The 55672-nt window shown below is 70.0% G+C and carries 53 protein-coding genes and 3 pseudogenes (1 of these 56 cut by a window edge); 35 read left to right on the top strand and 21 right to left on the bottom strand.

The window, feature by feature from the left end; translation table 11 throughout:
• Nucleotides 1-839, bottom strand: the 5' end (the start) of a protein-coding gene (locus tag C6N31_RS33355) for a serine/threonine protein kinase (RefSeq protein ID WP_138355381.1). It extends 937 nt beyond the left edge of the window; only the first 839 of its 1776 coding nucleotides appear in the window; its start codon is at nucleotides 837-839; its stop codon lies beyond the left edge, outside the window.
• A gap of 431 nt (nucleotides 840-1270) precedes the next feature.
• On the opposite strand from C6N31_RS33355, the gene helR reads away from it, so the two are divergent.
• Nucleotides 1271-3427 (top strand): RNA polymerase recycling motor ATPase HelR, encoded by a 2157-nt coding sequence (helR, locus tag C6N31_RS33350; protein ID WP_138355382.1) that lies wholly within the window; start codon nucleotides 1271-1273, stop codon nucleotides 3425-3427.
• 132 nt (nucleotides 3428-3559) lie between these two features.
• Here helR and C6N31_RS33345 read toward each other — a convergent pair whose 3' ends face one another.
• Nucleotides 3560-4420, bottom strand: a complete 861-nt coding sequence (locus C6N31_RS33345) for a class I SAM-dependent methyltransferase (protein WP_138355383.1) — start codon at nucleotides 4418-4420, stop codon at nucleotides 3560-3562.
• Nucleotides 4421-4609: 189 nt separating this feature from the next.
• Nucleotides 4610-6838, bottom strand: a complete 2229-nt coding sequence (locus C6N31_RS33340) for an MMPL family transporter (protein ID WP_232485962.1) — start codon at nucleotides 6836-6838, stop codon at nucleotides 4610-4612.
• 252 nt (nucleotides 6839-7090) lie between these two features.
• Here C6N31_RS33340 and C6N31_RS33335 point away from each other — a divergent pair, with 252 nt between their 5' ends.
• From C6N31_RS33335 to C6N31_RS33320, 4 genes are all read left to right on the top strand, one after another.
• Nucleotides 7091-8281 (top strand): sensor histidine kinase, encoded by a 1191-nt coding sequence (locus tag C6N31_RS33335; protein WP_138355384.1) that lies wholly within the window; start codon nucleotides 7091-7093, stop codon nucleotides 8279-8281.
• Complete coding sequence (locus C6N31_RS33330) at nucleotides 8278-8958, top strand: response regulator (protein WP_138355385.1); 681 nt, start codon at nucleotides 8278-8280, stop codon at nucleotides 8956-8958. Before C6N31_RS33335 ends, C6N31_RS33330 begins: the two co-directional genes overlap by 4 nt.
• 74 nt (nucleotides 8959-9032) lie before the next feature.
• Complete coding sequence (locus tag C6N31_RS33325; RefSeq protein WP_198358898.1) at nucleotides 9033-9530, top strand: hypothetical protein; 498 nt, start codon at nucleotides 9033-9035, stop codon at nucleotides 9528-9530.
• A gap of 337 nt (nucleotides 9531-9867) precedes the next feature.
• On the top strand, nucleotides 9868-11106 hold the full coding sequence (locus tag C6N31_RS33320) for a cytochrome P450 family protein (protein ID WP_138355387.1): 1239 nt from the start codon (nucleotides 9868-9870) through the stop codon (nucleotides 11104-11106).
• 93 nt (nucleotides 11107-11199) lie between these two features.
• On the opposite strand, the gene pip is transcribed toward C6N31_RS33320, so the two are convergent.
• Nucleotides 11200-12159, bottom strand: coding sequence for a prolyl aminopeptidase (pip, locus tag C6N31_RS33315; RefSeq protein ID WP_138355388.1), 960 nt, complete (start codon nucleotides 12157-12159; stop codon nucleotides 11200-11202).
• Nucleotides 12160-12597: 438 nt separating this feature from the next.
• Here pip and C6N31_RS33310 point away from each other — a divergent pair, with 438 nt between their 5' ends.
• Nucleotides 12598-13401, top strand: coding sequence for a DUF4232 domain-containing protein (locus C6N31_RS33310; RefSeq protein WP_307811573.1), 804 nt, complete (start codon nucleotides 12598-12600; stop codon nucleotides 13399-13401).
• Nucleotides 13402-13521: 120 nt separating this feature from the next.
• Complete coding sequence (locus C6N31_RS33305) at nucleotides 13522-13845, top strand: putative quinol monooxygenase (protein WP_138355390.1); 324 nt, start codon at nucleotides 13522-13524, stop codon at nucleotides 13843-13845.
• 99 nt (nucleotides 13846-13944) lie between these two features.
• On the opposite strand, the gene C6N31_RS33300 is transcribed toward C6N31_RS33305, so the two are convergent.
• On the bottom strand, nucleotides 13945-15096 hold the full coding sequence (locus C6N31_RS33300) for an FAD-dependent oxidoreductase (RefSeq protein ID WP_138355391.1): 1152 nt from the start codon (nucleotides 15094-15096) through the stop codon (nucleotides 13945-13947).
• 169 nt (nucleotides 15097-15265) lie between these two features.
• Here C6N31_RS33300 and C6N31_RS33295 point away from each other — a divergent pair, with 169 nt between their 5' ends.
• The 9 genes from C6N31_RS33295 (at nucleotide 15266) to C6N31_RS33255 (ending at nucleotide 26240) form a co-directional block, all read left to right on the top strand.
• Nucleotides 15266-15880, top strand: coding sequence for a TetR/AcrR family transcriptional regulator (locus C6N31_RS33295; RefSeq protein WP_198358887.1), 615 nt, complete (start codon nucleotides 15266-15268; stop codon nucleotides 15878-15880).
• Between the two features lie 147 nt (nucleotides 15881-16027).
• Complete coding sequence (locus C6N31_RS33290) at nucleotides 16028-16531, top strand: hypothetical protein (protein ID WP_138355393.1); 504 nt, start codon at nucleotides 16028-16030, stop codon at nucleotides 16529-16531.
• A complete protein-coding gene (locus C6N31_RS33285; protein ID WP_232485961.1) occupies nucleotides 16531-17919 on the top strand; it encodes a hypothetical protein in 1389 nt (462 codons plus the stop codon). The genes C6N31_RS33290 and C6N31_RS33285 overlap by 1 nt, the downstream gene beginning before the upstream one ends.
• A complete protein-coding gene (locus tag C6N31_RS33280; RefSeq protein ID WP_187145170.1) occupies nucleotides 17916-19379 on the top strand; it encodes a VWA domain-containing protein in 1464 nt (487 codons plus the stop codon). The genes C6N31_RS33285 and C6N31_RS33280 overlap by 4 nt, the downstream gene beginning before the upstream one ends.
• Nucleotides 19380-19391: 12 nt before the next feature.
• Nucleotides 19392-20504 carry an ATP-binding protein gene (locus tag C6N31_RS33275; RefSeq protein WP_138355395.1) on the top strand — a complete coding sequence of 371 codons (1113 nt, stop codon included), beginning with the start codon at nucleotides 19392-19394 and terminating at the stop codon, nucleotides 20502-20504.
• A complete protein-coding gene (locus tag C6N31_RS33270) occupies nucleotides 20501-23317 on the top strand; it encodes a DUF5682 family protein (RefSeq protein WP_198358886.1) in 2817 nt (938 codons plus the stop codon). Before C6N31_RS33275 ends, C6N31_RS33270 begins: the two co-directional genes overlap by 4 nt.
• Before the next feature lie 118 nt (nucleotides 23318-23435).
• Nucleotides 23436-23720: a hypothetical protein gene (locus C6N31_RS33265; protein ID WP_138355397.1), complete on the top strand. Its 285-nt coding sequence runs from the start codon at nucleotides 23436-23438 to the stop codon at nucleotides 23718-23720.
• A 224-nt stretch (nucleotides 23721-23944) separates the two neighbouring features.
• On the top strand, nucleotides 23945-24856 hold the full coding sequence (locus C6N31_RS33260; RefSeq protein WP_198358919.1) for a DUF5829 family protein: 912 nt from the start codon (nucleotides 23945-23947) through the stop codon (nucleotides 24854-24856).
• A 220-nt stretch (nucleotides 24857-25076) separates the two neighbouring features.
• On the top strand, nucleotides 25077-26240 hold the full coding sequence (locus C6N31_RS33255) for an FAD-dependent monooxygenase (RefSeq protein ID WP_198358885.1): 1164 nt from the start codon (nucleotides 25077-25079) through the stop codon (nucleotides 26238-26240).
• Between the two features lie 73 nt (nucleotides 26241-26313).
• Here C6N31_RS33255 and C6N31_RS33250 read toward each other — a convergent pair whose 3' ends face one another.
• On the bottom strand, nucleotides 26314-27177 hold the full coding sequence (locus C6N31_RS33250; RefSeq protein ID WP_164294083.1) for an SDR family NAD(P)-dependent oxidoreductase: 864 nt from the start codon (nucleotides 27175-27177) through the stop codon (nucleotides 26314-26316).
• Nucleotides 27178-27286: 109 nt separating this feature from the next.
• Here C6N31_RS33250 and C6N31_RS33245 point away from each other — a divergent pair, with 109 nt between their 5' ends.
• A complete protein-coding gene (locus C6N31_RS33245) occupies nucleotides 27287-27748 on the top strand; it encodes a MarR family winged helix-turn-helix transcriptional regulator (protein WP_138355400.1) in 462 nt (153 codons plus the stop codon).
• Between the two features lie 50 nt (nucleotides 27749-27798).
• Here C6N31_RS33245 and C6N31_RS33240 read toward each other — a convergent pair whose 3' ends face one another.
• The 5 genes and pseudogenes from C6N31_RS33240 to C6N31_RS44455 form a co-directional block, all read right to left on the bottom strand.
• Entirely contained in the window at nucleotides 27799-28779 is a 981-nt protein-coding gene (locus C6N31_RS33240; protein ID WP_138355401.1) for an NADPH:quinone reductase, read from the bottom strand.
• Between the two features lie 181 nt (nucleotides 28780-28960).
• Complete coding sequence (locus C6N31_RS33235; RefSeq protein ID WP_138355402.1) at nucleotides 28961-29227, bottom strand: WhiB family transcriptional regulator; 267 nt, start codon at nucleotides 29225-29227, stop codon at nucleotides 28961-28963.
• A gap of 138 nt (nucleotides 29228-29365) precedes the next feature.
• Complete coding sequence (locus tag C6N31_RS33230) at nucleotides 29366-29908, bottom strand: DUF6328 family protein (protein ID WP_232485960.1); 543 nt, start codon at nucleotides 29906-29908, stop codon at nucleotides 29366-29368.
• A pseudogene (locus tag C6N31_RS33225) lies at nucleotides 29905-30135 on the bottom strand (thiamine pyrophosphate-requiring protein); the annotation flags it as partial. The gene C6N31_RS33230 and the pseudogene C6N31_RS33225, both read right to left, overlap by 4 nt.
• 253 nt (nucleotides 30136-30388) lie before the next feature.
• Nucleotides 30389-31681 carry a serine/threonine-protein kinase gene (locus C6N31_RS44455; protein WP_232485959.1) on the bottom strand — a complete coding sequence of 431 codons (1293 nt, stop codon included), beginning with the start codon at nucleotides 31679-31681 and terminating at the stop codon, nucleotides 30389-30391.
• A 315-nt stretch (nucleotides 31682-31996) separates the two neighbouring features.
• Here C6N31_RS44455 and C6N31_RS44450 point away from each other — a divergent pair.
• From C6N31_RS44450 to C6N31_RS33195, 6 genes and pseudogenes are all read left to right on the top strand, one after another.
• Nucleotides 31997-32299, top strand: a pseudogene (locus C6N31_RS44450) (phosphotransferase); the annotation flags it as partial.
• Nucleotides 32300-32482: 183 nt separating this feature from the next.
• Nucleotides 32483-32833, top strand: coding sequence for a PRC-barrel domain-containing protein (locus tag C6N31_RS33215; RefSeq protein WP_138355405.1), 351 nt, complete (start codon nucleotides 32483-32485; stop codon nucleotides 32831-32833).
• A 195-nt stretch (nucleotides 32834-33028) separates the two neighbouring features.
• Nucleotides 33029-33838 carry an alpha/beta fold hydrolase gene (locus tag C6N31_RS33210; protein ID WP_138355406.1) on the top strand — a complete coding sequence of 270 codons (810 nt, stop codon included), beginning with the start codon at nucleotides 33029-33031 and terminating at the stop codon, nucleotides 33836-33838.
• A complete protein-coding gene (locus tag C6N31_RS33205) occupies nucleotides 33838-35187 on the top strand; it encodes a PP2C family protein-serine/threonine phosphatase (protein WP_138355407.1) in 1350 nt (449 codons plus the stop codon). Before C6N31_RS33210 ends, C6N31_RS33205 begins: the two co-directional genes overlap by 1 nt.
• Entirely contained in the window at nucleotides 35184-35528 is a 345-nt protein-coding gene (locus C6N31_RS33200) for an STAS domain-containing protein (RefSeq protein WP_138355408.1), read from the top strand. The genes C6N31_RS33205 and C6N31_RS33200 overlap by 4 nt, the downstream gene beginning before the upstream one ends.
• Nucleotides 35529-36137: 609 nt before the next feature.
• Nucleotides 36138-36461 (top strand): MerR family transcriptional regulator, encoded by a 324-nt coding sequence (locus C6N31_RS33195; RefSeq protein ID WP_138355409.1) that lies wholly within the window; start codon nucleotides 36138-36140, stop codon nucleotides 36459-36461.
• Nucleotides 36462-36512: 51 nt separating this feature from the next.
• On the opposite strand, the gene C6N31_RS33190 is transcribed toward C6N31_RS33195, so the two are convergent.
• The 4 genes from C6N31_RS33190 to C6N31_RS33175 form a co-directional block, all read right to left on the bottom strand.
• The gene (locus C6N31_RS33190; protein ID WP_138355410.1) at nucleotides 36513-37454 is read right to left on the bottom strand and encodes a hypothetical protein; all 942 of its coding nucleotides are present in this window, start codon (nucleotides 37452-37454) and stop codon (nucleotides 36513-36515) included.
• Nucleotides 37455-37478: 24 nt separating this feature from the next.
• Nucleotides 37479-38735: a DUF2306 domain-containing protein gene (locus C6N31_RS33185; RefSeq protein ID WP_244809686.1), complete on the bottom strand. Its 1257-nt coding sequence runs from the start codon at nucleotides 38733-38735 to the stop codon at nucleotides 37479-37481.
• 90 nt (nucleotides 38736-38825) lie between these two features.
• The gene (locus tag C6N31_RS33180) at nucleotides 38826-39305 is read right to left on the bottom strand and encodes a PadR family transcriptional regulator (protein ID WP_244809688.1); all 480 of its coding nucleotides are present in this window, start codon (nucleotides 39303-39305) and stop codon (nucleotides 38826-38828) included.
• Between the two features lie 346 nt (nucleotides 39306-39651).
• Complete coding sequence (locus C6N31_RS33175; RefSeq protein ID WP_138355412.1) at nucleotides 39652-39825, bottom strand: CsbD family protein; 174 nt, start codon at nucleotides 39823-39825, stop codon at nucleotides 39652-39654.
• Between the two features lie 199 nt (nucleotides 39826-40024).
• Here C6N31_RS33175 and C6N31_RS33170 point away from each other — a divergent pair, with 199 nt between their 5' ends.
• A complete protein-coding gene (locus tag C6N31_RS33170) occupies nucleotides 40025-40195 on the top strand; it encodes a hydrophobic protein (RefSeq protein WP_187145171.1) in 171 nt (56 codons plus the stop codon).
• Nucleotides 40196-40272: 77 nt separating this feature from the next.
• On the opposite strand, the gene C6N31_RS33165 is transcribed toward C6N31_RS33170, so the two are convergent.
• The gene (locus C6N31_RS33165) at nucleotides 40273-40836 is read right to left on the bottom strand and encodes a dihydrofolate reductase family protein (RefSeq protein WP_138355413.1); all 564 of its coding nucleotides are present in this window, start codon (nucleotides 40834-40836) and stop codon (nucleotides 40273-40275) included.
• Nucleotides 40837-40966: 130 nt separating this feature from the next.
• Entirely contained in the window at nucleotides 40967-41605 is a 639-nt protein-coding gene (locus C6N31_RS33160) for a hypothetical protein (protein ID WP_138355414.1), read from the bottom strand.
• Between the two features lie 219 nt (nucleotides 41606-41824).
• On the opposite strand from C6N31_RS33160, the gene C6N31_RS33155 reads away from it, so the two are divergent.
• Together C6N31_RS33155 and C6N31_RS33150 are read left to right on the top strand one after the other, a co-directional pair.
• Entirely contained in the window at nucleotides 41825-42022 is a 198-nt protein-coding gene (locus C6N31_RS33155) for a hypothetical protein (protein WP_138355415.1), read from the top strand.
• Nucleotides 42023-42115: 93 nt separating this feature from the next.
• A complete protein-coding gene (locus tag C6N31_RS33150) occupies nucleotides 42116-42721 on the top strand; it encodes a dihydrofolate reductase family protein (protein WP_138355416.1) in 606 nt (201 codons plus the stop codon).
• A gap of 38 nt (nucleotides 42722-42759) precedes the next feature.
• Here C6N31_RS33150 and C6N31_RS33145 read toward each other — a convergent pair whose 3' ends face one another.
• The gene (locus C6N31_RS33145) at nucleotides 42760-42963 is read right to left on the bottom strand and encodes a hypothetical protein (protein WP_138355417.1); all 204 of its coding nucleotides are present in this window, start codon (nucleotides 42961-42963) and stop codon (nucleotides 42760-42762) included.
• A gap of 177 nt (nucleotides 42964-43140) precedes the next feature.
• On the opposite strand from C6N31_RS33145, the gene C6N31_RS33140 reads away from it, so the two are divergent.
• From C6N31_RS33140 to C6N31_RS33130, 3 genes are read left to right on the top strand one after another with little or no spacing between them, the layout of a single operon-like run.
• Nucleotides 43141-43974: an alpha/beta fold hydrolase gene (locus C6N31_RS33140; protein ID WP_138355418.1), complete on the top strand. Its 834-nt coding sequence runs from the start codon at nucleotides 43141-43143 to the stop codon at nucleotides 43972-43974.
• Nucleotides 43975-44000: 26 nt separating this feature from the next.
• Nucleotides 44001-44543 (top strand): GNAT family N-acetyltransferase, encoded by a 543-nt coding sequence (locus C6N31_RS33135; RefSeq protein WP_187145172.1) that lies wholly within the window; start codon nucleotides 44001-44003, stop codon nucleotides 44541-44543.
• A 38-nt stretch (nucleotides 44544-44581) separates the two neighbouring features.
• Entirely contained in the window at nucleotides 44582-45481 is a 900-nt protein-coding gene (locus C6N31_RS33130; protein WP_138355420.1) for a bifunctional helix-turn-helix transcriptional regulator/GNAT family N-acetyltransferase, read from the top strand.
• Between the two features lie 88 nt (nucleotides 45482-45569).
• On the opposite strand, the gene C6N31_RS33125 is transcribed toward C6N31_RS33130, so the two are convergent.
• Nucleotides 45570-47129 carry a flavin-containing monooxygenase gene (locus C6N31_RS33125; RefSeq protein WP_244809690.1) on the bottom strand — a complete coding sequence of 520 codons (1560 nt, stop codon included), beginning with the start codon at nucleotides 47127-47129 and terminating at the stop codon, nucleotides 45570-45572.
• A gap of 506 nt (nucleotides 47130-47635) precedes the next feature.
• On the opposite strand from C6N31_RS33125, the gene C6N31_RS33120 reads away from it, so the two are divergent.
• The 3 genes from C6N31_RS33120 (at nucleotide 47636) to C6N31_RS33110 (ending at nucleotide 51003) form a co-directional block, all read left to right on the top strand.
• A complete protein-coding gene (locus C6N31_RS33120; RefSeq protein WP_232485973.1) occupies nucleotides 47636-48505 on the top strand; it encodes an endonuclease/exonuclease/phosphatase family protein in 870 nt (289 codons plus the stop codon).
• A gap of 65 nt (nucleotides 48506-48570) precedes the next feature.
• Nucleotides 48571-49284: a Type 1 glutamine amidotransferase-like domain-containing protein gene (locus tag C6N31_RS33115; RefSeq protein WP_138355423.1), complete on the top strand. Its 714-nt coding sequence runs from the start codon at nucleotides 48571-48573 to the stop codon at nucleotides 49282-49284.
• A gap of 135 nt (nucleotides 49285-49419) precedes the next feature.
• A complete protein-coding gene (locus C6N31_RS33110) occupies nucleotides 49420-51003 on the top strand; it encodes a HEAT repeat domain-containing protein (protein WP_198358884.1) in 1584 nt (527 codons plus the stop codon).
• Between the two features lie 686 nt (nucleotides 51004-51689).
• On the opposite strand, the gene C6N31_RS33105 is transcribed toward C6N31_RS33110, so the two are convergent.
• Nucleotides 51690-52523 (bottom strand): aldo/keto reductase, encoded by an 834-nt coding sequence (locus tag C6N31_RS33105; protein ID WP_198358917.1) that lies wholly within the window; start codon nucleotides 52521-52523, stop codon nucleotides 51690-51692.
• 309 nt (nucleotides 52524-52832) lie between these two features.
• Here C6N31_RS33105 and C6N31_RS33100 point away from each other — a divergent pair.
• Nucleotides 52833-53251, top strand: a pseudogene (locus C6N31_RS33100) (PPOX class F420-dependent oxidoreductase).
• 56 nt (nucleotides 53252-53307) lie between these two features.
• On the opposite strand, the gene C6N31_RS33095 reads toward C6N31_RS33100, so the two are convergent.
• Complete coding sequence (locus tag C6N31_RS33095; RefSeq protein ID WP_198358883.1) at nucleotides 53308-54063, bottom strand: alpha/beta hydrolase; 756 nt, start codon at nucleotides 54061-54063, stop codon at nucleotides 53308-53310.
• A 607-nt stretch (nucleotides 54064-54670) separates the two neighbouring features.
• On the opposite strand from C6N31_RS33095, the gene C6N31_RS33090 reads away from it, so the two are divergent.
• Both C6N31_RS33090 and C6N31_RS33085 read left to right on the top strand, forming a co-directional pair.
• Nucleotides 54671-54892: a hypothetical protein gene (locus tag C6N31_RS33090; protein ID WP_138355428.1), complete on the top strand. Its 222-nt coding sequence runs from the start codon at nucleotides 54671-54673 to the stop codon at nucleotides 54890-54892.
• Nucleotides 54889-55672, top strand: a 784-nt coding sequence (locus C6N31_RS33085; RefSeq protein WP_198358882.1) for an XRE family transcriptional regulator, incomplete at its 3' end; no start/stop codon positions are given. The genes C6N31_RS33090 and C6N31_RS33085, both read left to right, overlap by 4 nt.

Genomic DNA, 55672 nt, shown 5'->3' with positions numbered 1-55672 from the left:
TGTTGGGCTGCGACCGCCAGCATGCGGTCCAGGGACTCGGCGTCCGGCCGGTCGCCCGGGTCCTTGACCAGAAGGGCGTTGAGGAATTCTGTCAGCGGCCCGGCCTGTCGCGGCGGCGGAAGCTCCTCGCTGAGGACGGCCGCCAGCGTGGCCAGGGTGGTTGCCCTGCGCAGCGGGTGATGGCCCTCCACCGCCACATACAGCATCATCGCCAGGGACCACAGGTCCGAACTCGGCCCGCCGCCGTCCCCGGTGATCCGCTCGGGGGCCATGAAGTCGGGGGTACCGATCATCGATCCGGTGGCCGTCAGGACCGTGGACTCACGGATCGCGGCAATGCCGAAGTCGGTGAGCACCGGGCGCCCGTCGGGGCGCAGCAGGACGTTGGGGGGTTTGACGTCCCGGTGCTGGATTCCCACGGCGTGCGCGGCCCGCAGCGCGGCCAGCAGTTCGCGGCCCAGCAGAGCCGCCTCCACCGGCTCCATCGGCCCGCGCGCGAGCCGGTCCTGAAGCGATCCGCCGGTCACCAGCTCCATGACGAGCCAGGGGTAGGTGCCCTCACCGCCGTCCACGACGTGGTGGATGGTCACCACATTGGGATGCTCGACCCGGGCCAGCGCACGGGCCTCCCGCAGCACCCGGGCCCGCAACAGGCTTGCGGCGGGCGGGTCGTACTCGGCCAGCCCGGGATCCGACGGCCGTACTTCCTTGAGCGCCACCGCCCGGTCGAGCACGAGATCGCGTGCCCGCCACACCAGCCCCATGCCACCGCTGCCGAGCCGCGCTTCCAGCTCGAAGCGCCCGTCGATGACCCGTCTGCCGGATTCCCCGTTACTCATGGCCCGGAGCCTACGAGACACGCGGGACGATCACGCACCCAACCCGTCCGGGCTGGCTTGCGCAGCAAGGAAAATGCGGCGAACTTGCTCAAGAGGACGAGAAGGCCGCGTTCGGCGACTGCAGGTGGCTTGTCGGCCCCGAGTGGGCGAGGAGGGCAGGAGGAATATCCACTCCTTGCCACTTTCAACTTATAGCGCAATGGGGGGCTTGCGGCAAGGCCCCGGTCGTGGGGCACAATCACGGGCCGAGGTCATAACCTGCAGAAATGGGAGATTCACGAAGTGCATGTGTTGTTGTCGGTTTACGGGTCGTGCGGTGACATCGAGTCGGTGGTGATGGGATACGCATTGCGGGTGCGAGTCCCCGGCACCGGGATGCGGGTGTGCGCTCCGGCCGTCGCGGCAGCGACCTCGGACCGGAGGCGATGAACATGAACCCTCTGACCACCACCAGCGCGTTCGACCTTCCCGACCGCCTCGCGCCCAAGGCGGAACCGGCGATGATCGCCGGCGACGAGCAGCACTTCGCGGCCATCGCGGAGAGCCTCGAGCAGGCGATCGCCGAACTGTCCGCCCTCCTCGACGCCGAGCGCAGGGCACCCGGCGGCATCGGCCGCGGAGCGATGGACCGCGACACGGAGATCCACCGCCTGACCGGTCGGCTGCGCGCCCTGCGGCGCTTCGGTCTCGACCTGTGTCTGGGCCACATCGTCAGTGCGGAAGACTCCGAGCCGGTGTACATCGGACGACTCGGCCTCACCGACAGCACTGGTCGCCGGCTGCTGCTCGACTGGCGTTCCCCCGCGGCTGAGCCGTTCTTCGCGGCGACCCACGCCAATCCGATGGGTCTGGCGAGCCGCCGCAGGTACCGCTGGACGCGCGGCCGGATCAGCGACTACTGGGACGAGGTGTTCACCGCCGAAGGGCTCGAAGGGCGCGCCGCGCTCGACGACCAGTCCGCGTTCATCGCCAGCCTGGGCAGCAACCGGTCGGCCCGGATGCGGGACGTGCTCTCCACCATCCAGACCGACCAGGACGCCGTCATCAGGGCGGGATCCCGCGGCGCTCTCGTCGTCGACGGCGGCCCGGGTACGGGGAAGACCGTCGTCGCCCTGCACCGCTCCGCCTACCTCCTCTACTCCGATCCCCGCCTCGGGCACCGTCGGGGCGGCGTGCTGTTCGTCGGCCCGCACCAGCCCTACCTGGCCTACGTCGCCGATGTCCTGCCCAGCCTCGGAGAGGAGGGCGTGCAGACCTGCACCCTGCGGGACCTCGTCGCCGAGGGAGCCGGAGCAGTGATCGAGCCCGACCCGGACGTGGCCCGTCTGAAGTCGTCCGCGGACCTGGTGAAGGCGATCGAGGCGGCCGTCGGCATCTACGAGGAGCCGCCCACCAAGGGGATGACGGTCGCGACCCACTGGTCCGACCTCTGGCTGAGCCCCCGCGATTGGGCGGTCGCGTTCGAAGCGGTGGAGCAGGGCACTCCGCACAACGAGGCACACGAACAGATCATGGAGGAGCTGCTCACGATCCTGATGGACAAGGACGACAGCGAAGCCTCGCCCGAGCTGCTGCGGAGGTCGCTGCTGCAGGACAGGGCGCTGCTCAAGGCCCTCCACCGGGCGTGGCCCCTGGTCGAGGCGACCGACCTCGTCGCGGATCTGTGGTCGGTGCCCGCCTATCTGCGCAAGTGCGCGCCCTGGCTCGGTCCCGATGACGTCCGCAAGCTGCAGCGCGCGCAGACCGAGGCCTGGACGGTGTCCGACCTGCCGCTGCTGGACGCGGCACGGCAGCGGCTCGGCGACCCGGAGGCGTCCCGGCGCATGCGGCGGAACGAGGCCGCCGTCGCCGCCGAACGCGCGACCAGGGCCGCCGCCATCGACAGCCTGCTGCAGAACATGCTGATCGACGAGAGCGAAGGCGCGGTGGGGATGCTGCGCGGACAGGACCTGCAGGACACCCTGATCGACGAGAGCGCACTGGTCGGCGCCGAACCCGATGTGCTGGCCGGCCCGTTCGCGCACGTCGTCGTGGACGAGGCGCAGGAACTGACCGATGCCGAATGGCAGATGCTGCTGCTGCGCTGCCCGTCCCGGAGCTTCACCATCGTCGGGGACCGCGCCCAGGCCAGGCACGGGTTCACGGAGTCGTGGCAGGAACGGCTCGAGCGGGTCGGGCTCGACCGGATCACCGTGGCCTCCCTGAGCATCAACTACCGGACGCCGGAAGAGGTGATGACGGAGGCCGAGCTGGTCATCCGGACCGTACTCCCGGACGCCAATGTGCCGACCTCCATCCGCAGCAGCGATCTCCCCGTCGTCCATGGATCCGTTGCGGAGCTGGACTCGATCCTCGACACGTGGCTCACCGCCCATGACGAAGGCATCGCCTGCGTCATCGGCGATCCCACGTTCCGGGCGACATCCCGCGTCCGGTCGCTGACCCCGGAGCTGTCGAAGGGGCTCGAGTTCGACCTGGTGGTCCTCATCGACCCGGAGTCGTTCGGCACGGGCATCGAGGGAGCCGTTGATCGCTATGTCGCGATGACCCGCGCGACTCAGCAACTCGTCATCCTCACGAGCTCCTGACCTCGGCCAGGACGACCTGAGCGCCACTCGGCGGTGGTGAAGGCCGCCGCCGATGCGCGGTGCGGATGCAGCGGACCTGCGCGCGGGGTGGGCGCGCAGGTCGGCTGGTTCGCGCTGGTCCGTTGGTCCGCGTTACGCCGGCAGCGGTGCCGGCCCGGCGGGGCTCTTCCACCAGACGAAGACCTCGGTGCCCGGCTGTCGTTCGGAGAACCGGTCTGCCGGGGACACGTCGCGCAGTAGCCGACGGAGATCCGCCTCGAAGTCGTCGCGGTGCGGGCCGAACAGATGGGGAGCCGAGGACGACATGGAGAACGCCCACGCGACGATGTCGTCGGACGTGCGTTCCAGCGCTTGCCCGCCGGGGACGACATGGCGTTGGGGGCCGGAGAAGCCGGCCCGTGTGAGCACCGCCGCCTCATCACCGGGTGTTCCGTGCGTCAGCACCCCCCGCCCGGCTCGTCGGACCGGTCCCAGGTGGTGCCTGACCAGCGTGTCGATCGCGGCGTAGGGCACGGCTGGATACGGAAGTCCGTTGACGGTTCGGATCTCCGTCTTGAGGTCGGAGATGTGCACCAGCGCCCCGCCGGGCCGGAGCATGTCCCTGACGGTGGCCGCCACCAGGTCGCGATCCATCCAGTGGAAGGACTGGCCGAACGTCGCGACGGTGAACTCTCCAAGACCCACGGGCAGTTCCTCGGCCCGGGCCTGCACCCACCGCGCCTTTCGGGCCGCTCCCGCCCGTGCGGCCCCGCGCTCGGCTTCGGCGAGCATTCCACCGTCCGGGTCCAGACCGACGATCTCGCCGAACAGGTGCGCCAGGCTCAGGGCGGGGGTGCCAGGACCACATCCCACATCGAGCAAACGCCCCCGCCCGTCGAGCTGTACGGCCGTGGCCAGCAGGTCCGCGAGCCCGGGAGCGTAGGGCAGCCTCCCGCGCCCGTAGTAGGTGGCTGTGCCGAGGAACAGCGTGTCGTCCCACTCCCAGTCGCCCATCACATCCTGATGATTCCATGGCGCGGCCGGCGTCCGGGACGGTCGGTGACGGGTCGGGGACCACTCGGAGGGTGGGCCGTCTGATGGATGCAGTCGAGATCTACGCACCGCAGGCGCTGTCCAAGGCCGGCTGACCAGGCCGCGCGCGGGTGTCCCCGCTCGTGAGCGGGGACACCGTGGGGTGCACGGTCAGTAGGACGGGATCCGGTCACGCTCCTGCGTCGGCACGTTCGTGTGGTGTTGCGGGTGACGGCTTGCGTGCTTGCCGGGGCGGACCGGCCACCAGATGCTGCGGCCGAGCAGGGCGGCCAGTGCGGGCACCAGCACGATCGACAGGATGAACGCGGAGAGCATGATGCCGAGGGCTGTCGCGAAGCCGACCTGCTGGCTCGACGGAGTGGCGGCGAGACTCGCGAAGGAGCCGGCCAATACCAGCCCCGCGGTCGCGATGGCCGGCGTGGTGTGTCGTACGGCACGGGCCACGGCTGCGCGGGCCGGTCCCGGCCGTTCCATCTCCTCCCGTATGCGGTCGCTGATCAGGATGTTGTAGTCGGTGCCCAGCGCGACGACGAACAGGAACAGCACCAGGGGCAGGGTGAAGGCGACGCCCGGCTTGTTCAACAGGTGCTGGAACAGCAGGGTGGAGGCGCCGAGGGTGGCGGCGAAGCCGAGGCCGACGGAGAGCATGAGGATCATCGGCGCGAGCAGGCTTCGCAGCAGCACGAGCAGGATCAGAGAGATCAGCACGGCCGCGACCGGGAACACGATCTTCAGGTCATGGTCGACCGCGGTCGATATGTCGGCGAAGATCGCTGCCGTCCCGCCGACATGTGCTGTCAAACCGGTGGGTGTGTGCGCGGCGACCGTATCCCGGACCGGCCCGGAGACCAGGTCACGAGCCTGCTGGCTCTGCGGATCCGCTGTCAGGTAGAGGTCGATCCGAGCGGCGCGGTGGTCCTGGTTCAGGGTGGTCTTGCCCACCTGGCCCACGCCCTTGACCTTGGTGAGCGCCTGCGAGAGGGCGTCGAGCCGGTCCGAGCGCAGGGTGCCGCCGTCCTTGGCGGTGACGAAGACGCTCGTCGGGTCCGATACGCCGGCCGGCAGGGCACGGGAGATCTCGGTGGCGGTGGTCGCGGCCGCGGTCTGCGGTCCTCCGTTGTGCAGGCCGTAGTCCATCCGGATCCCGACCAGCCCGGCGGACAGCGCGCCCAGCATGACGACGGAGGCGACGAGCATCATCAGCGGCCGGCGTGCGACCAGGTCGCCCAAGCGGGCGGCAGAGCCCGGACGGGGCTCGCGCTTGAGGGCCCGGGAGGGCCAGAACATCTTGCGGCCGGCTGCCGCCAGCATGGCCGGCATCAAGGTGAGACTGCCCAGCAGCATGACCAGGACCGAGACGGCGATGGCCGGACCGAGCACCCGGAACTGTCCGAAGGACGCAACCCCGAGTGTGGCGAAGGCGGCCACGATGGTCAGCGCCGCCGAGGTGATGGCGTTGCCCACTCGGCCGGATACCTCACCGGCCACCGTGCGGGCGTTCTGCTCCGGGTGCGCCCGCAGCTGTTCGCGGAAGCGGAACAGCAGGAACAGCAGGTAGTCGGTGCCGATGCCGAGCAGGACCACACTGATCAGTGAGGGGGTGCCCGGGTCCAGTTTGATTCCGGTGAGCATCGCGGCGCCGACGACGGCACCCGACGCCGCACCGCCGATGAAGACGACGGCGAGCAGTGGCAGCAATGCCGCGAGAACGCTGCGGAAGACCAGCACATTGAGCAGCACGATGAGCCCGATGACGAGCATCGACGTGATCTTCGAGGCGGTCTCACCGGCGTCGGTGGTGTCGACGGTGTCGGCCAGGCCGCCAGTGAATCCGGTGCGCATTCCCGCGTCGGTGAATTGCGCGCGGGCGTCATCCCGGAAGGCCCGGTAGAGGTCCTGCATTCCGGGGGCCGTGGAATTGCCGACCAGCTCTGCGGAGAGCAGCTCGAAACTCCGGTCGGGCGCCATCATGGCCGGGGTGACCCGGGGCGTTTGTGAATAGTCCTTGAGCAGGAAGGACGGTCCGCCGTCCTTGGGTTTTGGCATGGTGACCCGGTGCCGGCCGAGTTTCTCGGCCTCGGCGCCGACCCGCTGCTGGTCCGCCGCGGTAAGGGCCTTGCCGTCCGGTCGGGCGACGAGCACGGTGACCGTATTGGCGTCGGATTTCACCCCGAATTGGTCCTCGGCGATTTTCAGCGCGGCGGCCGAGTCATACGTCTTGGGCAGGAAATCCCCGGTCTGGTTCTGGGTGACCCGATAGATCAACGTCGAACTCAGAGCGGTCAGAACGATACCCAGCACCGCCCAGACGGCGATGACCTTCCACGGGTTTCTGGTGGAGAATCCGGTCAGGGCGCGGATCACTGTGTCCTCCGGCAAATGGACTTCATCGCCGGGGGATCCCGGCCGGTTTCCAGACCATCACGCGGGGGCCCTGGAGATCGTCCGAGCAGAGGATGAACACGATCAGGGGTCCGGGGTCCGGCAATGCTCCCCGACCAGGACCGTGGTCCTGGTCGAAGATCAGCCGCAGGGGGAATGTCCGGCCCTCGGCCCGATGCGAGAATGGATCAGCCAGCAGGTCGTCCGCCCGGGGGAGCACCCGGAGGGCCGAGAACAGGGAGGGGCACCATGCGAACGCGCCGGTACACCGCGCCACTGATTCCCGGCGCGCTGCCGTGGACGCGCAACGACGGGCTCGTTGCCGTCGGGGCCGCAGTCGTGGACCTTCTCGGTTACCTGATCGGCAGCCAGACCGAGGACGGTTCCGTCACGGTCCCTGGAGTCCTTCTCGTCGTCCTGTCCGCTCTGCCGCTGCTGGCCCGCCGTAGCCATCCGATGCCGGCGTTCATCGCCGTGCTGGCCTTCACCGCGGTGCTGAATCTGTCCTCGTCGCTGCCGAGCCACTTCGGAGCGGTCATCACGGTGGGCCTGTACTCGGCGGCCCGAGTCTGCTCCGGTCCGATGACAGCGGTGGTGTCCATCGTGACGGTGCTCCTGACGCTGCTGAGTCAGAGTTTCGGGCGGACCACGTCGAGGACGGACGTCCTTGCCAATGTCCTCGCCGTCCTTATCGTCGTCATAACGGCGATCGTGGTCAGCCGCTGGCAACAGGAGGTCGCGGCGACCCGCAGGTTGCTGGCCGACCGAGCGGTGGCCGACGAACGGCGTCGCATCGCCCGGGAACTGCACGACATCGTGGCCCACCACATCACCACCATGCAGCTGATGGCCGGCGGGGCACGAGCCAACCTCGCGGGCAACCCCGAAGCCGCGCGGGACGCGCTGCTCACCCTGGAGTCCTCCGGGCGGATGGCCCTGGGCGAGATGCGCCAGCTCCTCGACGTCCTGCGCGCAGGCGACGAACCGGAGCTCGCGCCGCACGCACCCCAACCCGGAGCCGATGACATCGACCGTATCGTCACCGAGTCCCGGCTGGCCGGCCTGCCCACCGAGTTCCGGGTCTGCGGCCAGGAGAGACCACTGCCGCCGACCGTCGGGCTCACCGTGTTCCGGGTCGTACAGGAAGCACTCACCAACGCTCGCAAACACGCCGGCCGGGCCCGCGCGTCGGTACAGCTGACGTATCTCCCGGACCGCGTCGACGTCGAGGTCCTCGATGACGGCGCGGGCGCGCTGGTGCCCGTGGGAGCGCTGGAAACGGCAGCGGCGTCCCGTACCGGCTACGGGCTGATCGGCATGCACGAACGTGTCGCCCTGCAGGGCGGCACCCTGGAGACCGGCGGGCTGGACGGCGGCGGATTCAGGGTGGCGGCCAGCCTGCCACTGGCAGCGGATGAGAGAGCGGAACTCCTCCGATGAGCGCAGTCCCGCAGCAGAAGATCAGCGTGCTGATCGCCGACGACCAGCCGCTGGTACGGCGCGGCCTGGCACTCATCCTCTCCCCCGACCCGGCGTTCGAGGTGGTGGCCGAAGCTGAGGACGGCGAACAGGCCGTCGCCCTCGCGCACCGCTTCCGGCCGGACGTCGTCGTGATGGACATCCGGATGCCCGTCCTCGACGGTGTCCAGGCGACCGAGCAGCTCGCCGCCGCGCTCCCCGACTGCCGTGTGCTGGCCCTGAGCACCTTCGACATGGACGAGTACGTCGTGGGCGCGCTCCGCGCCGGCGCCTACGGATTCCTGCCCAAGGACATCTCCCCGGAGGAACTCGTCGCGGCGATCCACATCGTCCACGCGGGTGAGGCCACCGTCGCGCCCCGGCTGCTCACCCGGCTCATCTCCACCTACGTCAGAGCCCCGCACCGTCCGCAGAAGCCACCGATCAGCCTCAATGAACTCACGCCCCGCGAGGTCGAGGTGTGGCGCCTGATCGCCACCGGCCTCGACAACGCGGAGATCGCCCGCGCGCTGGACATCACCGTCTCCACCGTCAAGAACTACATCACCAGCATCTTCGACAAGCTCAGCGTCCGGGACCGCGCCCAAGCGGTGATCGCCGCCTACGAGTCAGGTCTCGTGGAGACCCAGCAGAACTAGGGGCAGGCCCCGGACAGGACACCATCTCCAGGACCCGTCCGCTGGTGTCGTGTCTGCCTGGCAGTATCGAGGGTGTGGAGGTGGGGGAGGAGATGGTGCCGGGATTCGCCATCCGCGAGGGCAACGCCGTGTACCGGGGCCCGTCGGCGGCGGGCTCGCTGCATGCCCACGCCGCCTTCCAAGTCGCCATCGCCGTCCAGGGCGAGGTGACCATGATGGACGCTTACGGCACCCACCACCGCGCCAAGGCGCTGATCGTGCCGCCGATGACGCGGCATCGCATCCTGGCGATGACGACCCTGGTCACTTTCTTCATCGAGCCGCATTGCGCGTTCGCGGACCGGCTGCGCGACCGCTGCGGCAACGGCATCACCCCGGCCCCCGAGCTGCGCGGCCTCAGCGAGAAGGACATCAGTGCCGCCGGTGCGCTTCCGTCGGCCGAGCTCGATGCCCGGCTGGTGAAGGCGATGAACACACTGGCGGAGCGGAAAGTTCCGATGCCGGGCCTCGCCGCGACGGCCGGGCTGTCACCCCAGCGCCTTCGCCCCTTCATCACGACCGGACATTGGTGAAGGGCCAGGCTGGAGACCACGGTGCTCGCCACATCCGCGCCGAGGACCTCCACCAGCGCGTCCCCCATGCCGACCCGCCATTCCGGTGCCGCACCCGCCCCCGCACCCGCACCCGGGCGACGCGGCCCAGTGCTGGGGTGAAGGTTCGTTCGGTCATGCGGGCAGTCTCGATCGCACGGTGCCACCCGGTCTTGAACGAAGCGCTCGTCCACCGGTCGGGTTTCCGGGACATCCCGAACTGCTCCGTCCACAGGGCCGTCGCAGGTCGCCTGTGCAGGCGGTAGTTCGGTGCGCTACCGGGCGTGAGATGGCGAGGTGGGGAATCTAGGGTGGGTTCATGCCCACCACAACGTCCGGCCCTCCGCAGTCCTTTGACCCCGCCGAGCTGATCGACGATCCGCACGCCGTGTACGCGCGGTTGCGCGAGGCCGGGCCCGTTCACCGGATCACCGGTACGGACGGACTGCCGGCCTGGCTGATCACCCGCTACGCCGATGTGCGCCGGGCGCTGGCGGATCCGCGGCTCGCTCTGGACAAGCGCAACGCGCGGCCCGGCGGCTACCAAGGACTCGCCCTGCCGCCCGCGTTGGACGCGAACCTGCTGAACATGGACCCGCCGGACCACACCCGTATCCGCCGGCTGGTCTCGCAGGCGTTCACGCCCCGCCGGATCGAGGAGCTGCGCGCCCCGATCCGGCGGATCGCCGACGACCTGCTGGACGCCATCGCCCCGCACGGTCGTACCGATCTGATCGCCTCGTACGCGGCCCCACTGCCGATCACCGTCATCTGCGACCTGCTCGGGGTGGCCCCGGCCGACCGCCAGGACTTCCGGTCCTGGACCGACGCCCTCATCACGCCGGACCCCGCCCAGCCCTCGCGCGCCAAGGAAGCGGTCGGGAGCATGCTGGGGTACTTCACCCACCTGATCGCCGCCAAGCGGTCCCACCCCGCCGACGACCTGCTCTCCGCGATGATCGCCGCACGGGACGAGAGCCACCAGGACCGCTCCGGGGCCGGGGAGGGCGACGAGGACCGGCTCAGCGAGGACGAGTTGATGTCACTGGTCTTCCTCATCCTGTTCGCCGGCTACGAAAACACCATCCACCTCATCGGCAACGCCACCTTGGCCCTGCTGACCGCCCCCGACCAACTCGAAGCGCTGCGGGCGGAACCGGGCCGGGTCGGCGGCGCGGTCGCGGAGCTCGCCCGGTACGACGGGCCCGCACCGCTGGCGATCCGTCGCTTCCCACTGGAGGACATCACCATCGGCGGTGTCACGATCCCGGCCGGCGAGACCGTCCTGCTGTCCCTGGCCGCGGCGAACCGTGACCCCGGCCAGTTCGCCGATCCCGACCACGTCGACATCACCCGCGACGCCACCGGCCACCTCGCCCTCGGGCACGGCATCCACTACTGCCTCGGCGCGCCACTGGCCCGCATGGAGACCGAGATCGCCCTCATCGCGCTCCTCGACCGCTTTCCCCACCTCGCCCTCGACGTTCCACCCGACACTCTGCGGTGGCGGCCCTCGATGCGGGCCCGGGGACTGCTCGCTCTCCCGGTGCGGTACTGAACGGCCCGTACAGCGCCGGTCGTTGACCATGGGGCCTGGCCGCGATGCACGCCGGCCCGGCCAGGCCGGCGGGCTCAGCCGGGCCAGTTGAGGTCATCGTGGCGCGAACCGCTCGAAGGTCTCGTACAGTGCAGCGCTCATCGTGGCGCTGCCCTTGTGCCCCGAGTCGTCGATGACGATCAGTTCCGAGCCGGGCCAGGCGCGGCTGAGTTCCCAGGCCGTGTCCAGCGGTCCGCTCATGTCGAGGCGGCCGTGGATGAGGACGCCGGGGATGTCCGCCAGACGTCCCGCGTCGCGGATCAACTGGCCCTCCTCCAGCCAGGCTCCGTGTGCGAAGTAGTGCGCGCAGATCCGGACGAAGGCGAGCATGGCGAGGGGCGGCCTGTCGCTGTACGGGGTGGGCGCGCCGTTGGGTTCCGCGGACAGGACCGCGTCCTCCCAGGCGCACCAGTCGAGCGCGGCCTTGGTCCGTACGTTCAGGTCGGGGTTGTTCATGAGGCGTGCGTACGCCCCGACGAGGTCACCGTCGCGGTCGGCCGTGGGAACACCGTCGCGGAACCGCTCCCAGGCCTCGGGGAAGAAGCGGCCCACACCCCGGTAGAGCCAGTCGATCTCGGTGCGACGAGTGCTGGTGACGGCGACGAGGACGATCTCCGAAACTCGTTCCGGGTACCGCTCGGCGTAGGCGAGGCTGAGCGTGGAACCCCAGGAGCTGCCGAAGAGCAGCCACCGTTCGACACCGAGATGCTCGCGCAACTGCTCCATGTCGGCCATCCGGTGTTCGGTGGTGTTGAGGTCCATGTCGGCGGCCGGATCGCTTGCGTGGGGTGTGCTGCGTCCACATCCCCGCTGGTCGAAGAGGATGATCCGGTAGCGCTCCGGGTCGAAGGAGCTGCGGCGGCCGGTCGAGCAGCCCGAACCGGGGCCGCCGTGGACGACCAGGGCGGGCTTGCCGTCGGGGTTGCCGCAGGCCTCCCAGTAGACGAGGTTGCCGTCCCCGGTGGGGAGCATGCCGTGGTCGTAGGGTTCGATCGGCGGGTAAGGCGCGGCCATGGTCTGACTCTCTTTCCTACGAGGTCGCCCGAACAGGCACAAGCCGCTCACACTACCTTCGCGACCGGATTCAGCTCAGGTCCGCGAGCACGGCCGGCTCCTCGTCAGGCCCCTCTCCGAGCGGCTCCTCCCTTCTGTGACAGGCCTGTTACCACCGCTGTGACTCCCGTCATGGCTGACCCGGTCCAGGCCTGATCGACTCACCGAATGCGTAGCGTCTCCCTCACCCTTCCCCTCGTCGTCGCCGGCGTTCTTGTGCTCACGGCTTGCGGAACGCAGAGGGTCGCCTCGTCGGGCGACGGCTCGCCACGGGCGGAGGGGGCCGACTCCACGGATCCCGCCAGCACAGCCTCCTGCGGGGCGCGGTCCTCCGACACGTGGGTCGCGCCCAGCGATATGGCGCCGCCTGGATCCCCTTCCGGTCTCGAGAAGGACGGAGTGAGGATCACGGGATTCAGCAGCCGTTCCAGCGCCTGCGCCGAGTTCGAGGTCACCAACCACGGGGCCGAACCCTTCACCTACACGATCGCTTTCGCGTTCCTGTCGGACTCCGGCAGGGAACCGTCGTCCATGGAGCAGACGGTTCCGTCCGTCGCACCGGGTCGGTCCGTGAAGCGGGTCTTCGCTGTCGACACGATGCACTCGCATACGGACGGGAAGGCCAAGGGTAAGGCAGGCGTGCGGATCACCAAGGTCAGGAGCGTCCCCACCGCCGAAGCGGCCCCGGCGGGTGGCGTCTGTCCGCTCTCGGGAGTGAGCGTGTACGTCGACAAGGGCGACGCCGCCATGGGACTGCGCGCCGTCGGTCTCCACCTGCGGAACTGCGGTACGCAGACCTACCGGCTCAACGGCTACCCGCAGCTTCAGATCCTCGACGAGGGCCACAAGCCCGTCAGCAGCGTGAAGGTCCTCCATGGCGGCAGCGCGATCACCGCGAGCTCCGGAGCCGACGGGGTGCCCCAGCCACTGGTCCTGAAGCCGGGCGAGAGCGCTTACGCCGATATGGTCTGGCGCAACACCTACGAAGCCGGCGCCGGCGATCCGGTGAACGCCCCGTACGTGAGGGTGTGGGCGAAGCCCGGTGCCGCTCCGATGACGGTGATCCCCGAACTCGACCTGGGCTCGACAGGGAAGCTGGGTGTCGGCCCCTGGAAGAGGGACGACACGATGGGGCCGGTCACCGGCGGCACGTCCGGCAGGCCGGCGCCGCCGTCCCTGACCGCCGTCCCCAGGCGACCGTGAAGACCAGCCTGCTCAGGCGCCCTGGTCCTTCCGCCGCTCTGCCACTGTCCGGATGTCCTGGGGTATCCCGGTAGGAGCGTGTCCCGGCGCAGGATGTTCTGGATGACCTAAAATCACCGGATGATCTTTATTGTCGTCAAGTTCCCCGTGAAGCCCGAGTATGCGGATGAGTGGCCGACGCACGTCGACGCCTTCACCAGTGGCACCCGGGCCGAGCCGGGCAATCTGTGGTTCGAGTGGTCGCGCAGCCTCGAAGAGCCCAACACTTACGTTCTGGTGGAGGCATTCCAGAACGACGCGGCCGCAGCGCACGTGAACTCCGATCATTTCCGGGCGGCGTTGGAGCACATGCGCCCCCTGCTGCGCCGTACGCCCGACATCGTGAGCACGACGATCGAAGACGCGACCGGCTGGAGTGCGATGGGCGAGCTCTCCATCGACTGACTGCGGGCTCTCCCGCCGGAATCAGTCCGCGATCCGCCGTGTCCGATGATGGCCGAAGGTGGTCATCGGCTTGATCCCTGCTGTGGTTCGGTTGGTTCGTCAGTGGTGTTGGGTCATGTGGGCGAGCGTCTGGTCGGCGCTGTCGGGAGCGAAGGCTCCGTCGATGCCCTCCGCCGCTCCTTCGGCGGCTTCGACGGAACGGGGCAGCAGGACGTCCTCGTAGGCGGTGATCGCGTCGTCGATGGTGGGGTGCCTGATGACGGCGCGGGCGAGGTCGGCGCCGTCGAGCATGGCGAGGTTGGCGCCCAGGCCGGAGAAGGGGGACATGAGGTGGGCGGCGTCGCCGAGCAGGGTGACGCCGGGGGTGTGGCGCCAGGTGTGGGGGACGGGCAGGGCGTACAGAGGGCGGTTGGCGTAGCCGGTGTCGGTGTCGGTGATGAAGGCGAGCAGGTCGGGGCTCCAGCCGGCGAACTCCTTGAGGAGGGCCTCGCGTACGGCGGTGGCGTCGGTCAGGTCGAGTCCGGCAAGCTGGTGCCAGTTCTCGTCGGTGCGCATGCCGAGGTAGGTGCGGATGTGTCCGCCGCTGGTGCGCTGGGCGATGACCCCCTGGTTGTTGTCGAGGGCCAGCATCGTGCCGTCGCCGGTGAGGGCGGCGAGCTGGGGATGGCGGATGTCGGCCTCGTCGAGGCCGGCCTCGACGAAGGTGACGCCGGTGTAGACGGGCAGGGCGTCGGACAGGAGCCGGCGGACCTTCGACCAGGCGCCGTCGGCGCCGATGACGAGGTCGACTTCCGCGGTGGTGCCGTCGGTGAAGTGCAGGCGGTGGGTGCCCTCGTCGCCGAGTGATGCGGCGCGGGTGAGCTGGTGTCCCCATCGCACGGTGTCCGGCTTGAGGGAGTCGCGCAGCAGGTCGCGCAACTGGCCACGGTCGATCTCGGGGTTGCCCACTTCGGGGTCGGTCCCGGGCGGGGCGGCGTCGAACAGGACGCGTCCGTCGCGGCTGACCAGCCGCACCTGCTGGCCCTCGGGGCGGGCCAGGGTGAGGAACTCCTCCAGGAGACCGGCTGCGCGCAGTGCGTGTTGGCCGGATTCGGGGTGCATGTCGAGGGTGCCGCCCTGGTTGCGGGCGGTGGGGGAGGCGTCCAGGTCGTAGACGGTGGGGGTCAGGCCGTGCTGCTGGAGGATGCGGGCGCAGACGAGGCCGCCGGGGCCGGCGCCGATGATCGCTATGCGAGGGGTGGTGGTGTTCATGGGTGTGCTCCGTTCGCTGTGCGGATGGGTGCGAGGGGTGGGGAAGCGCGGGAGAAGGGGTTCAGGAGCCGGGGAGTGTCACGCGGCCCTCATCCAGAAGAGCACATCAACTCAATAACTGCAACGGTACAACTTTTGCAGTTGTTCAACTTAGGAGTAGAGTGCCGGCATGACCGAAACGACGACCGGCACTCCGCAGCAGGCGCCGACAGGACGCCGCGAGCGCAAGAAGGCCGCCACCCGTCAGGCGCTCGCCGATGCGGCCCTGCGTCTGTTCCTCGAGCGCGGATACGACCAGGTCGGCATCCGGGAGATCGGGGACGCGGCCGATGTGTCCACCACGACGCTGTTCAAGCACTTCCCGGTCAAGGAGGCCCTCGTCTTCGACGAGGAGACCGACCAGGAAGCACTCCTGCTGGCCGCTGTGCGTCAACGGGCCGACGGCCAGTCGATTCCCGCGGCGCTGTGCGAGCACGCCCTGCGCCACCGGATCGTCGCCGCCGACACCGACGGCCGTTTCGCCGCCTTCAGCAACCTCGTGGACAGCACCCCCGCCCTGCGCGACTACGGCCAGAGCATGTGGCTGCGCCACGAAACCGCCCTCGCCCACGCGATCGCCGAGGAGGCCGGAGCCCCAGCCGCCGATCCGACGTGCGCCGCCCTCGCCCACTTCGCCCTCGAAGCCCCCCGCGCCGTGCGCGGGCAGGCCGACTCCCACCAGGCGCTCATCCGCGCCTTCGAGCTCCTCGAACACGGGTGGAACGCCGGCCGGCCGGGCGCCTGAACAACTCCGCGGCGTCAACGCGTTCTCACTGCGGCGCGGACCGCCCCCTGTGCGTCCGCGATCAGCGTTGTCAGTGATCGCCACTATGTTCAGTCGCATCCCGCCGATCTGGTGCGGAAGGCCTTCTGGTGCATAGGAGACGGTGAGTTGTCAGATTGGGAGAGGTCGAGCACGGCGCGGGTGACGGCACCCTCGCGGCCGCGCAAGCTCGCCAAGGTGCCGTTCGTCGAACTGGCCGACGGACGCCTGCAGGGTGTGGTGTCCAGCGGCTCGGACATCGAGCGGGTCTATGTCTCGTCGGTCGCGGCCGGGACCTACGCGTTCGCGTGCAGCACCAACAACAACCGGCCGTGCGGGGGCGCTCGGGGCTCGTTCTGCAACCACATCCAGGCCCTGATCAACGAGGCGGTGCTTCAGTACGGTGCCGACCGCGTCGCCCGCTACCTGCGGGTCGACATCGCGGACGGGGACATCGGCGCGCAGACCATCACCGCCGCGATGAGCTCCACACGTCCGCCGCAGGCGGACACCAAGGCCGCGGCGCCCGTCTTCAGCCGGTTCCTGCGTCACCTGGCCTACCTGGAACTCGCCCCGACCACCGCGCCGTTGCCGGAGATGCAGTGGTTCCCGCCGACCAGGCAGGTGGCGTGATGCGCGCCGACCTGCTCGTCGAGAACATCGCCGGACTCGACGAAGCCCTGACAGCCGTCGACGCGTTCGACCGGGCTCTCGTCACCGGTCTGCTCCGTCCCCAGCCCGCCCAGGCCGCCGGCCTGACCGAACTGGCCAACGCCGTCTCGGGTACGCCGCTGGCCGCCAGGGTCGCCGAGGCGGCCGATAAGGCGGCGGCCGGATCCGCGGGTGAGGACCACTTCGTCGCCCTCGCCGCCGCCCGCACCGCACTGCTGGGCTCGGTCCATGACGCACTGATGGCCCGCGTCGCTGAGGCGTCCGGCCGGCCCCGCGGTGCGGAGACCGCCCCGGCGCCCGGCGGTCGGCAAGGGGCGAACCTGCTGGCCGCCGCCCGGTCCTGGCTGTCCGACCTGGCACGCGCCGGGTGGCAGGGCATCGACCACGACACGGTCTCCGGAGCGGCGCATGTCGTCTCCGCGATGCTTCCCGACCCGGCCCTGCGCCGCCTGGCCACGCTCCTCGACGGCCTCGCCGCCGAACTCGCCGCTTCCTGCCCGGGCTCCGCCCTGGAACGCATCCCGGCCCGCCGCTGGGGCGACCTGTGGTCGCGCGCGATGCTGCTCACTCTGCCCGGTGTGGCGGACGCGCCGGTCACCGGGACGGTCACCGGCCGTCTGCTGCCCCTCGGCATCGACGTGCAGGAACACGCGACCGCCGTGCAGGCCCAGGTCCACGCGGTGTTCGAGCCGGCGGACGGCACCGCGCCGCGCCTGGTGCGCGCCAGTGTGTCGGTGCCGAAGCCCGACACGGTCGTCGGAGCCGGACTGTGGCAGCTGCTCCGGCCGCACATGTCGCTGCTGGCAGCGGTCAGCGACGGCCGCTCCATGGACCTCGCCGAGATGCCGGTCACCGCCGAGGGCGACCTGCTCTGGAGCGATGAGCACGCCCGCCCGAGCGAGCCCGCCGACGCCTTCGCCACGGCCCGCGTCGCCCTGCCCACCGCCATCGACCCGGCAACCGCGCCCATGGACCGGCACCCGGCGCGCATCGCCGTCCCCGTGTTCCTCGAGGGGTACGCCGCCCAACGGGACGACGAGGCACTGACGTTCACCGTGGCCGGTCATCCGCTCGCTGTCGACACCGACCGCATTCCGGCCGCCGGTCCGCTTACCCCCGAGGCCGTCGCGGCGTCCGGTGCCTGTATCGGACTGCTCCGCTGGGACGCCGGGACGTATCGCGTCCAGCCCCTGGCCGTCGAGACGACGGTACGGAAGAAGGCTGTCGCGATCCACGCCGGGGGCTGGGCCGGGGGCACGACCGACAAGGCCGGCGTCCGATCCGAGAAGGCCGCCACCGACGCCGTGGCCGTACTGCGGGAGCGCGCCGGAAGGTTGCTGCGGAAATGACGGAGCACGCGACCGCGCGAACCGCCGGCAGCGGGCCTTCGGCCGAGCACCCGGACGCACAGAACCCTGAGGTGGATTCCGACGACAACCGCCGTCAGGTCCTGTACTGGCGACTCCTCGCCCGTCTCTTCGACGGTGAGGAGCAGGCCTCGCTGGAATCGTCGAGCCTCGCTGTCGTCGAGGACATCGGTCTGCCGTCCGCGCTGCTGGACCCGCAGGCTTCCGTCGACTCGGTCGTGCAGCGCCACCCGGAGCTGGCCGCCGAGTTCGACGGACTGATGGTGCCAGGGCCGGACGACGATGGTGCACGCGACCGCGCCGCCGAGGTACGGCGTGCGGCGCTGGTGTCCAAGGTGCTGCTCAACGTCTTCGCCTCCGGCTCCGGCACTGTCACCGCAGGACAGTTGACGCGTTGGCAGTCGGACGCGGGCTGGCTGGAGCGCGCGCTCGGCTGCCGGCCCGGCGAGCTGCGCGGCGGCCGCGCCGGCGCGAAGGCCGCGGGACGGGGTGCCGGCCCGGCCGGAGCCGGCGGCCCGGGCACGACGCCCGATCTCAGCCGGCTCATTCCGGCGATCGGCCCGGAACTCGGCGCCATCGAGGCCGACCTCGTCAAGCGGATGCACCTGCGCGAGGTACTGGCCGACCCCACGCTCGCCGCGCAGCTGACCCCCAGCATGTCGCTGATCGAACAGCTGCTGCGGGACAAGAGCAACCTCTCGGGCGTGGCCCTCGCCAACGCCAAGTCCCTGATCCGCCGCTTCGTCGACGAGGTCGCCGAAGTGCTGCGTACCCAGGTGGAGAAGGCCACGGTGGGCGCCCTGGACCGTTCGATCCCGCCCAAACGGGTCTTCCGCAACCTCGACCTCGACCGCACGATCTGGAAGAACCTCACCAACTGGAGCCCGGAGGACGAGCGGCTGTACGTCGACCGCCTCTACTACCGGCACACCGCCCGCAAGACGACGCCGCAGCGGCTGATCGTCGTCGTGGACCAGTCCGGTTCGATGCTCGACTCGATGGTGAACTGCACCGTCCTGGCGTCGATCTTCGCCGGCCTGCCGAAGGTGGACGTCCATCTGATCGCGTACGACACGCGGGCCATCGATCTCACACCGTGGGTGCACGACCCCTTCGAGACCCTGCTGCGGACCAACCTCGGGGGCGGCAACGACGGCCCCGTCGCGATGGCCATGGCCCGCCCGAAGATCACCGAGCCCCGGAACACCGTGATGGTGTGGATCTCGGACTTCTATGAATTCAACCGCTCACAGCCGCTGTTCGAAGGCATCGAGGCGGTGCACCGCTCCGGCGTGAAGTTCATCCCGGTCGGCTCGGTGACCAGCTCCGGACGCCAGGAGGTCAACCCCTGGTTCCGGGAGCGCTTCAAGGCCCTCGGTACGCCGGTGGTCTCCGGTCACATCAGCAAGCTGGTCCACGAACTCAAGACGTTCCTCGCTTAGAAAGGCCCTCATATGTCCGACCTGTTGCGCGCCCCCGCCGAGATCAAGTACGCCGAGGAGCTGGACTGGCTGGAGTCGATCGACGACAACCCCAAGCCCTTCTCCTGGCGGCTGTCCCCGAAGATGGTCCGACTGTTCATCCTGGGCTCCGAGCGTTCCGACGGCCTGGACCGGGAGATTTCGCAGAAGTGGTTCGGCGACCGCAGCTTCGTCGAGCGCTCCATCGTCACACTGGCCTCCGACCGCGGTCTGCTGCTCATCGGCGACCCCGGCACCGGCAAGAGCTGGCTGGCCGAGCTGCTGTCCACCGCGATATGCCGTAACTCCACGCTGGTGGTGCAGGGCACGGCGGGCACCACCGAGGATCACATCAAGTACTCCTGGAACGTGTCCATGGTCATCGCCAAGGGTCAGTCGCGGCAGTCGATGATCCCCTCGCCGATCATGACCGCGATGGAGACCGGCGCCATCGGCCGCTTCGAGGAACTCACCCGCTCCACCAGTGATGTCCAGGATGCGCTGATCTCGATCCTGTCCGAGAAGTACATCTCCGTTCCCGAACTCGACAGCGACAACATCGTCTTCGCCAAGCCCGGCTTCTCGATCATCGCCACCGCCAACAGCCGTGACCGAGGCGTCAATGATCTGTCCTCGGCGCTCAAACGCCGCTTCAACTTCGTCCGCATCCCCGTGATGACGAACCGGAAGAGCGAGGCGGAGATCGTCCGCTTCCGCACCGAGGAACTGCTCCACCGCCACCAGCTCGAACTGGACGTGCCGCCGACGCTGCTCGACGTGCTGCTGCAGAGCTTCGCCGACCTGCGCGCCGCCGCGGCCGCGGCCGGCAGCGACGACGAGAAGCTGGAGTCCGCGCTGTCGACCGCCGAACAGATCGGCGTGCTCGAGGATGCGATCCTGCACAGCAACTTCTTCGGCGAGCGCGCCCTGACCGCACGCACGCTGGCCTCCTCGCTCGTCGGGTCACTGGCCCGGCGGGAGCCCGAGGACCTGGCGATCCTCAACAAATACCTGCACGGTGTCGTCGAGCCGCGCAGCAAGGAAGAGGGCGGATCCTGGCCGGAGTTCCTGGAGGGCGGCCGCGACGCGATCGCCACCCTGTCATGAGCGGCACCCACGAGGGGGCCTTCGAAGCGCTGCGCGCGCAACTGCAGGAGACGGCCGCGACGTTCGCCGACGGACCCGGCGCCCTCGAGGGCATCCTCCTCGGCATCGTCGACGACGTCGACCGGGCCGTGCGCGAGCCGCTCGAGATCTTCCCCGTCTGCCACCACTCGCCCGCCTCGGCGATCGCGATGGCACGCCGGCTGCGCGAGAAGCAGCCGAAGGTCGTGTATCTGGAACTGTGCGAGGACATGGCGCCGCTGCTGACCGAACTGCGCAACTGCAGGCTTCCGGTGGCGGTCCAGTCGTTCGCCACCGAGGTCGGCGGCTTCCCTGCCGAGTGGTCACCGCTGTCGGTGGTCGCTCCGATCACCGAAGCCTCGGCCGAGTACCAGGCGATCGCCTACGCACTGGACACCCCGGGCGTCGAACTGGTCCTCGTCGACCGGTCCTCCGACCACGTCTTCCAGTGGGACGCGCGCGCGGACCACCCGGCCGAGCCCGGCGCTGATCCAGGAGCGCCGGAAGCGCCGCCCGCCGAGGAGGAAGCCGTACTGCACGGCGACGCCATCGGTGTGGAGATCGGTGACCTGCGGCCCCGGTTCGCCGAACTGGAGGAGCACCTGCTGCGCCACGGCCGGGTGCGGCACTGGTCGGAGTGGTGGCACCAGTACGTCGAACTGCCGCTCGGCGACAGCGATCACGACACCTACCGCCAGGTCATGCTGCTGATCGGTAGCCTCTTCCGGCGGCTGGCACCCGGCGACGCCGACCGGGTGCGCGTGGACGAGGACCGTGAGCGGTTCATGTGGACCAGGATGCGCGAACACCTGGCCGCGACCGGCACCGATCCCGCGGACTGCCTTTACGTCTGCGGTGCGTTCCACGCGGCCAGCCGCGTCGCGGAGTTCGGTATCGACGGCACCGACACCTTCGAGATCAGCCCGCGCAGTGCCACCAAGTGGCTGCACGGGCTGATCCCGTCCAGCCATGCGGCGATCGAGGCGCAGTTCGGCTTCGCCGCAGGCTCGGTGTCGATCGCCGCGACCGTCTGGGCGAAGAACGTCAAGCGCACGCGCGTGCAACCGTACCGGCTGACAGGACAGGCGGGTGCGCCGTCGAAGGCCAAGAAGATCGCGGCCGGGGCTCCCGTGCCGGCGGTCCCCGCCTCGGACAAGCTGACGGGCTTCCTGCGGCAGCCCCCCGTTCTGGACCGGCTGGACGAGGCCGAACTGCTCGGCTGGTCGGTGGAGATCGTGCGCGCCGCGCGCCGCAACGGCTATCTCGCCTCCACCGCCGACGCCATCGCGGTGTTCGAGACGTCGATCCTGCTGGCCGGCATGCGCGACCGGGCCAGGCCCACGCCGTACGACTTCCAGGACGCGGCGGTCACCTGTATCGAGAAGGACTCCGTGCCCGGCCGGCGGGACGTGCGCCGGCTCGTGGAGATCATGATGGGTGGCGACCGGGTGGGCCAGGTCGGCTACGACGCGCTGCCACCGCTGGCCCGCGACGTGCACGACCGGCTCGCGCCGCTGAACCTCAAGCTCCAGCAGCGAGGAGTGCAGCGGGCACTGCTGGACATCACCTCCCAGCCCGCACTGGAGCAGTGCTCCGACGTGCTGTGGATGCTGCGCTACCTGATGCCGCACGGCGCCGCGCGACCGATCATGGGCGAGCGGAAACTGGGGGAGCGGCCGATCCAGGAGTCATGGGACGTGGCGCTGGGCACCCACCAGCGTGCGCTCATCGAGCTCGGCTACGAGGGCGTCAGCATCGAGCAGGTCCTGGAACAGCGCCTGCGCCGCACGGCCTACAGCCCACAGGCCACCGCAGCGACCGTCCTGGAAGCCGTCGAGGACGCGACGCTGTACCTGCGGAGCCGCCGCATCGCCGACGAACTGGGCACCCGCGCTCTGGAGGTGCTGTCGGCCGAGCGCAGCGTCGACGGCGCCCCGGAGGTCCTGCGCCGGGTCCGGCGGCTGCTGGCGTACTACCGCACCAGCGAGCCGGTGCTGCCGCCATGGATCGAGTCCTTCGTCAAGACCGGCTACGCGCACTACTGCACCCTGCTGCCGACCGCGTTCACCGACGACGACGCCACCGTCCGCCAAGTGGCGGCGATGCTGGGATTCCTGTTCAGCATGGAGAGTCTGGCCCTGTCCCTGGGCTGCGACCGCACCCAACTGGAACTGGCGGTGGCCCAGTCGCATCCGCAGGACCCGTCGAGGACGGCCCTGCTGTGGGCGGCCCAGGTACAGCTCGGGCACCTGAGCCGCACGGAGCTCCGGGCACGCTGCGACGAGCTGCTCAGCAACCCCATGGTGGTACCCGCCTATCCGCGCTACCTGAGCGGCTTCGTCCACGCCCTGGAGCCCGTCCCGGGCCTCACCGACTTCGTCGTGGAGGCGGTGTCGAACGCCTTCGGCCGACTGCCGGACCCGGTCCTCCTGCCGTGGCTGCCGACCCTGATCACCACCCTGCGCTCGGGCGGCGCCGAACTGGCCCCGCTACTGATCCGTGAGGCCGGAAGAATCTTCCCCGGCCGGCTCGCGGCGCTGGACGCGTGGGTGCCCCCATGGCGGGCACCGCAGGGAACGGAAGCCGTACGGGTGGCACGCCGCACGGACGCCGACCACGGCTGCACGCTCCTCGCCGCCCACCCCGCGACGTGCGACGCGATGGCAAGCTTGCTGGGCTGCGAAGAGCCCTGGCAAACCACCGTTCCCCAGCCGCGGGGCGCGGCGCTGGCGGCCCTCCACCCGGCCACGGCTGCGGCACTGGAGGCGGTGCTGTCCGGACCGGGACACCTGTGAGCACAAGCCCTCCGGATGCGGCCGGACCGGCGAACCGCGGTCCGGCCGCGAATGGTCCGGGTTTCGCGTCAATGCCCTGCCGGAACCAGTCCTGGCATTCTCCGGACAGTACGCCGGTATGGTCGCCGTCACGCGTGAGGATCCGACCGCCGACTACGAGAACAACATTGCGCGGCTCTACATCAAGGCGGGCAAGGCCGGTGAACAGACGCCCGCGTCGTCCGGCGGCCCGTCAGCGGACAGCGGCCTGTCAGCGGACGGCAGCCATTCCGGTGACAGCCTCGCCGAATCCGGTGGCGGCAACGGGATGACCTGGACGGCTGCCGGTGGAGCCACCGTGCTCGCGCTCGGCGTCGGCGCCGTGATCATCACCTGCCGCCGTAAGACCACACGCAGCGCCTGATCGACGGCCCCTTGTGGCAGGTCTCCCGTCGCACCCGTGGCCGGGCGGGATCCCCTGGCGGAACTCGCCCGGCCACCGCTGAGCGGGGCCGCGGTGACACCGGACGGCGATGCCGCGGCCTGTGCCGGATTCCGCGATGGCGGTCTGCCTTTGCTCGAACCGGCAGCCAATGCGGTCCCCTGCGTCCTACGATCATTTACATGCTGCTTCGCCGAATGCTGCGCATGGTCATGGTTCTTGCTGTGGTTCTCACCGGAGTGGTTCAGGGGGGTGTGGGGACCGCGTGGGCCGGGGAGAGCCGGACGTCGTCCGATCGGCAGTTGCTGTTCTACAACCATGCCTACGGCGTGTTCGACCGCGAGACGGCCGATGCCATCGAGCACTCCGAATACCTGCGGAACTTCGCCAACTTCCAGGTCCGCACCACGACGGGTACCGGCGGCGAGACCTGGACCGGTCGTTATCTGATGGGCCGCCAGACCTACCTCGAACTGTTCGGGATCGGCGATCTGCCCGGCCAGGACTCTGTTCTCGGTTCCGCCGGGATGGGGGTCTCAGCAGAGCGGGCCGGCGACCTGGCGACGGTGACCCAGCGCTTGCGGGATCAGGGGACCCCCAACCCGATCGGGTTCCGCCAGACGCGAGACTTCGGCGCCGGCGTGCCGGTGCCGTGGTTCGACGCGGTGTTCACCACCGACCAGTACGACACTTTCGGCGCCTGGGGGATGGAGTACCTGCCGGAGTACTTCGCCGACCCGCGCAGCAAGACCGAGCCGGCCAGCTACCCCGGTGACGTCGGCCGGGAGCGGTACCTGTCCGACGACTACCGCAGCCATCTGATGCGCGATGTGACCCTGGTCCGTCTCGCGGTCACCGAACGCGACCTTGCCAGTACGGTGCCGTTGCTGAAGGCCGGCGGGTTCCGCGTGCACTCCGTGGCAGGCGGCGTCGTTGCGCAGGGCGGCGGCACCACGATCCGACTCGACGCTGTCGCCCGCGACAAGGTGGGTCTGCGCCAGGTCGAGATGTCGCTCAACCGGTCCGTCCTGTACCGGCACGAGGAGCGGCTCGGCCACTCGACGCTCACCGTCGGCCCCGGCCCCCGCGCCGTCTGGAATTTCGGCGACACGAAGTAACCGGAATCCTGCGGATCCGTTGTAGGCGCCGTGCCGGCTTCGGCACGGCGCCTACGCGTTGCGGCGCGGGTCGCCCGGCCTCATGAGGCCGGTGGCCCAGCCAGTCGCACCAGGTCCGTCCACCCATGGTCAGCGAGCGGTCAGCGCGCGGTGCGCGGCCCCAGGGAGTCTCTGAGCAGCGCACGGGATCGGCCCGAGCGGCACTCGCAAGGAGCACACCATGCAGAGCAGCACCGTCCTCATCTCCGGTGCCAGCATCGGCGGACCGGCTCTCGCCTACTGGCTGGCCGAGTACGGCTTCGAGGTCACCGTCGTGGAACGCGCCCCTGCCTTTCGACCGGGCGGTCAGGCGGTCGATGTGCGCGGCCCGGCGCTGGAAGTCGCCGAGCGGATGGGCGTGCTGGACGAGCTGCGGAGCCTGGCCACCGACATGCGAGGCATGTCGATGGTCGACGCCACCGGTAAGGAGCTCTACCGCAGTACGGAAGGCACCATCAGCGGCGGTGAATTCGCCACCCCGGATGTCGAGATCCTCCGCGACGACCTGTGCCAGGTGCTCTTCCGGGCCGCCGCCGACCGCGTCGAGTATCTCTTCGACGACTCCATCGTCGCCCTTGCCCAGGACGCGCAAGGGGTCCACGTCACCTTTGAGAACGCCGATCCGCGCACCTTCGACCTGGTGGTGGGCGCCGACGGGCTGCACTCCAACACCCGGCGGCTGGCCTTCGGCCCGGAGTCCGAGTACATCACCCACCTCGGCACCTACCTGTCGGTCTTCACCGCCCCCAACTACCTCGAGCTGGACCGCTGGCAGGTCTGGCACCAGGGCGGCACCGCAGGCGGTGCGATCATGACCGCCCGCGGCAACGCCGAGATCCGGGTCTTCGCGGGATTCGAGGCACCGGAACCTGTCGACTACGACTACCGCGACACCGAGGCGCAGAAGAAGCTGGTCCACGACCGTCTGTCCGATGTCGGCTGGGAGTTTCCCCGTGCACTGCAGTACATGTGGGACGCGCCCGACTTCCACTTCGACTCGATGAGCCAGATCCACCTGGACCAGTGGTGGCGCGGGCGGGTGGTCCTGGTCGGTGACGCCGGTTACTGCGGTTCGCCCATGTCGGGGCAGGGCACCAGCATGGCCATGGTCGGTGCCTACGTGCTGGCTGGCGAACTGAAGGCCGCCCACGGTGACCACCGGATTGCCTACCCCGCCTATCAGGACGCCCTGCGCGGCTACGTGGCGGAGAACCAGCAGCTCGCCCTCACCAACAAGGCCCGCATCGCGGCCGAGACGGGTGCTGCTCAAGGTGAGGCCATCGCCGATATCGAGGTCCAGGACTTCGGCCAGGTGGTCAATGGCCTCGTCCTGAAGGACTACTGATCGGACCAGCCACCGGGGGGCGGAGACCAGCGTTCCGCAGCCGGTCGACGCGGTGGAACCGGGGACGTCCGGGTCAGCCGGTCACCCAGGTGCCGGTGAGGCTCTGGATGGTGGAGCCGTCGAGGTCGGCGAGCTTGGTGCCGACGAAGTCGCGGGCCCGGTCGGAGGTCTGGACGCGGAACGCCGGCCGGTCCGCCGTGAGGGCGTCGATGATCGGTGCGGCGGCCTGGGCCGGGGTCTGCGCGGAGCCGAAGGCTTTCATGGTCCGGTCGATGTAGGCCTGGAGGGCGGGTCCGTACGGTCCGGCTGCCGCGGTCAGCGCCGGGACGTCGAGGCTCTGGCTGGCAACGAACTCGCTGGCCACGGCGCCTGGTTCGATCACGGTCACCGAGACGCCGACGGTGGCTGCCACCGGGGCGAGGGACTCCATGAAGCCTTCGACCGCGAACTTGGCAGCGCAGTAGGCCTCGTTGAACGGCTGCCCGACCACGCCGCCGACGCTGGTGACGGTCAGCACCCGTCCCTGGGATGCCCGCAGGTGGGGCAGCGCGGCCCGGGTGACCTCCACGACGCCGAAGAAGTTCACTTCCATCGTCCCGCGGACGTCCGCGACGGTGCCCTGTTCGATGGTGCCCACGTGTCCGGCTCCGGCGTTGTTGACCAACGCGTCCAGCCGGCCGTGCTCGGCGATGACCTCGGTCAGGCAGTCGGCCACGGAGTCGGGGTCGACCACGTCCAGGCGCTTGATCTGGATGCGGTCGGTGACTCCGGCCTCGGCGGCCGCCTTGCGCAGGGCGTCGGCCTTGCCCGGGTCGCGCATCGTGGCGACGGTCAGCCATCCGGCCTGAGCCGCGGCCACGGCGGTGGCCAGGCCGATGCCGGAGGAGGTGCCGGTGATCAGGACGGTCTTCTGGGGCTGGGCGGGCTGGGCGGACATGCGGGCCTCGTCTCTGCCGGGGGTCGGGAGATGACCCCCGGATATAGTGTGCGTGCACACACACCATACGTCTGTGTGTGCACGCACGCAAATCGCGTAGGATTGCGCCATGCCACGAGCCGACATAAACCTGGGTGATCTGGCCGCCCGGGATCACGCCTTCTACGGCCTGGTCTGGGCCGGCACCACGCTCACCGCGCGCGTCGACCGCGCCCTCGTCCGCGCCCATGACCTGCCGCTGTCGTGGTTCGAGGTGATGCTGTGGCTGCACGGCCAGAGCGAACCGGTGGCCGCGTCCGACCTCGGCGCGAAAACCCTCCTCAGCCGCAGCCAGGTCTCCCGCGTCGCGGACGCGCTGCAGGCCCGTGGCCTGATCGAGCGCAGCACCGCCCCATCCGACGCCCGCTCGGTGCGGATCACCCTCACTCCGGCCGGCCGAGAGGCCTTCGCGGCGGCCGACGCCACCCGCAGACAGGCTCTGGCCGAGGTCTTCAACGACCTCCTGGACGACGACGACATCCAGTCACTGGAGACCGTCTGGCAGAAGCTGAAACAGCACCGCGACGACTGAGCGCCCGCCGGTTCCGTGGCCTGACGGTCGCCCTGCGCGCGAGGGGGGAATCAGTCGGTGAGGGTGACCAGGACGCGGCCGCGTACGCCGGCGTCGACGCGGTCGTGCGCCTTGGCGATCTCCTCCAGCGGGTAGCGGTAGCTCACGTTCGCCGTCAGAGCGCCGACGGCAGCGGCGGCGGTGAGGTCGCGGACGGCCTGCCGCTTGGCGGGTAGGGGGAAGTCGTCGCTGCCGAGCAGGCGCAGCGTCACGTTGGCGAACAGCAGCGGCCAGAACGGCACTTCGGTCCGGTCGGTCCGGGTGGCGTAGGCGGCGATGACGGCATGGTCGGCGACGACCGCCGCGTCCAGGTCGGCGTTGTCGGACAGGGCCACCTCGATGACGCGATGCACGCCCTGCGGTGCGTGGGCGCGGATCGCCTTCGCCGGGTCGCCCTCGTCCAGCGCGACGGTGTGGGACACCACGGCCGGGTCGACGTGGGGGAGGTCGCTACCGCGCGTTACGGTGCCGATGACGGTCGCACCGCCCCAGCGAGCCAGCCGGGCGGCCACCGAGCCGACGGCCCCGAGGACGCCCTGCACGAGGACGATCCGGCCGTCCACCGGACCGTCGCCGAACACGGCCCGGTGGGCGGTGATCCCGGGGATGCCCAGGCTCGCTCCCAGGTCGTCGCTGAGGTGGTCAGGAAGCGGCACGGCCAAGTGCTCCGGGACGACCGCGTACTGGGCGGCGGTCCCGAAGGGCCGGTAGGACTGCGCGCCGTACACCCACACCCGCTGGCCGCGGCGGACGGTGCCGACTCCGTCGCCGACGGCATCGACGACACCGGCGGCATCGCTGTGCGGGATCACCCGGGGGTAGGGCATCGCCGAGCCGAGCCAGCCCTGGCGCTTCTTGGTGTCACCGGGGTTCACGCCCGACACGTGCACACGCACCCGGACCTCGCCGGGTCCGGGCTGCGGGTCGGGCAGCTCACCGACCCGGAGGACGTCGGCGGCCGGGCCCTGCAGGTCGTACCAGGACGCGATCATGGGGAACCTCCGTGGCCGGTGAGCGGGCGTGCTTCCGAGAGTAGGCGTGGTGCGGGGCGCGTGCTGTGCAAGAGACGACGTATCCCGCGTGGGGGGAGGTGCACTGCTCTCGGACGGCGCGGTCGGGCGCCCATCGGCTCCCACCGGTGAGCCGGGAGGGGTGCCGGGGGTGTCGAGCCGGTCAGTCCGTGGCCTTGCGGGCGGCGATCGCACGGCCGCGGGCCGCTCTGCGCTTCGCCGCACGTCGTTCGTCCTCGCTCAGCCCGCCCCAGACGCCTGCGTCCTGACCGGCCTCGAGGGCCCAGCTCAGGCACTCCTCCCGCACCGGACAGCGGCGGCACACCGCCTTCGCCTGCTGGATCTGCAGCAGGGCCGGGCCGGAGCTGCCGACGGGAAAGAACAGTTCGGGATCCTCTGCACGACAGGCCGCACGGTGTCGCCAGTTCATGGGATTCCCTCCGATGCGTGTCGCGGGCGGCGGATCCGCCGGTCGGACCCGCTCCATGCCGTGTGGTCACGCGTGCCCCAACTTCGGTGATCCATTCAGTGATCCGCGGCACCGGATGCAACGGGCTGCTGGCACGTCCTACGACGGCCGCTCGGATCCTTGCGCCACCTCGGGTCCTCGTGGACCGTTCGAGTCGCTCCGCTCCCGGTGGCGCAGCCAGGCAGCCGGCAGGAACCAGCAGACCGCGAACCACGCCACCATGACGGTCACCCACACCACGGCGGTCGTACCGGACGCGGTCACGCGCAGAATCAGCAGCAGCGCCGAGGCGACCGTGCCCAGCAGGAGAATCAGCCCGACCACGGTGAACCGGGAGCCCCAGACCACCGCTTCGGGCTTCAGCCGGTGGCCCGCGACGATGCGGTGCAGGGAGACGGGTGCGATGAGAGCGCCCGTCGCGGCCGCGCCCAGCAGGACCGTCGTGATGTAGATGTTCCGGTCGAAGCCGTTCAGGTCGGCGAAGCGTGGCGTGAAGGCCACCGTCAGCAGGAACCCCAGCAGGATCTGCACACCGGTCTCGGCGACCCGCACCTCCTGCAGCAGTTCGAGCCATAGCCGGTCGGCGCGTTGATCCGGATCCTCGTTGTGGCGTGTCGGCGGGCGGTCCGCGGGTGGGGTCATCCGTGCTCGCCCGCCTTCTTGCGGTTGTCGGGGAGGAATTCCTGGATCTTGGCTTTGACGCCTTGCTTGATCATATCGGCGCGGTCGCTGTCTCCCTTGAGGATCGCGGCCGCCGTCGACTCCATCTGCTCCCAGGTGGCGTGCGACGGGATCGGCGGCACGGCGGGATCCGTGCGGAACTCCACCACCACGGGGCCATCGGCGGTGAGCGCGGCGTCCCAGGCGGCGGCGGCCACCACCGGGACGTGGTCGAGCTTGGCGTCGTAGCGGCCGACCTGCTCGACACCCCACTCCCGTAGTCGGGCGAGCAGACGGTCCGAAACCGTTGTGCTCATGGAGCGGCTCCCCTCGATCTGCGTCGGTCTTCGACGCGCGCGGCGGGTCATGAGGGTGTTCGCGTAACCCGCGCAGCCCGGGACAAACCTCAGGGCGGAGCCGCCCGGTTGCGCCGGGCCGCCGAACGACCGCGCCAGGCGCGTGCTAGTCGGAGGATTTGCCATCCTTGCCGTGAGATTTCCCCTTGCCCTTCCCCTTGGCATTTTTGTGGCCGTTGCCGGTTGCAGCGGTGGAGGCTCCCGGGCCCTGGGGCGATGAAGCCGATGGATGGCGTGAGGTGTGCGCCGGCGCCGTGGCGGGCGTCGCTGGGGAAGGCGGGGCCGGAGCACCGTGCGACGGTGACGACAGGCCAGGAGGGCTGCTGCTGGGTGTGGGGTGCCGGACGGCCGCGTCAGGGGTGGCGGTTCGATCATCCAGGGCCGACAGGGTGACTCCGGCGGCGCCCAGGAGAACACCGGCTGCCAGCGCGGCGAGCAGAGCGCGCCGTCGCCGCGGAAGACCTGCCCGGCCCGGGGGAGGGGCGGGGTGGCCGGAGCTGGATTGCGTGCCGTGGAGCGCCGTGCCACTCAACGGCACGACGACGGTTGCGTCCGCCGTGTCGAGGGGAGGCGGGTCGGCCGCGTCCTGGAGCAGTTGGGCACATCGGGTGGCGTCGGGCCGGGCGCCGGGATCGGCATGGGTCATCGCTTCGATGACGGACGCCAGCGGTTCGGGCACGCACCGGGAGATCTCCGGGGGGCGCAGCAGTCGGGCGGTGCCGACCTCCGGGGAAGATCCCTGGTACTCCCGCTCGCCCTTGAGGGCTTCGAGCAGGACCAGGCCCAGGCCGTAGATGTCACTGGCGGGTCCGGAAGCCTTGCCGAGAACCTGCTCGGGAGACAGGTATGGGATGGTGCCGACGATCGTGCCCGGCTCGGCGCGTGTGGGTTCGTCGATGAGACGGGAGAGTCCGAAGTCCGCCAGATACGGGGCGTCGTCGGGGCCGATCAGGATGTTGGAGGGTTTCACGTCGCGGTGGATGATGCCTGCCGCGTGTACATGGGCCAGCGCGGAGGCCAGTCGGACGCCGAGGCGCGCCACGTGCTCGCCGCTGAGGGGGCCGTCGGTTAACCGTTCGCGCAACGTGACGCCCTTGACCAGATGCATCACCACGTAGGCACCGCCCTCGTGCCGTCCCATGTCGTAGACAGGGACGAGGGCAGGGTGGGCGAGCTGGCCCAGGAGCACCGCTTCCTTGCAGAATCCGTCCGCTGTCACCGCGGTCGCACCGGGCCTGAACACCTTGACCGCGACCTCACGCGGCAGTTGCAGGTCGGTTCCCTGGAAGACGTCCGCGGTGCCGCCCGCACCCAGCAGTTCGTCCAGGCGGTAGCGGCCGCCGACGATCTCGCCGGCTTGAGGGCCGGGGTGCTGAGGTCGGCGGGGGTGGGCCGTCATGCGATCTCCCTGACTGCGTCCTGCGGTGGCCCGCCGTCCACCCGGCCCCTCGAGGCACATGCGGACGGCGGGGATGTGCGACATCAGTCTGATCCGGGGCGCACGGTTCCGCCATCATCCGGCCACTTGCATTCCCACCGGCCTTCTGTTCAGGGCCTGTTGGCCACGAGAGCAGCAGGGCATGGTCCGGCGTCGGCCCGGGGAAATCGATTCGTGCGGGCGATCAGGGACCCCTACGCTCCGGTACATGCTGCCTGCCGTGCGTACGGACGAAGAGTGGGACGCCGTTGTCGGCGACGAGGCGGTCATGCGACGCGGGAGCACCTGCTGGTGGATCCGAGCCGGTGGACGCTGAGCGGGCTCTTCGATTTCGAGCCCGCCATGCTCGGTGACCGCGCCTACGAATTCGTCGCCGTCGGCCTGTTCGTCTCGCGCGGTGATCCGCGGCTGCTCGGCCGGGTCATGGCTGCCTACGGCCGGACCTTCTCACCTCACGAGCTGATGGCGCACACGCTTCCGCACGTCTACAGCAACCTGCCCTGGTACTTCCGAGAGCTGCCGGCACCGCCCGAGGACACGCTGGACTCATTGGCCGAGACCTGGTTCGGCAGCGCCTGACTCGGCGGGCCGCCCCAGCGACCTCGCCGCGCGGGTGTGCGCCGCGTCTCGGGCCGTCTCGCCCCGCCGCGGATCGGGCGAGTGTGTGCCGGAGGTTGCAGGGCAGGCGCCTTTCGAGGGGCACCCACCGAACAGACCGGAAGGGTCCCCTCGCGCCACCGCACCACGACGGAAGGACTCTTTGTGACTGACAGCATGTGGGGTTACCAGGCAGCGTCGGGTCACCAGGCCGGAACGGACCTGACCGGGTTCAAGGTCGAGGCGACCAACGGCAGCATCGGCAAGGTCGACAAGCACTCCGACGAGGTCAGCGCCGCATACATCGTGGTCGACACCGGAGTGTGGATCTTCGGCAAGCACGTCCTGCTCCCGGCGGGGACGATCCAGTCCATCGATGTCGCGGAGCGGAAGATCTACGTCGCCCGCGACAAGGACGAGATCAAGAACGCCCCGGAGTTCGACAAGGACAAGCACACCGGCCACTCGGGCTACCACCAGCAGGTCGAGGCCTACTACGGCACCCACCGCGCCTGAGCGACGTTCCGCCGTGACACAGCGCCTCGCCTCGCCTCGCCAAGGTTTGGCGTCCCTCGGCGTCACCCACCCGGCGCAGCTGCGCCCGCACCTGGTTCACCGCCGCACTTCGCACCACGCTCCGGTCTCGTACGCGGACCTGTGTGCGGCCGTGCGGCGGTTGCCGGTGTGACCTTCCGTGGGACGATGTTGGGCATGGACGTGGTCAGCAGGAACAACGTGACGGTCACCGGGCAAACGGGTGCGCCGGTGATCATGCTGGCGCACGGGTTCGGCTGCGACCAGAACATGTGGCATCTGGTGGTGCCGGTGCTGGCCGAGCGCTTCCAGGTGGTGCTGTTCGACTACGTCGGCTCGGGGCGCTCGGACCTGACGGCCTGGGACCAGCAGCGCTACGGCTCGCTGGACGGCTACGCGACCGACGTGCTGGAGATCTGTTCGGAGCTGGAGCTGTCCGACGTGGTGTTCGTGGGGCACTCGGTCAGCGCGATGGTCGGGGTGGTCGCCGCGGCCCGCGAGCCGCAGCGGTTCGGCAAGCTGGTGATGGTCGCGCCCTCGCCCTGCTACATCGACGACCCGCGGACCGACTACGTCGGCGGGTTCAGCGCCGCGGACATCGATGAGCTGCTGGAGTCGTTGGACAGCAACTATCTGGGCTGGGCGGCGGCGATGGCGCCGGTCATCATGGGCAACCCGGACCGGCCCGAGCTCGGGCAGGAACTGACCAACAGCTTCTGTGCCACCGATCCGGGCATGGCCGCGGTGTTCGCGCGCACCACGTTCCTGTCGGACTCCCGCTCCGAGCTGGCGTCGGTCCGCGTACCCACGCTGGTGCTGGAGTGTGCGCAGGACGCCATCGCCCCACGAGAGGTCGGTGCGTTCGTGCATGCCGCCGTGCCCGGCAGCCGACTGGTGACGCTGGAGGCGACCGGGCACTGTCCGCAGCTCAGTGCCCCGCAGGCCACCGCCCGGGAGATCTCGGCGTTCGCCGGCGCCGCCCGGTGATGTGCGGGACCACGGACGGCGAATCCGACCGCGCCGACCGCTCCGCCCACGACAAGGACCAGGACCAGGAGCCGGGCAGGGAGCAGGACAAGGACTCGGACGCGTCCGGCGACGACGTGCACGACGCGGAGCGGGCGCAGTTCTCGGCGCTGCTGGAGGACAGCGCCGAGGACCTGTACGACAACGCTCCGTGCGGATACCTGTCGACGCTGCTCGACGGCCGGATCGCCAAAGTGAACACGACGCTGCTGGACTGGCTCGGCCACACCCGCGCCGAACTGGTCGGCCGCAAGCGCTTCTCGGATCTGCTGACGGTGGGCGGCCGGCTGTACCACGAGACCCACTTCGCTCCGCTGCTGGCGATGCAGGGCCAGGTCTCCGGAATCGCCCTGGAGCTCAAGGCCGCCGACGGCAGCCGTCTGCCGGTCCTCGTCACCTCGGTGGTCAAGACCGGTACGGACGGGCAGCCGCTGCTGATCCGCACCACCGTCTTCGACGCCCGCGACCGCCGCGCCTACGAGCAGGAGTTGCTGCGCGCCCGCAAGGAGGCCGAGCGGGCCCAGGAGGTCGCCGAGGCCGAGCGGATGCGCCTGCACCAGGTCCTGGCCATCCTGCAGAACAGCCTGCTGCCCCCGGCTCTGCCGGAGGTGCCGGGCATGGAGGCCGCCGCGTACTACCACACCGCCTCCGCCGACCAGCTCGGCGGCGACTTCTACGACCTGTTCGCACTCGGCGACGGCCGATGGGGCTTCTTCCTCGGCGACGTCTGCGGCAAGGGCCCCGAGGCCGCCGCGGTCACCTCGCTGATCCGCTACACGCTGCGCGCCGCGTCCCTGCACGCCGGCGACCCGGCCCAGGCGCTGGACACCCTCAACGCCGCGCTGCTCGAGCGCTACACCGGCAACGATCCCCGCTACTGCACCACCATCGCCGGCACCCTCACCCCGCGCGGCGGCGATCTCCACGTCACGGTGGCCAGCGGTGGCCACCCACCCGCACTGCTGCTGCGCGCCGATGGCACCGCGCACTATCTCCCCACCCCCGGCGGCATGCTCGTCGGCATCATGCCCCGACCCCACTTCACCCCGGCCACCACCGTCCTGCGCCCGGGCGACACGATGCTGCTCTACACCGACGGTCTGACCGAGGCGCGCACCGCCGACGGCCCCCGCTACAGTGAGGAAGCCCTGCACGCCTTCGCCGGGACCCTGGCGCCGGCCGGCGCGCAGCAGACCGTCAACGCCATGACCGGCCTGCTGGAGAGCTTCGGGGACGGTCTGGACGACGACACCGCCCTGCTCGCCCTCGGTATTCCCGCCCCTGACACCCACACCGGCGGCGCACGATGACCGATCTGCACCTGACCACTCAACGGACACCCGCGGGCTCGGTCCTGGCGGTGGCCGGCGATCTCGACCACGACAGCGCCGGCCGGTTCCGCGGCGCCGTGGCCCTCATCGCCCTCCAACCCGGTCAGCTGCTGACCGTGGACTTCGGCGGCCTGACCTTCTGCGACTCCAGCGGCATCACCGCGCTCATCGCCGCCCGCAACCAGGTCCATGAGCAAGGCGCCGACATCGTGCTGACGGAGGTTCCCGCGGTCACCGTCCGCATCCTGCGTCTCCTCGGCCTGGACCAGATCTTCCGCATCCAGCCCGTGCCCGGCGCGGACACCGACCCCGTCGGCTGACCGACCCCTGCGGACGCCCGCAAAGGCCTGGACCTGGGGCAATATGCCTGACTCTCGGCAACACGAAAATCTATCGTGGGTGCGGTAGACATTCGATTCCGAGTGTGGGTAATGTTCCTCTCGTAGCCAAGAAGACAGCAAGGAGCGGCAGACACGAACTGCCGCTCAGCGTGCAGGGCACGGCAAGGGAATCCGGCGGCCGGTGAGTGCGGATGGTCGCAGGGTTGGTTGCCGGGTCCGGCGGCTCGACAAGGAGCCGCCGTGCAGGACCGCAGTTTCTGGAGTACCAGCAGTTCCGCAGGATCCGATGTCCAGATTCGAGCAGGAAGGTACGGCAGCAACGCCATCAGGATCGCTCACACGTCGCGTTCGTGTGGGCACTCGCAAGGCCCCGGATTGGAAGGTGGTCCCCGGTCAGGCATTCACGATCCCCGCACCCCGCGTTCCCCCGGCGCGGCAGTGCGGATACGGCAGGACCGGCGTACAGACGCCGGTAGATGTAGATGGTGTTGAACCGCCCTTTGGGGCCCCGGAAGCCGAGTTCGGCTCCCGGGGCCCCTCCATGTGTTCTCCAGGAGGCCGTATGACCGTCAGACATGAAGAGGTGTGATGAGCGAGCAGCCGCCCGCGACCCCAGCGGACCGGTTCGACGACGAGGACTACCCCGCCTACACCATGGGCCGGGCCGCCGAGATGATCGGCACCAATGCCGCGTTCCTGCGGGCGATCGGTGAGGCCCGCCTGATCACCCCACTGCGGTCCGAGGGCGGCCACCGCCGCTACTCCCGCTACCAGTTGCGCATCGCCGCCCGGGCCCGCGAGCTCGTCGACCAGGGCACCACGATCGAGACAGCGTGCCGCATCGTGGCGTTCGAGGACCAGCTCGACGAGGCGTTGGCGCTCAACGAGGAACTGCGCCGGCGTTCCCACTGATCCCTCCACCGGCGGGTGGGCGCGCCGATCCGGTGCGATGACCGGTCCGGCTCAACCCCGGTCGCTCTCTTCCACGGTGGCCACCTCGATGGTCCCCCTCGGAGAAGCCGGGCCGGCGGACAGGAGCCGGGTTCCGGTCGCGCCCGTCAGCAGCAGTCCGGTGATCATGCAGGTCAGGGACAGTCCGGGGCCCGATGTCCAGTCGACGTCGGATGCGTGGACGCCCAGCACGACAGCCGCGGCGAGCGCGACGCCGGGGACGGCGAGGAGCGCGGGGCGAAGTCGGTGCAGGTCGTCCTCGACCAGTGCGCCGAGGACCCCGATGCCGAGCGCGAGGGCCCAGACCCCGAGTGCCTGCGCGTCCGACCGGTTGACCGTCCACGGAACGAAGTCGGCCCAGAACCGCGGCCGGGCGAGCAGGCCCGCACCGATGCCGAGCCATGATGAACCAAGGACGGCCAGGAGCGGCTTCGACCAGCCCGGCAGCGGGGTGACCCGCTCCTTGAGCGGCAGGGCGGGCTTCGTGTACTGCCAGCCGACGCACGCGACCGCGGCTGCGGCGAGCACGCCGAGCACGACGATCCAGCCGAGGCTGAACAGGACGAGGATCACGGAGCCGCCTTCCGCCAACTGGAGGTTCCCGGCGTTGCCCAGGCTCACGCCGAGCAGGCCGACGAGCACCACGGCAAGCGGGAGAACGAGGGTACGGACCTCCTCCCAGACGCGGGCCCGGCCGATCGCCAGCAGGCCGGGCGACACGCCGAGCATCGCCGCACCGATCAGTCCGGGGGTCAGCGCCTCGGGCGACTTCCAGGCTCCGAAGGCGTGGCCGGCGAGGCTGACCGCAGCCATGAGCGCGCCGACCAGGAGGCTGACGATCGCCACGGCGACGGCCAGCATCGCTACGGCCGGAGTGAGTTCACGGCCACCGGAATCCGTCGCCGGTGTGACAGCGGGACCCGTGGTCCCGGACAGGTCCATTGCCTCGGTCATCTGCACTCCGTCTCGGATCGTCCCTCAGATCGTCTCTCGGGTGGTCCGGGCTACGTGCGGTGCGACGACCGGTGCTGCGTGCGGTGCGACGGCCGGGGTGGTGTGCGCGGTTGGCGACGGGACCTGGCGCGTGCTGCGCGCGGTGGTCAGGCCCTGCCGCTTGACCAGCTCGCGGCCGTACATGACGCGCAGACTGACCACGGCGGTCGCCGCGAAGGCCAGCACACCGCAGCCGATGCCCACTCCCGCCGACAGGGCGGTCACCCGGTCGAGATCCAGATAGCGCTCCAGGGGCAGTGCCGCGGCGACGGAGAACGCCGGGGCCAGGCACAGGCCCACCAGATGTACGCGCCACTCCTCACGCGCCCAGTTCCTCCGGTTCCGGCCCGCGCTCCGCTGGCGCACGAACATGACCGTGTACGCCGCGGCATACGGCACCAGGTACGCCGCCAGAAGGCGATGTCCTTCCGCGCCCCGGCCCAGGTAGAACCTGACGATCCAGGCCATCGCGGCCGCGCCGGCGAGATGCGCCGCGACGAGCACGGGCGTCGGCACCCAGGTCCCGGTCACCCCGGTCACGGAGGTCCGCCGGTCCATCGCCCGTGACGCGACCAGCGCTCCGAACACCACCACGGAACCGAGATGCATGATCGCCACCCGGTTGATCTCCTCCATGGACAGGCCCGGGAAGAACCAGGGGAGCGCGCCCCACTCGAAGCGCAGCAGCGGCGCGGTCATGAGGTAGCCGTAGCACAGCAGCATCCACCGTTGGTGCAGGTCGGGGAAGCTCCCGACCGCTGCGAAGATGCCGAACGTCACGCTCATCACCGTGCCGATCAGGATGGTGGTGAGATCGATCCAGAACGCCGCCCCGCTGAACGCGTCAGCCGGTGCCGTACGGACCAGGTAGATCGCCGCGCCGGTCATCGAGACGTAGACCGTCACCGCGAACACCACCCCGGTGGCACGGTGCAGACGGGTGCGCCGCCGTACCGCCGTGAGGAACTGGACCGGCCCGAGCAGCATCAGCGCGCCGCCGAGGACGGAGTGGATGATCATCGGCAGCAGGACGCGACCGTACGGCCCGACCCGTGTGGCGACCGCGTCGGCGACATAGCGCCCGGACACCATGCGGGACAGGAACCACTCCCCGAAGGCCGGGGCGCCGGGGCGCGCGTACGGCCACAGCTCGGTCATCGCCATCGGCGCGTAGCCCACGCAGACGGCCACGAGGGCGATCGTGGCCACGCGGGCCCAGGGGATGCTCCTCGGACGCTGCACGGCGGCTCCCTCGATCGCGACCCTCGATAGTCCTCTTTGGACTATCGAGAAGGTAGAGGCGATCCGCCGTCGTGGTCAACCTTCCCGGCATCACGATCCGCGCTGATCCACCCACTGCCAGAAATCGACCATCATGCGCTCGTAGCGGAGCCCGAACTCGAGCGCTTCGCGCTGCCCGCGCGTGAGCAAGTCGCCCACGCTCCCGGTGAGTTCCTCGTACTCGGCGAGCGTGCGGTGGTGCTCGGCGATCTGCACCGGGGCGATGACCTCCGGTCTGGCGCCGAACCACAGTTTCAGGATGCCGCGCTCGCGCGCCTCGACCGGTACGAAGGCCGGGTCGGCGAGCCACTCCTCCAATGCGGTCTTACCGGCCGCCGTCACCTTCATCACCCGTCGGTTCCGCGCGTTGGTGTCCCGGACCTCCGACAACAGGCCCGCTCCCAGCAGCCGGTCGCACTGCGCGTACACCTGCGCATGGGGCATCGACCAGAACGGAGCCACCGTGCGGGCCGCCTCGACCTTCACGTCGTACGGGCTGGCCTCGCCCAGCTTGTCGATGATGCCGAGCACGAGGAACGAAGGTGGAGTCAACCGCACATCAGCCATGTCACGACCGTATCGCGGGGGCCGGCGGGGGGAGTACGGCGCCGGCTCAGGCGCCGCCGTAGCCGGGTGAGTCGTCCTCCGGACGGTCGGTCGCGCTCAGAGTGGGACCGAGCCGCGACTCCAGTGTGCCTGGGGGCAGTCGTGCGCCCTCCGACGCCTTCCCGTCGATATCCGACGTGATCCCGGCGTAGTACAGCGCGCGGAATGCGGTGGCCGTTGGGCGGTCGCCGCCGGTAGCCCGGTCGTCCGGACAGCGCACGGGGCCGCAACCGTTCACGGCTGCGGCCCCGGGACGTGCGGTGCTCGTGGGTCAGTGCTTGAAGGCGTCCTTGATGTGTTCGCCGGCCTGCTTGACGTCGCTCTTGGCCTGGTCGGCCTTGCCTTCCGCTTCGAGGCGTTCGTTGCCGACGGTCTTGCCCGCGGCTTCCTTGATCTTGCCCTTGGCCTTGTCCGCGGTGTTCTCGGCCTTGTCTTCGGTGCCCATGCGTTTCCTCCAAGATCGGTGCCGGTGTGGCACTGGGCCGCCTACCCAGGTCGGCCACGGCAATGCCCGTTCTTTCCGATTCCATCGGTAGCAGAACCCTGCTGTCCGCGCAGCCCGAGGCGCTGCGCCGCAACGAGCGAAAATTCGGGTGACTGAACGATTCAGTCGGGGGTATCCGCTGGTCAGGAGGTTGATAACCATGGGTCCACTGCTTTTGGTTCTACTGCTCGCCCTGATTCTTTTCGGTGCCGGTTTCGCACTGAAGATTCTGTGGTGGGTTGCCGTTGTCGTACTGGTGGTCTGGCTGCTCGGTTTCGTCATGCGCGGTTCCGGTGCCTCCGGTAGCCGCGGCCGTTGGTACCGCTGGTAGCGGTCGCACGGCACACCACAGAAAAGGGTCGGGCCCCGGTACTACCGGGGCCCGACCCTTTTCTGTTCAGGTTCCGTTCAGGCCGGAGCGTAGCGCTGCAGGGTGATTCCGCTGCGAAATGCCTTCGAGTCCAGCAGCTTCAGTCGCGGGACTTCGTAACCCTCGGGGAAGAGCCGGCGGCCGCGGCCCTGGACCGTCGGATAGACGAATAGCCGGTACTCGTCGACAAGGCCCGCGTTGATCAGCGAGTGGGCCAGGCTGATGCTGCCGGTGAGCACGATGTCCTTGCCGCCCTCCTGCGCCTTGAGTGCGGTCACCTCCTTGATCGGGTCGCCCGCCAGCACGGTCGAGTTCTCCCACTGCGGGTCGGTGAGGGAGGAGGACACGACGTACTTCTGCACCTGGTTGAGGTAGTCGGAGATGCCCGTGGTGTCGTCGGTCAGCCGCGGCCAGTAGCCGCGAAAGTCCTCGAACGTCTGCCGGCCCAGGAGCAGGGCGTCGGCCCGGCGGTCCTGCCGGTGGCTCTCCTCCAGGACGTCGGCCATGTCCATCTGGCCCTGGCCTTGTGGGTCGAACCAGTTCGTGAGCATCTCGATCGAGCCGTCGACGGTGATGTTCTGGGTGATCGCGAGTGTGCGCATGTCTCGCCTCTCCTGCGAGGGTGCTCGTTCCGACCCTTGTACGACTGCCTCGAACGCCGAAAGTCATCGCTGGGAGCCCCGCCGGCGGCTTGTCGCACCCGCACGTGGCACGTGGCACGCCGCACGTGGCTCAGCTGGCGAACCGGTTGACGTTGGTGACCTTGCAGGTGATCGTGCCGCTGACCTGGTCCGAGCCCGCCGCGGATGTCTGCACCTTCTGGCCGGAAGCCACGCTGGTGCTGCCGGTGATTCCCTCGGAGACGCGGGTGCCGTCCGGTTTGTCGAACTCCACGGTGACGACGTAGCTCGACCTCTTCGAGGAGTGGTTGGTGATCTCCAACCTGGCCGTGGGGAGGCCCACGGTGGAGTCCACGTCACAGGCCGTGATCCGGACGTCGTCGGCAGGCGGGTGGTCGCTGTTCGTCACTGAAGGGATATCGGTCTTGGAGCTGGTCCCGGCGAACACCAGGATCAGGACGACGACGAGCGCGATGACGGCGACGACCGCTCCCAGGCATCCGAAGACGCAGCCCCGCCCGAATCTGCTCTTGTTCTCCGGCGGGGCGGGCGGCCCGTAGTTGTGCGGCGGCTGCCCGGCGGGCGGCTGCTGCCAGCCCTGCCCTCCGGGAGGAGGGTTCCGATGCTGCCATCCGGCCCCTGAGGGAGGCCCGGGAGGCTCGGGAGGCCCCGTCTGGGCGCCTTTGGGGGAGCCCCACGGCTGCTCAGGCGGCGTGGGCTGCTGCGGCGGAGTCGGCTGATCGTCGCTCATACACCCACACTGCGGCCTCGGCCGAGCGCCAGCAGGAGGACTAGGCCGAACGGGGAACCGCCCGGGCCCGTCCCCGGAGGCTGCTACGCAGAGTCACCTCTCCCGTTCGGATGCAAACGGTGACTCAGAGTCTCCGACGGGGATTCGATGGAACAATCGCTACCGCAGGGCTCTGTCCGATGGCAGGGCCGAACGGATCCGTGGTGAGGGGCGGCGAACGTGAAGTTCCTTCTCGAAGTGAACATGGCTGACGGGCGGTTGGCGGAGGATGCCGCGAGCGAGCTGGGCCGCATCCTCCGGTACTGGGGCGGAAACCTGCACCATTACCCCCTGAGCCCCGGCGATGGTTCGGCCATCTACGACTCCGACTACGCGGAGGTCGGCCAGTGGCGCATTGTTGCGGCCCCTGAGGCCTGACCTCTCCGCCCCGTAACGGTTGCGCCGGGCCCTCCGCTGTTCGGCGAACGGCACCGAACGGAGCCGGCTGAAGAGCTGAAGAGAGGATCGATCATGTCCACTGCAGAGCCCCCGAGAAGCCCGGACGCCCCACAGATCGCGGACACGGAACGGCAGACCGGCGCAGGCAAGGTGCTCTGGCACTTCACGATGTCGTTGGACGGGTTCGTGGCGGGTCCGAACCACTCGATGGACTGGATGACCGGGACCTCGTTCCGCCCGGACCTCGTCGAGGAGTACGCCGGGACGACCGGCGCCGTGCTGGGAGGCCGCGACGGGTTCGATGCCTACCCCGACGTCAGCGGTATCTACGGCGGCGCGTGGCAGGGGCCGGTGTTCGTTCTCACGCACCACCCCGATGACGCGCAGCCCACCGATGGCGTGACGTTCCTGACCTGCGATGTGGCCGAGGCGGTCCGGATCGGGCTGAAGGCCGCCGACGGCAAGAACCTCGAGGTCTTCTCACCCACGATCGGCCGGCAACTCCTCGAACGCGGACTGATCGACGAGATCGACCTGCACGTCGCCCCGGTGCTGCTCGGCGACGGGATCCGGCTCTTCGACAACCCCGGCGGCGTCCCCGTCCGCCTCGAACTGCGCAACGGTGACGGTCCCTCGGCCGCGGTGAACGTGCGGTACCACCCGGTCGCGACCAGGTAGGCCGGAGCACCTGCCGCCACTGGCCAGTGGTGCCCCGACTAACCGCGCACGAGAGGCGGTTCGGCGGGCGCTCGCCGCCGCAGGCGCACGAAACCGTGGGCTCCGCAGCCCGCGTCCCGCATGGCCCAGCCGATGACTTCGGTGAGCCAGGCCAACACCTCGACCGACCACTCACGGACCGTGCAGCCGACGTGTCCGAGGAATTCCAGCGGAACGTACGAAGAGCCCCGGAATTCCACCACTGCGTTGTGGTGGGGCGCAGTTGCCGCTCCTTCGATGGAAAGCCGTTCGCTCGGGACCGACGAGTTTCCCGCCGGAGGGGAGTCTCCCTTGTGTGAGCCCACGCATCGTCGCCCCGCACGCTCTCGCGTAACCGGGGAAACCACGTTTCCCGCATGTCCCGCACCAGGAGGATCAGAATGAACCCGACGTCTCCCGTTCCCGCCACCGTTGCGACCCTCCGGGTCCCCGACGCCCACTTGCACTACGAGGTACGAGGCCAGGGTCCTCTGGTGGTGCTGGTCGGCGCGCCGATGGACGCCGGATCGTTCGCGCCGCTCGCGGAGCGGCTCGCGGCCGACCACACCGTACTGACCACCGACCCCCGGGGCATCAACCGCAGCCCGGTCGACGACCCCGACCAGGACTCGACCCCCGAGATGCGGGCCGACGACCTGTCCCGGCTCCTGGCCCACCTCGACGCCGGCCCGGCCACGGTCCTCGGCTCCAGCGGTGGCGCCGTCAGCGCCCTCGCCCTCGTCCAGGCGCACCCCGGACTCGTTCACACCGTCATCGCCCACGAGCCCCCGCTGAACGATCTGCTCGACGACCGCGAGCAGATCCATGAGCGGACCGAGGACATCGTCGCCACCCACCTGTCCGGAGACGTGACGGGTGCATGGAGGAAGTTCATGGCGCTGGCCGACATCAACCTGCCCGACGGCGTCTTCGAGCACATGTTCGGCGGGGAGTGGGAGCCGCAGCAGATCGCGGACGACCACTTCCAGTTCGCGCACATGCTGTGCCCGACCACCCGGTGGCGCCCGGACCTCGCCGCCCTGCGCTCGACGTCGGCACGTGTTCTCGTCGGCCTGGGCAAGGAGTCGGGTGGTCAGCTGTGCGAGCGCACCTCGATCGCGCTCGCCTCGGCGCTCGGCGGCGAGCCGACGATGTTCCCCGGTGGTCACATCGGGTTCGCCGAGGATCCCGACGGGTTCGCGATCCGGCTGCGCGAGGTGCTGAGCGGCGGCTGAGCGTCTTCACGGCGGACTCCTGCACCATGGAGTGTGTGACCGACGTGCGAACCGCCCATACCGCGGAGCTCGACGCCGCTGATCTCAGGGCGGCCCGGGCCCTGCTCGAAGAGGTCTTCGACGACGGCCTGACGGACCACGACTGGGAGCACGTGCTGGGCGGGGTCCACGTCCTGGTGTGGGAGGGAGCCGAGCTCATCGGGCACGGTTCCCTCGTCCAGCGCCGGCTGCTGCACGGCGGTCGGGCGCTGCGCGCCGGCTACGTCGAGGGAGTCGGCGTGCGCGCGGACCGCCGTGGGCGCGGGCATGGCGCGACCGTCATGCAGGGCCTGGAGCGCGTGGCGCGTCGCGCCTACGATCTGGGCGCGCTGGGCGCCACCGACGAGGCGGCGGCCTTCTACGTGGCGCGCGGCTGGAAGCGATGGCAGGGGCCGACCTCGGCGCTGACGCCCGGCGGGATCGTGCCCACGCCGGCGGAGGACGGCTGCGTCCACGTCCTTCCGCTGACGGTCCCGCTGGAGCTGTCGCGGGAACTCACCTGCGACTGGCGCGACGGCGATGTCTGGTAGCTCTGACGTCATGCGGGTTCTCTGACTAAAGTCAGAGAATGGATGGGGAGCAGATCGACCAGGTGCGGCGGTTCAACCGCACCGTCACCGAGCGCGTGGGCGTGCTCCACGACCGCTATCTGGGCCGCGACCGGCCCATCGGCGAGGCCCGGCTCCTCTGGGAGATCGGTGAGCAGGGGCAGGACGTCCGGCGGCTGCGGGAGCGCCTCGGGCTCGACTCCGGCTATGTCAGCCGGCTGCTGCGCTCGCTGGAGACCGACGGCCTGGTGACGGTGGAGCCGCAGCCGCACGACAGGCGGGTGCGCACCGTCCGGCTCACCGACGCGGGCCGCGAGGAGCACGCCCTGCTCGATTCCCGCAGCGACGAGCTGGCCGGCTCCCTGCTGGAGCCGCTCAACAGCACCCAGCGGGCCCGGCTGGTCGCCGCCATGACCGAGGTCGACCGGCTGCTGACCGCCGCAACGGTCACGCTGACCGTCATCGACCCGGATCACCCCGACGCGCAGCACTGCCTGCGGTCCTACTTCACCGAATTGCAGGAGCGCTTCGAAACGGGCTTCGACCCGGCACGCAGCCTGCTGCCCGACGCGGGTGAACTCCAGTCACCGTACGGCCTGTTCCTGGTCGCCCGGCTGCACGGCGACCCCGTCGGCTGCGCCGGCCTGAAACTGCCGCCCGGCGCCCCCGCCGAGATCAAACGCATGTGGGTGGCCCCCCAAGCCCGCCGACTCGGCCTCGGCCGCCGATTCCTGACCGAACTGGAGGCCCGAGCCACCGAGCACGGCCGCGACGCCCTGCGCCTGGACACCAACAAGGCACTCAGCGCCGCGATCGCCCTGTACCACTCCTGCGGCTTCGAAGAGGTCGCCCCCTTCAACGACGAGCCCTACGCCGACCACTGGTTCGAGAAGCGGATCACCGCGGCGCCGTCGGAGTGAGAACCGGCGGACGAATGGCGCGCAGCCCTGGGCCGGGGCTGAGAGCGCGGCTGCAGGGACCGGACGGCGCCGTCGGCGGGTTCTGGCGTCATGCCCGCTCTCCCTTCGCGGGAGCAGGATGGTCGTCGTGCCGCGGCGCCGTAGGGGCGAGTACGGGAGTGGGGTCGGCTGGGGTGTGGCAGATGTAGGAATCGGTGTCGAAGCGGCTCAGTTGGCGGGTGAGTCGTCCGGTGGACCATGGCCAGGCGAAGGTGTTCCGTCCGCTGGGGCTGAAGTAGTAGCTGGTGCAGCCGCCGGAGTTGTACACGGTGGTCTGCAAGGCCTCTTGCACCGCTGTGTTGTGTGCGGCCTGCGCGGCCGGCCGGACCTCCAGGACTCGGTGGCCGTTTTGGTCGAGGTGGGCCAGGGCGGCGGTGAGGTACGTCAGCTGGGCTTCCAGGACGGTGATCGCGGAGGTGGAGCCGCCGAGCAGGTTCGGGCCCAGAAGCAGGAAGAGATTGGGGAAGCCGCTGACGGTGGTGCCCAGATGCGCTTGTGGTTCGCCGTCCCAGGTCTCGTGCAGAGTCCGGCCGCCCGTGCCGTACAGGCTCCGGGCCAGCGGCAGTTCACCGATGCGGAAGCCCGTCGCCGTGATGAGAACGTCGGCCTTGGTCACGGTGCCGTCGGCGCCGACGATCTCGTCCCCGCGTACGGCCGTCACAGCGGTGGGATGCAGGCGGACATGCGGCTCGGCCAGGGCGCGGTAGAAAGTGCTGGAGGTCAGAAGACGCTTGCAGCCCAGCCGGTAGTCCGGGGTGAGCGACTGGCGCAGGCTCTGGTCACGGACCGCGAGCCGCAGATGCGCGCGGGCTCCCGACTCGATGAGGCGGGCGATCGGTGGGTGACGGAAGGCATAGCCGAAGCCTTCCTGTAGTGCGTACTGCCCGGCGCGCAAGGTGGCACGGGCACCGGGTAGGCGGTTCAGCAACCTGTTGAACACCGCGGGTACCGGAAGGTCTGGCTTGGGCAGCACCCACTGCGCGGTCCGCTGGAAGAGGTGCACGGTCGCCGCCCGGCCCGCGATGGCCGGGACGACCTGGACCGCGGAGGCACCACTCCCGACCACGGCCACACGCCGCCCGGTCAGGTCGACGCCGTGGTCCCACTGGGCGGTATGGAGCACGGGCCCTGTGAAGTCCTCGATCCCGGGGACGTCCAGGTGACGTGGTACGTGCCACGGTCCGGTGGCCAGGACCAGTACCGCCGCGCTGTAGGGCCCGTCGCTCGTCTCCAGTAGCCAGCGCCCAGCCGCCGCATCCCACCGGGCGCCCCGCACATGCACCCCGCAGCGCAGGGCATCGCCGAGCCCGTACCGCTCGGCCGTCGTCCGTAAGTAGGCGTGGATCTCCGGCTGCCCGGCGAAGACCCTGCTCCACGCGGTATCCGGGGTGAACGAGTAGCTGTAGAGCGTCGAGGGCACATCACAGGCGCAACCCGGATAGGTGTTCTCCCGCCATGTGCCGCCGAGTTGCGACGCCTTCTCCAGAATGACCACATCGCGGAACCCGGCCTCGCGCAGCCGGATGGCGGCCCCGATACCGGAGAACCCCGCTCCGACGACCACGACGCGTACGTCCTTGGCAGGTCGCGTGGCCTGCGCCGGGATCACAGTCCTGGTCCGGTCAAGCGGAAAGCGGACGGGATTCGGTCTGTTGTATTCATCGTGGTCAAAGGCGGACCTCGTGCATCTGGGCCTTCCTTCCGTCGTTTCCGACATCTACCGGCGAGCTTCGTCGTGATCAGCCCAACCATGATCCCGAAGCGCGCGCCCGGCTGCTCTCGGAAGCCGACGACGTCACTCGTCCGTGGCACGGGGTGCTCGCGCGCGCAGTCCTGGGACTTCCCGGCTCCGCGGGCCGTCGGAACCGGACGTAGTTGAGGAGAGTCCGGACCAGTGAGCCCAGGGGCCCACGAACCCGTATTCCACCGGTTGAGCAGGATGTGCACATGACGGACGGCAAACACTGGCTGACCAGGCGGGCAAAGGGCAGCGTGGCGTCGAAATCGCAGACCGTGGGGCCCGGGTGGTGGCGATGGGACAAGGATGCCAAGGGCCGGTCCTCCTGGGCGCGTGGACGGGTTCTCGCAGCGCTTGCCGTGCTGGTCTCCGGGCTGATGGCCTTCCATGCCGCCGTCCCCAACACCATCGGCCACCTGGGAAGTCTGTTGGAGGCGTTCCTGCCCTGGCTCGGCCTGGCCGTCCCGATACTGCTTCTCCTGGCCCTGCTGCGCCGCTCCGCGACCGCGCTGGTGGCCCTGTCGCTCCCCATTGCCGTCTGGGCACAGCTGTTCGGCGGGCCGTTCCTTCCCGGGGTGCGCGGCGCACACGACATGACGGTGCTCCAGCACAACGTCAGCGACGAGAACGCCGATCCGGCCGGCACCGCGAAAGCTCTGACGGACGCCCGGCCGGAACTCATCGCCCTGGAAGAGCTGACACCCGCCGCGCTGCCGCGCTACGAGAGCGCACTGGCATCCGCATACGCCTATCACGCAGTCCAAGGCAGCGTCGGTCTCTGGTCGAAGTACCCGCTGACGGACGTGCGCGTGTTGGACATCAAACCGAAGGGGATCGACGCGAGCTGGAGCCGGGGGCTGCGGTCCAGCGTGCGGACGCCGTGGGGCGAGATCGCGGTCTACGTCGCCCATCTGCCGTCGGTCCGCGTCCGGCTGAACGGCTTCGATTCCGCCTATCGGGACGAAAGCGCCGAGCTGCTGGGCGTGGCCCTCGCCGCCGAGAAGCTGAACACGGTGATCCTGCTGGGTGACCTCAACGCAACGGTGGACGATCGCGGGTTGGCCCCACTCACGGCGCACATGAATCTGCCGCCCCGGGACTTCGCCTTCAGCTGGCCTGCTGCCTTCCCCGTTTCCCGGATCGACCAGATCATGACCCGCTCGGCGACCGTCACCGACGTCCGTACCCTGCCCGCCACGGGCAGCGACCATCTCCCAATCACCGCCGGCATTAAGCTCGCCCCCTGATCGCCGAGCATGCCCGTTCGCGGCACTTGCTCTCCCGCCTGTCCGTCTGCTGAGGAGTAGCTTCCGTGGCCGTCGTCCCCGCTCGCCGTCTGGCCCTCCTCGGGGGCGGCTTCTCCACCGACGACGACGGGCTGTTGGACGACTGGGTGCTGAGCCACGCGCGTACCCCTCGGCCACAGGTGTGCTTCGTCCCCACGGCCAGCGGGGACGCCTCCGCCTACATCGAGCGCTTTCTCGACGCGTTCCGGTCACGCTCGTGCGAACCCTCCGTCCTGCCGTTGTTCCAGCGTGAGCTCGACGACGACGCTCTGCGAACCTTCCTGCTCGCTCAAGACGTCGTGTACGTCGGCGGCGGCAACACCGCGAATCTCCTGGCGGTCTGGCGCGCACACGGGGTGGACCGGCTGCTGCGTGAGGCCTACGGCCGCGGGACGCTTCTGTGCGGTATCAGCGCCGGCGCCAACTGCTGGGCCGAGGGCTCGCACACCGACTCCTTCGGGCCCCTGACGTTCCTGCCGGACGGGTTGGGCCTGCTGCCCGGCTCGGTATGCCCGCACTATGACAGCGAACCGGGCCGCCGTCCCTCCTACCGTGCAGCCGTGGCAGTCGGCGCGCTGCCTGCCGGGTGGGCGCTGGAGGACGGCGTGGGTGCTCTCTTCACCGACGGTCTCCTGACAGAGGTGGTGACCCGGACTGCGGGGGCCAACCTGTACCGGGTAGAGCCCGACGGGGAAGACGGAGCCGGCGAGCGGGCACTGGATTGCCGACTGCTCGGCTGAAGTGGCGCGTCAAAGGGCTCTGTTGAAGAGCTGAAGCCCGGACAAAAGCGCTGGTCAGGTCACGCCGGAGCGCGCTACGGTCGGGTCGCCACCGTGTCGCCGACCCTCGGTGTGCCGCTGCGAGGAGACGCCCCGATGACTGCCGAAGCCGATGCCGACGCCCAAACCATCACGCGATCTGCGGCGGCGCTGCTCCTGCTCAACGAGCTGCACTACCCCTTGGCGCATCGCGGTGCCGAACTGATCCGAGTCCTGCACGAGTTGGCCGACAGCGCCGAGTTCCGTGCGACGGGACCACACTGGTGGAGTGCCTTCGACGAGCACGCACGCCATGTCCGTCGGTCGCTGCTGGGCGCCACCGCGCTGGCATCCACGGCTCCGTCCACGGGCTCGACGGCGCCGGATAGTCAGGAGCTGTCTCCGGCCTGGGACTGGGCGCTGGCGGTCTGCGCCGCCGACGGTCGCACCCGCCAGCGTGCCCTCGCCCAGGAAACTCTCCCGCTCGGGGCGCGCGCTCTGATCCCACTGCTGGTGTTGCGCTGCTCGGACTGGGCCGCGCCGGTGCGGGTCGCCGCCCAGGCGGCGCTCACCGACGTGCTGGCGAGCTCCGGGCCTGCTGAGCTCGTTCAAGCGGCGGTCATGGCGTGGTCGTGCGAGGGGCGTCAGCGAGGTGAGGACGCCGTTCGTATCGTGGCCGCCTGCCTTGCCGGCGCGGCCCCGGAGGTGTGGAGTGGACTGCTCACGGATCCCGATCACCGGGTTCGTCGGCGCGCCCTGAGCGCGGCGGTCGACCTCGACCGGTGCGAGACGGCGCAGCTGCTGGCGCTTGCCGGCTCCGACCCAGATGCCGTCGTGGCCCGGCACGCGGCCGAACAACTCCTCCGCTCTTTCGTCCCGCCCGGGCCCGATACGCCGGCCACCGCGCAGGCAGAGACCGTGCTTCGCCGATTGCTCGCCTCCCGGGTGTCGGCGGTGCGGGCCGTCGCCGTCACCGTGCTGCGCCGGGCCCAGCGCCCCGACCTGGCCGAACCGTTCACCGCGGACCGCTCCAGGCAGGTGCGTGAGATCGCGCGCTGGGTTCTGCGCAGCCACGGCCAGGACCCCGCGCCTGCCTGCCGTGCCCGCCTTGCCCGCCCGGCCGGTGAGATCACGCCCGGCGCTATCGCCGGCCTGGCGGAATGCGGTGACGTCACCGGCCCCCAGGCCGCCGATCTCTTGCGCCCGCAGCTGACCCATCAGTGCCCGGGCGTACGCGCGGCCGTTCTCCGCGTGCTCGGCACGATGCGGCCCCCCGCGGTCACCGCCGCGGAACTCCTCGCCGTCATGGACCGCGACCCTGCCGCCCGAGTCCAGCGGACCGCCGCCACCCTGTTGGAGGCGGCGGCCGCCACCGTCCCCCGGCAGCGTCTCAACGACCTGCTCGCCCCTGGGCGCCCGGCCCCGCTCCGGGCTCAGGCAGCCCGGATCATCCGGGCCGCAGGCACCTGGGACCGGCTGGAATTGAACCTGCGGCTGCTCCACGACGCCGACCCCGCCCTGGCTGCCGCAGCACACCGCGACGTCCGAGCCTGGGCCACCTCGGCCGCAGCAGCCCACAGCCGGCCCACGGACGAGCAGCGACAGAGCCTTCTCGGCCTGCTGCACGACGCGGCCACCTCCGGCGACGACGAGGACGTCAGGATCATCCGCTTCCTTCTCACCGGTACGGGACGGCCGTAGCGGCAGCATCCGGCTGACGGGGAAGCCCCGGCAGCCACCGCAGGATGCCCAGCCGGTTCTCGGGACCAACCGTCCAGTCGATCGCGGCGCGCTCTCGTTCCGAGAGTCCCGGGCGGGCGGAGACGGCGACTCGCACATCGAGGTCTTCGTGTGTGGCGAGCCGCGCAATGAGATCGCCGGAAACCCGGTGGTGTCGTCCGCTGGAGTCAGTACTGATCCCGCCTGGCGCAGTCGCAGTCGCAGGCCGGCGGGAGTTGAACGTATCCCTGAGGGCGGTTGGGCCGCAGGTCTGTCGCTGCGCGCTGTCGTGCGCGAACAATCTCCCCTGACAGGGCGAGCGCGGAGGCGAGGACGCCGAGGAGGCCGTCTACGGTGAGGAGGATCAGGTCCATGGGAGGGATCCGTTCTCCGGGACCCCCTGGCGCTGAGGCGCCGGCCCGGATTCGACGGTCCGCGTCGTCGGCCCCCCGGGGTGTTCCCTCGTTCCCCATGATGACGACCCCCGCCGATTTACGCCAGGCCCTCCCCCTTCGAAAGCCCAGCAACAGCAACTCGCCCTTAAGGCAGGGCAAGCCGCATTGCTGCGAGCGATCGGTGCACAGTGGGTTGGTCTGCGGGGGAGTGCCAGGCTTTGGCGGAGTCGACCGGTGGACGGTTGGCCATCCGGCGCGAGGGAGCCGCGCGGGTCACAGCATCTCGAGGGGCTGTTCGCGCGCTGGGGGCGGGAAGGCCTTGTCGAGGGTGCGGAGGTCGTCGTCCGTCAGGTGGAGGTCGAGGGACGCGTGGTTCTCCTCGACGTGGGCGGCGGTGGAGGCCTTGGGGATGGCGATGACGTCGTCCTCGCGCAGCACCCAGGCCAGCGCCACCTGGACCGGGGACTTTCCATGGGCGGCGGCGACGGTTTGCAGGGCCTTGTGGCCCAGTAGACGGCCCTGTTCCACGGGGGAGTAGGCGATGATCGGGATGGAGCGTTCCCGGCAGTAGGGGAACAGATCGAACTCCGGGCCGCGCCGGGAGAGGTTGTAGAGCACCTGATCGGTCTGCGGCAGGGCGCCGTCGGGCAGCTCCGTGAGGTCGTCGACGTCCAGGTTGCTCACACCCCAGGCGCCGATGCTGCCTTCCAAGACCAGTGATTCCAGGGCTTCGACGGTCTCGTGGAGCGGGATGCCGCCCCGCCAGTGCAGCAGGTAGAGATCGATTCTGTCCGTCCCCAGACGGCGCAGGCTCGCATGGCAGGCGTCGACCGTGCCCTTTCTGTCGGCATGGGACGGCAACACCTTGCTGACGAGGAAGGCCTCGTCCCTTCGGCCGCGAATCGCCTCGCCGACCAATTCCTCGGCGGCGCCGCTTCCGTACATCTCCGCCGTGTCGATCACCGTCAGCCCGAGGTCGAGGCCCCGCCGGAGGGCGGCGATCTCCTCGGCACGCCGTGCGGGATCGTCCCCCATGCGCCACGTGCCCTGCCCGAGGGCGGGCACCCGGACGCCGGAGGGAAACGTCACGGTCCGAGCCTGTGCCATCGTCTGCTCCTTGTCGGCCACGAAGGCCTGTCGCCAGCGGGTGATCATCATGATCGCAGTCCGTTGCGCGACGTACGTTCCTGTCGGTCCGGGGAGAACACCCGGGCGGCTGTAGCGCTCGGCGGCTGCTTCGTCCCGTACGGCTGCTTCGTCCCGTACGGCGGCCGCTCCCCGTGTGGCCAGGCGCGACGCAGGCAACCCCGCCGCCCGTCCGGTGCGGTGGCGCGGCGTCACGCAATGGAGAAAACTCAAGTCCTGCGAGCGGGAAACAGCCCGGTCCAATGAGCAAGGCGTGACGGAGGGTGTCCGATGTCGAAACCGCCGCTTCCCGACGATGCAGTCGCGATGTTGACGAAGGCCAATTCGGCCGTCGTCACGACTCTGCGGTCGGACGGCCAGCCCGTGTCCACGGCCACCTGGTAGCTCTGGTACGACGGCCGGGTACTGGTCAACATGGATGAGGCCGCAAACGGCTGGAGCATGTGCGCAACGATCCGCGGGTGACGATCACCGTGCTCGACGAGAGCAACTGGTACACCCACATCAGCATCATCGGCCGCGTCGCCGAACTGCGCGAGGACAAGGACCTGGTCGACATCGACCGGTTGTCCCAGCAGTACCTCGGCAAGCCCTACCCCCGGCGGGACCGCCGCCGATTCAGCGCATGGATCGAGATCGACCGCTGGCACGGGTGGGGCACCTTGAAGGACACCGGCCAGATCGGCTGATGCCCGGCCGCGGGCCTGGAGATCTGCCATCGGAACGGCCGCGCGTGCCGACCCTATCAGGCCCGCGCGGCGGAGGCGGCGCCCGAGGCGTCGGGTTCTGCCGCGGCGCGCAGCTGGTCCAGGTCCAGGGTGCCGTCCGTGGCCTCGGCGTCCGCGGGCAGGGTCAGGGCCTCCGTGACATCGGCCGGCAGGGGTGTGAGACCGAGGAGACCGGTGACCAGGGTGGTCGCCAGGCGGTGCCATGACGGGGCGCGTCGCAGCATCGCGTGGTCGCTGTCCCGGATCGTGATGAAGCAGGTGCGGGCTCCTGCCTGGCGGGCCCGGGTGGTGAGGGACCGGGTGGCCTGGGGGCTGGTTATCCGGTCACGGCTGCTGTGGATCAGGACCGTGTCGCGGCCCGCGAGCTGGGTGAATGGATCGCCTGGCGGGCACCACGGGGCGAGGCCGACCACTCCGGTGACCAGGGGATGACCGGCGGCGCGGAGGGCGGCGCGGCCGCCCATGGAGTGGCCCAGGAGCACCACCGGGATCCCTCCGGTCTCGTCCTGGAGGGCGTCGAGGGCGCGCACGGCATCGTGGAGGGGGTCCTCGCGGGCGCCGTTCCAGCCACGGTGGGTGTACGGCGTGCTGCGGATCAGTACCGGTCCTCCGTTGTCGCCGCCCGGATCGCGGGTGGCCCGTGCGAGGTGCCGGACGAACGGGCGCATCCGTACGGCGGGCAGATTGAGCAGGCCGGGCGGGGGTGGCTTGAGCCCCGTTTCGCGACCGCCGTGCAGGATGAGGACCGCTGCCGACGGCGGTGCTGGTGCCACATGAACCTCCTGATCGGGGCGCGGGACGGATACCCCCGCACTCCCTATTCGGATCTGACCGGCCTGCGGATGGGTCCGGTCCGTGCGGGCGGCGGCACGCCCGAGCAGCTGCCCGCACCTGGCCACGATACTTCGGCGAGGTGACTCACCCGTTCGGATCATGCGGGGAGCCGCAACCGCAGCCGCAACTGTCGGGTCGTGGCGGGCTCGGAACCGGAACCGCTCCCGCCGGCGAGGGAACAGGCGGGAGCGGTGTGTGCGCCCCCCTTTGTCGCTCAGCACGGGGACGGCACGGCCTTCCGGAGGGAAGGTCCGACGCCAAAGGCGTCCGGTCTCCCATTTGGCGGTCATCGGCGCCGCCCGCGCAGGCGGATGAGGGAAGTTCGCCTGGAAGAGTGCTCAACTCGGCATCATGTCCTGCTGCCTTGGAGGCGAGCGGTGGTGAGCGGCCTGGGGATCCCCGGTCATTGTTCCCTGATCCCATGATCACATGGCGTAGCGGGTGGTCTTCCCACCATGCTGGCGTCCCGGCTCCTCGACGGCGCGTCAGCACCGCCGCGAAGAGGCCTTCCGGATGCCCCTCGTCGTCGGAATGGGAAAGGTCTCGATGTCCAGTAAGCAGGTGTTGACCGTCATCGTGTTGGTGTCGGTCTTCTCATGGAGTGCGGTCATGGCCGCGCTCGGGCAGCTGACCGCGGTGGCCGCGTTAGTGCCCTCGCTCGCGTTGCTGGTGCAGCAGGTCGTCCATGCGTCCGCCTGCGGGAAGCCCGAATCCACCGCCGCGGGGGCCGGGCCCGTCGCGGGGCCGGACGAAGGTGCCGCCCGGTGAGCCCCCATGCGATTCCGCCCGAGCAGACCGAGGGGGAGCCTCCCATCCGGCGGGGCCGGAAGCCGGAACCGATCACCGACCAGGCCGGCACCTCCCACCGCGCCTGGCTCGAGCCGGTGCGTACCCGGCTCTTCACCAGCGGCTTGACGCTCGACGACCTGGTGGAGCGCTCGGGGTACTCCAAGACGCGGATCTCGGAACTGCTGCGCGGCGCCGGCCGGTACCCGCGGTGGGAGATCACCTACAGCGTGATCCGGGTGCTGGGCATACCGGCCCGTCCGATGCGGCGCCTGTGGGTCGCGGCGGCGCGCGAGGCGCAGAAGAAGAAGGACTGGATAGACGGCTGCATAGCGGAGGTCCCGCCGTCCAAACGGCCCGACGTCCGGCCGCTGGACCACCAGGGCTTCACCGACACCCACCAGGCCCCCTACACCTCCTACGCCAAGGCGCTCCTGCTCACCGACGAGCGGGCCGCCTGTGTGGTCCTGGAGACCTTCGACATCCTGTGGCTGTGCTGGGACGAGGCACTGGGGAGCTCGAACGTCCAGCGGTTCGCCTGGAGGCTCCTGCGGGCCCGGGTCATGGCGCGCACCCCGCACATCGACAACCACCCGCTGCTGGCCGCCGCCGCCTTCGCCACCGTCGCCCAGGACCGGGCCGTGGACCCCACGGCCCGCTTCGCCCAGGTCGGTGAGTCGCTGATGCTGTTCGACGCGGTCAGCCGCCTGCCGGACAACCAGATGGACGTAACGATCCTGCGCTACCTGTGCGGCATGGACA

The sequence above is a fragment of the Streptomyces fildesensis genome, assembly GCF_016107395.1.
GTDB lineage: Bacteria > Actinomycetota > Actinomycetes > Streptomycetales > Streptomycetaceae > Actinacidiphila > Actinacidiphila fildesensis.
This window is presented reverse-complemented; position numbering and strand designations above follow the sequence as displayed.

What these genes read in the sequence shown, in the direction of transcription:
- helR (WP_138355382.1), top strand. Translation starts at nt 1,271, where the DNA reads ATGAACCCTCTGACCACCACCAGCGCGTTCGACCTTCCCGACCGCCTC.
- C6N31_RS33345 (WP_138355383.1), bottom strand. Translation starts at nt 4,420, where the DNA reads ATGGGCGACTGGGAGTGGGACGACACGCTGTTCCTCGGCACAGCCACC.
- C6N31_RS33335 (WP_138355384.1), top strand. Translation starts at nt 7,091, where the DNA reads ATGCGAACGCGCCGGTACACCGCGCCACTGATTCCCGGCGCGCTGCCG.
- C6N31_RS33330 (WP_138355385.1), top strand. Translation starts at nt 8,278, where the DNA reads ATGAGCGCAGTCCCGCAGCAGAAGATCAGCGTGCTGATCGCCGACGAC.
- C6N31_RS33320 (WP_138355387.1), top strand. Translation starts at nt 9,868, where the DNA reads ATGCCCACCACAACGTCCGGCCCTCCGCAGTCCTTTGACCCCGCCGAG.
- pip (WP_138355388.1), bottom strand. Translation starts at nt 12,159, where the DNA reads ATGGCCGCGCCTTACCCGCCGATCGAACCCTACGACCACGGCATGCTC.
- C6N31_RS33305 (WP_138355390.1), top strand. Translation starts at nt 13,522, where the DNA reads ATGATCTTTATTGTCGTCAAGTTCCCCGTGAAGCCCGAGTATGCGGAT.
- C6N31_RS33300 (WP_138355391.1), bottom strand. Translation starts at nt 15,096, where the DNA reads ATGAACACCACCACCCCTCGCATAGCGATCATCGGCGCCGGCCCCGGC.
- C6N31_RS33295 (WP_198358887.1), top strand. Translation starts at nt 15,266, where the DNA reads ATGACCGAAACGACGACCGGCACTCCGCAGCAGGCGCCGACAGGACGC.
- C6N31_RS33285 (WP_232485961.1), top strand. Translation starts at nt 16,531, where the DNA reads ATGCGCGCCGACCTGCTCGTCGAGAACATCGCCGGACTCGACGAAGCC.
- C6N31_RS33280 (WP_187145170.1), top strand. Translation starts at nt 17,916, where the DNA reads ATGACGGAGCACGCGACCGCGCGAACCGCCGGCAGCGGGCCTTCGGCC.
- C6N31_RS33275 (WP_138355395.1), top strand. Translation starts at nt 19,392, where the DNA reads ATGTCCGACCTGTTGCGCGCCCCCGCCGAGATCAAGTACGCCGAGGAG.
- C6N31_RS33270 (WP_198358886.1), top strand. Translation starts at nt 20,501, where the DNA reads ATGAGCGGCACCCACGAGGGGGCCTTCGAAGCGCTGCGCGCGCAACTG.
- C6N31_RS33265 (WP_138355397.1), top strand. Translation starts at nt 23,436, where the DNA reads ATGGTCGCCGTCACGCGTGAGGATCCGACCGCCGACTACGAGAACAAC.
- C6N31_RS33260 (WP_198358919.1), top strand. Translation starts at nt 23,945, where the DNA reads ATGGTCATGGTTCTTGCTGTGGTTCTCACCGGAGTGGTTCAGGGGGGT.
- C6N31_RS33255 (WP_198358885.1), top strand. Translation starts at nt 25,077, where the DNA reads ATGCAGAGCAGCACCGTCCTCATCTCCGGTGCCAGCATCGGCGGACCG.
- C6N31_RS33250 (WP_164294083.1), bottom strand. Translation starts at nt 27,177, where the DNA reads ATGTCCGCCCAGCCCGCCCAGCCCCAGAAGACCGTCCTGATCACCGGC.
- C6N31_RS33245 (WP_138355400.1), top strand. Translation starts at nt 27,287, where the DNA reads ATGCCACGAGCCGACATAAACCTGGGTGATCTGGCCGCCCGGGATCAC.
- C6N31_RS33240 (WP_138355401.1), bottom strand. Translation starts at nt 28,779, where the DNA reads ATGATCGCGTCCTGGTACGACCTGCAGGGCCCGGCCGCCGACGTCCTC.
- C6N31_RS33235 (WP_138355402.1), bottom strand. Translation starts at nt 29,227, where the DNA reads ATGAACTGGCGACACCGTGCGGCCTGTCGTGCAGAGGATCCCGAACTG.
- C6N31_RS33230 (WP_232485960.1), bottom strand. Translation starts at nt 29,908, where the DNA reads ATGACCCCACCCGCGGACCGCCCGCCGACACGCCACAACGAGGATCCG.
- C6N31_RS44455 (WP_232485959.1), bottom strand. Translation starts at nt 31,681, where the DNA reads ATGACGGCCCACCCCCGCCGACCTCAGCACCCCGGCCCTCAAGCCGGC.
- C6N31_RS33210 (WP_138355406.1), top strand. Translation starts at nt 33,029, where the DNA reads ATGGACGTGGTCAGCAGGAACAACGTGACGGTCACCGGGCAAACGGGT.
- C6N31_RS33205 (WP_138355407.1), top strand. Translation starts at nt 33,838, where the DNA reads ATGTGCGGGACCACGGACGGCGAATCCGACCGCGCCGACCGCTCCGCC.
- C6N31_RS33200 (WP_138355408.1), top strand. Translation starts at nt 35,184, where the DNA reads ATGACCGATCTGCACCTGACCACTCAACGGACACCCGCGGGCTCGGTC.
- C6N31_RS33195 (WP_138355409.1), top strand. Translation starts at nt 36,138, where the DNA reads ATGAGCGAGCAGCCGCCCGCGACCCCAGCGGACCGGTTCGACGACGAG.
- C6N31_RS33190 (WP_138355410.1), bottom strand. Translation starts at nt 37,454, where the DNA reads ATGACCGAGGCAATGGACCTGTCCGGGACCACGGGTCCCGCTGTCACA.
- C6N31_RS33175 (WP_138355412.1), bottom strand. Translation starts at nt 39,825, where the DNA reads ATGGGCACCGAAGACAAGGCCGAGAACACCGCGGACAAGGCCAAGGGC.
- C6N31_RS33170 (WP_187145171.1), top strand. Translation starts at nt 40,025, where the DNA reads ATGGGTCCACTGCTTTTGGTTCTACTGCTCGCCCTGATTCTTTTCGGT.
- C6N31_RS33165 (WP_138355413.1), bottom strand. Translation starts at nt 40,836, where the DNA reads ATGCGCACACTCGCGATCACCCAGAACATCACCGTCGACGGCTCGATC.
- C6N31_RS33160 (WP_138355414.1), bottom strand. Translation starts at nt 41,605, where the DNA reads ATGAGCGACGATCAGCCGACTCCGCCGCAGCAGCCCACGCCGCCTGAG.
- C6N31_RS33150 (WP_138355416.1), top strand. Translation starts at nt 42,116, where the DNA reads ATGTCCACTGCAGAGCCCCCGAGAAGCCCGGACGCCCCACAGATCGCG.
- C6N31_RS33140 (WP_138355418.1), top strand. Translation starts at nt 43,141, where the DNA reads ATGAACCCGACGTCTCCCGTTCCCGCCACCGTTGCGACCCTCCGGGTC.
- C6N31_RS33135 (WP_187145172.1), top strand. Translation starts at nt 44,001, where the DNA reads ATGGAGTGTGTGACCGACGTGCGAACCGCCCATACCGCGGAGCTCGAC.
- C6N31_RS33130 (WP_138355420.1), top strand. Translation starts at nt 44,582, where the DNA reads ATGGATGGGGAGCAGATCGACCAGGTGCGGCGGTTCAACCGCACCGTC.
- C6N31_RS33120 (WP_232485973.1), top strand. Translation starts at nt 47,636, where the DNA reads ATGGCCTTCCATGCCGCCGTCCCCAACACCATCGGCCACCTGGGAAGT.
- C6N31_RS33110 (WP_198358884.1), top strand. Translation starts at nt 49,420, where the DNA reads ATGACTGCCGAAGCCGATGCCGACGCCCAAACCATCACGCGATCTGCG.
- C6N31_RS33105 (WP_198358917.1), bottom strand. Translation starts at nt 52,523, where the DNA reads ATGGCACAGGCTCGGACCGTGACGTTTCCCTCCGGCGTCCGGGTGCCC.
- C6N31_RS33090 (WP_138355428.1), top strand. Translation starts at nt 54,671, where the DNA reads ATGTCCAGTAAGCAGGTGTTGACCGTCATCGTGTTGGTGTCGGTCTTC.